This is a genomic window from Paracholeplasma manati, assembly GCF_025742995.1.
Taxonomy (GTDB): domain Bacteria; phylum Bacillota_I; class Bacilli_A; order Acholeplasmatales; family UBA5453; genus Paracholeplasma; species Paracholeplasma manati.
Genome location: NZ_JAOVQM010000003.1, coordinates 230,686 through 288,356 on the forward strand (window position 1 = coordinate 230,686; position 57,671 = coordinate 288,356).

Annotated in this window: 56 protein-coding genes and 1 other annotated feature (2 of these 57 only partly in view); of the genes, 5 read left to right on the forward strand and 51 right to left on the reverse strand. The window is 38.8% G+C overall.

Features of this window, described 5'->3' with window-relative positions; translation table 11 throughout:
• From N7548_RS05345 to N7548_RS05445, 21 genes are all read right to left on the reverse strand, one after another.
• Positions 1-307 carry the start of an aminopeptidase P family protein gene (locus N7548_RS05345; protein WP_263608436.1) on the reverse strand. 938 nt of this gene lie to the left of the window's left edge, so the window shows 307 of its 1,245 coding nt (coding positions 1-307); the start codon lies at positions 305-307; the stop codon falls past the left edge of the window.
• Between the two features lie 10 nt (positions 308-317).
• Positions 318-1,988, reverse strand: coding sequence for a phospho-sugar mutase (locus N7548_RS05350; RefSeq protein ID WP_263608437.1), 1,671 nt, complete (start codon positions 1,986-1,988; stop codon positions 318-320).
• Between the two features lie 69 nt (positions 1,989-2,057).
• A complete protein-coding gene (locus N7548_RS05355; RefSeq protein WP_263608438.1) occupies positions 2,058-2,798 on the reverse strand; it encodes a type III pantothenate kinase in 741 nt (246 codons plus the stop codon).
• Entirely contained in the window at positions 2,795-3,727 is a 933-nt protein-coding gene (locus tag N7548_RS05360; protein WP_263608439.1) for a hypothetical protein, read from the reverse strand. Before N7548_RS05360 ends, N7548_RS05355 begins: the two co-directional genes overlap by 4 nt.
• Positions 3,728-3,831: 104 nt before the next feature.
• Positions 3,832-4,602, reverse strand: a complete 771-nt coding sequence (gene kduD, locus N7548_RS05365) for a 2-dehydro-3-deoxy-D-gluconate 5-dehydrogenase KduD (RefSeq protein WP_263608440.1) — start codon at positions 4,600-4,602, stop codon at positions 3,832-3,834.
• Between the two features lie 13 nt (positions 4,603-4,615).
• Positions 4,616-5,452 (reverse strand): 5-dehydro-4-deoxy-D-glucuronate isomerase, encoded by an 837-nt coding sequence (gene kduI / locus N7548_RS05370; RefSeq protein ID WP_263608441.1) that lies wholly within the window; start codon positions 5,450-5,452, stop codon positions 4,616-4,618.
• Positions 5,449-6,273, reverse strand: a complete 825-nt coding sequence (locus N7548_RS05375; protein WP_263608442.1) for a sugar phosphate isomerase/epimerase family protein — start codon at positions 6,271-6,273, stop codon at positions 5,449-5,451. Before N7548_RS05375 ends, kduI begins: the two co-directional genes overlap by 4 nt.
• Positions 6,273-6,992, reverse strand: coding sequence for an IclR family transcriptional regulator (locus N7548_RS05380; RefSeq protein ID WP_263608443.1), 720 nt, complete (start codon positions 6,990-6,992; stop codon positions 6,273-6,275). Before N7548_RS05380 ends, N7548_RS05375 begins: the two co-directional genes overlap by 1 nt.
• A gap of 25 nt (positions 6,993-7,017) precedes the next feature.
• On the reverse strand, positions 7,018-8,034 hold the full coding sequence (locus N7548_RS05385) for a sugar kinase (RefSeq protein ID WP_263608444.1): 1,017 nt from the start codon (positions 8,032-8,034) through the stop codon (positions 7,018-7,020).
• Between the two features lie 9 nt (positions 8,035-8,043).
• The gene (locus N7548_RS05390; RefSeq protein WP_263608445.1) at positions 8,044-8,502 is read right to left on the reverse strand and encodes a NanQ anomerase/TabA/YiaL family protein; all 459 of its coding nucleotides are present in this window, start codon (positions 8,500-8,502) and stop codon (positions 8,044-8,046) included.
• A gap of 3 nt (positions 8,503-8,505) precedes the next feature.
• A complete protein-coding gene (locus N7548_RS05395) occupies positions 8,506-9,150 on the reverse strand; it encodes a bifunctional 2-keto-4-hydroxyglutarate aldolase/2-keto-3-deoxy-6-phosphogluconate aldolase (protein WP_263608446.1) in 645 nt (214 codons plus the stop codon).
• 61 nt (positions 9,151-9,211) lie between these two features.
• A complete protein-coding gene (locus N7548_RS05400) occupies positions 9,212-10,762 on the reverse strand; it encodes a glycoside hydrolase family 28 protein (protein WP_263608447.1) in 1,551 nt (516 codons plus the stop codon).
• Positions 10,763-10,771: 9 nt separating this feature from the next.
• Positions 10,772-11,299: a hypothetical protein gene (locus N7548_RS05405; protein ID WP_263608448.1), complete on the reverse strand. Its 528-nt coding sequence runs from the start codon at positions 11,297-11,299 to the stop codon at positions 10,772-10,774.
• The gene (locus tag N7548_RS05410; RefSeq protein ID WP_263608449.1) at positions 11,280-11,780 is read right to left on the reverse strand and encodes a hypothetical protein; all 501 of its coding nucleotides are present in this window, start codon (positions 11,778-11,780) and stop codon (positions 11,280-11,282) included. Before N7548_RS05410 ends, N7548_RS05405 begins: the two co-directional genes overlap by 20 nt.
• The gene (locus N7548_RS05415) at positions 11,773-12,876 is read right to left on the reverse strand and encodes an ABC transporter ATP-binding protein (protein WP_263608450.1); all 1,104 of its coding nucleotides are present in this window, start codon (positions 12,874-12,876) and stop codon (positions 11,773-11,775) included. The genes N7548_RS05410 and N7548_RS05415 overlap by 8 nt, the downstream gene beginning before the upstream one ends.
• A gap of 1 nt (position 12,877) precedes the next feature.
• A complete protein-coding gene (locus tag N7548_RS05420; protein ID WP_263608451.1) occupies positions 12,878-13,324 on the reverse strand; it encodes a hypothetical protein in 447 nt (148 codons plus the stop codon).
• On the reverse strand, positions 13,311-13,880 hold the full coding sequence (locus N7548_RS05425) for a hypothetical protein (RefSeq protein WP_263608452.1): 570 nt from the start codon (positions 13,878-13,880) through the stop codon (positions 13,311-13,313). Before N7548_RS05425 ends, N7548_RS05420 begins: the two co-directional genes overlap by 14 nt.
• An 81-nt stretch (positions 13,881-13,961) precedes the next feature.
• Positions 13,962-16,520: a bacterial Ig-like domain-containing protein gene (locus N7548_RS05430; RefSeq protein ID WP_263608453.1), complete on the reverse strand. Its 2,559-nt coding sequence runs from the start codon at positions 16,518-16,520 to the stop codon at positions 13,962-13,964.
• Between the two features lie 22 nt (positions 16,521-16,542).
• On the reverse strand, positions 16,543-17,406 hold the full coding sequence (locus N7548_RS05435) for a carbohydrate ABC transporter permease (RefSeq protein WP_263608454.1): 864 nt from the start codon (positions 17,404-17,406) through the stop codon (positions 16,543-16,545).
• An 11-nt stretch (positions 17,407-17,417) separates the two neighbouring features.
• Entirely contained in the window at positions 17,418-18,455 is a 1,038-nt protein-coding gene (locus tag N7548_RS05440; protein ID WP_263608455.1) for an ABC transporter permease, read from the reverse strand.
• Positions 18,445-19,017, reverse strand: a complete 573-nt coding sequence (locus tag N7548_RS05445) for a hypothetical protein (RefSeq protein WP_263608456.1) — start codon at positions 19,015-19,017, stop codon at positions 18,445-18,447. The genes N7548_RS05440 and N7548_RS05445 overlap by 11 nt, the downstream gene beginning before the upstream one ends.
• A 43-nt stretch (positions 19,018-19,060) precedes the next feature.
• Between N7548_RS05445 and N7548_RS05450 the strand changes: the two genes are divergently transcribed.
• The gene (locus N7548_RS05450) at positions 19,061-19,951 is read left to right on the forward strand and encodes a pectinesterase family protein (RefSeq protein WP_263608457.1); all 891 of its coding nucleotides are present in this window, start codon (positions 19,061-19,063) and stop codon (positions 19,949-19,951) included.
• On the opposite strand, the gene uxaC is transcribed toward N7548_RS05450, so the two are convergent.
• The 9 genes from uxaC to N7548_RS05495 form a co-directional block, all read right to left on the reverse strand.
• Positions 19,941-21,332, reverse strand: coding sequence for a glucuronate isomerase (gene uxaC, locus N7548_RS05455; protein WP_263608458.1), 1,392 nt, complete (start codon positions 21,330-21,332; stop codon positions 19,941-19,943). The two genes, N7548_RS05450 and uxaC, sit on opposite strands and share 11 nt — an antisense overlap.
• Positions 21,333-21,343: 11 nt before the next feature.
• Complete coding sequence (locus N7548_RS05460) at positions 21,344-22,828, reverse strand: UxaA family hydrolase (protein WP_277617989.1); 1,485 nt, start codon at positions 22,826-22,828, stop codon at positions 21,344-21,346.
• A 4-nt stretch (positions 22,829-22,832) separates the two neighbouring features.
• Positions 22,833-24,266 (reverse strand): tagaturonate reductase, encoded by a 1,434-nt coding sequence (locus N7548_RS05465; protein ID WP_263608459.1) that lies wholly within the window; start codon positions 24,264-24,266, stop codon positions 22,833-22,835.
• Between the two features lie 278 nt (positions 24,267-24,544).
• A complete protein-coding gene (locus N7548_RS05470; protein ID WP_263608460.1) occupies positions 24,545-25,390 on the reverse strand; it encodes an aldo/keto reductase in 846 nt (281 codons plus the stop codon).
• Between the two features lie 21 nt (positions 25,391-25,411).
• The gene (locus N7548_RS05475; RefSeq protein ID WP_263608461.1) at positions 25,412-26,476 is read right to left on the reverse strand and encodes a M42 family metallopeptidase; all 1,065 of its coding nucleotides are present in this window, start codon (positions 26,474-26,476) and stop codon (positions 25,412-25,414) included.
• The gene (gene trmB, locus N7548_RS05480; RefSeq protein WP_263608462.1) at positions 26,473-27,069 is read right to left on the reverse strand and encodes a tRNA (guanosine(46)-N7)-methyltransferase TrmB; all 597 of its coding nucleotides are present in this window, start codon (positions 27,067-27,069) and stop codon (positions 26,473-26,475) included. Before trmB ends, N7548_RS05475 begins: the two co-directional genes overlap by 4 nt.
• Positions 27,059-27,916: a DUF368 domain-containing protein gene (locus tag N7548_RS05485; RefSeq protein ID WP_263608463.1), complete on the reverse strand. Its 858-nt coding sequence runs from the start codon at positions 27,914-27,916 to the stop codon at positions 27,059-27,061. The genes trmB and N7548_RS05485 overlap by 11 nt, the downstream gene beginning before the upstream one ends.
• Complete coding sequence (locus tag N7548_RS05490) at positions 27,909-28,184, reverse strand: HPr family phosphocarrier protein (RefSeq protein WP_263608464.1); 276 nt, start codon at positions 28,182-28,184, stop codon at positions 27,909-27,911. The genes N7548_RS05485 and N7548_RS05490 overlap by 8 nt, the downstream gene beginning before the upstream one ends.
• Positions 28,185-28,188: 4 nt before the next feature.
• Positions 28,189-28,551, reverse strand: a complete 363-nt coding sequence (locus tag N7548_RS05495; protein WP_263608465.1) for a hypothetical protein — start codon at positions 28,549-28,551, stop codon at positions 28,189-28,191.
• 104 nt (positions 28,552-28,655) lie between these two features.
• On the opposite strand from N7548_RS05495, the gene N7548_RS05500 reads away from it, so the two are divergent.
• Positions 28,656-29,468: an undecaprenyl-diphosphate phosphatase gene (locus N7548_RS05500; protein WP_263608466.1), complete on the forward strand. Its 813-nt coding sequence runs from the start codon at positions 28,656-28,658 to the stop codon at positions 29,466-29,468.
• Positions 29,469-29,495: 27 nt separating this feature from the next.
• On the opposite strand, the gene queA is transcribed toward N7548_RS05500, so the two are convergent.
• From queA to N7548_RS05520, 4 genes are read right to left on the reverse strand one after another with little or no spacing between them, the layout of a single operon-like run.
• The gene (gene queA, locus N7548_RS05505) at positions 29,496-30,512 is read right to left on the reverse strand and encodes a tRNA preQ1(34) S-adenosylmethionine ribosyltransferase-isomerase QueA (RefSeq protein WP_263608467.1); all 1,017 of its coding nucleotides are present in this window, start codon (positions 30,510-30,512) and stop codon (positions 29,496-29,498) included.
• Positions 30,509-31,522 (reverse strand): Holliday junction branch migration DNA helicase RuvB, encoded by a 1,014-nt coding sequence (gene ruvB, locus N7548_RS05510; RefSeq protein WP_263608468.1) that lies wholly within the window; start codon positions 31,520-31,522, stop codon positions 30,509-30,511. Before ruvB ends, queA begins: the two co-directional genes overlap by 4 nt.
• Positions 31,523-31,529: 7 nt before the next feature.
• Positions 31,530-32,084 carry a Holliday junction branch migration protein RuvA gene (gene ruvA, locus N7548_RS05515; protein ID WP_263608469.1) on the reverse strand — a complete coding sequence of 185 codons (555 nt, stop codon included), beginning with the start codon at positions 32,082-32,084 and terminating at the stop codon, positions 31,530-31,532.
• Positions 32,085-32,128: 44 nt separating this feature from the next.
• Entirely contained in the window at positions 32,129-32,722 is a 594-nt protein-coding gene (locus tag N7548_RS05520; protein ID WP_263608470.1) for a class I SAM-dependent methyltransferase, read from the reverse strand.
• A gap of 79 nt (positions 32,723-32,801) precedes the next feature.
• Between N7548_RS05520 and N7548_RS05525 the strand changes: the two genes are divergently transcribed.
• Positions 32,802-36,458: a coiled-coil domain-containing protein gene (locus N7548_RS05525; RefSeq protein WP_263608471.1), complete on the forward strand. Its 3,657-nt coding sequence runs from the start codon at positions 32,802-32,804 to the stop codon at positions 36,456-36,458.
• Positions 36,459-36,493: 35 nt separating this feature from the next.
• On the opposite strand, the gene N7548_RS05530 is transcribed toward N7548_RS05525, so the two are convergent.
• The 14 genes from N7548_RS05530 to tig all read right to left on the reverse strand — a co-directional run bounded on the left by N7548_RS05530 (position 36,494) and on the right by tig (position 51,408).
• The gene (locus N7548_RS05530; RefSeq protein ID WP_263608472.1) at positions 36,494-37,261 is read right to left on the reverse strand and encodes an alpha/beta hydrolase; all 768 of its coding nucleotides are present in this window, start codon (positions 37,259-37,261) and stop codon (positions 36,494-36,496) included.
• Positions 37,262-37,333: 72 nt separating this feature from the next.
• Positions 37,334-38,602, reverse strand: a complete 1,269-nt coding sequence (obgE, locus tag N7548_RS05535) for a GTPase ObgE (protein ID WP_263608473.1) — start codon at positions 38,600-38,602, stop codon at positions 37,334-37,336.
• 39 nt (positions 38,603-38,641) lie between these two features.
• Positions 38,642-38,920, reverse strand: a complete 279-nt coding sequence (rpmA, locus tag N7548_RS05540; RefSeq protein WP_263608474.1) for a 50S ribosomal protein L27 — start codon at positions 38,918-38,920, stop codon at positions 38,642-38,644.
• Between the two features lies 1 nt (position 38,921).
• The gene (locus N7548_RS05545; RefSeq protein WP_263608475.1) at positions 38,922-39,233 is read right to left on the reverse strand and encodes a ribosomal-processing cysteine protease Prp; all 312 of its coding nucleotides are present in this window, start codon (positions 39,231-39,233) and stop codon (positions 38,922-38,924) included.
• Between the two features lie 9 nt (positions 39,234-39,242).
• On the reverse strand, positions 39,243-39,551 hold the full coding sequence (rplU, locus tag N7548_RS05550) for a 50S ribosomal protein L21 (protein WP_263608476.1): 309 nt from the start codon (positions 39,549-39,551) through the stop codon (positions 39,243-39,245).
• 150 nt (positions 39,552-39,701) lie between these two features.
• The gene (locus N7548_RS05555; protein ID WP_263608477.1) at positions 39,702-40,697 is read right to left on the reverse strand and encodes a YcjF family protein; all 996 of its coding nucleotides are present in this window, start codon (positions 40,695-40,697) and stop codon (positions 39,702-39,704) included.
• A 34-nt stretch (positions 40,698-40,731) separates the two neighbouring features.
• Complete coding sequence (gene radC, locus N7548_RS05560) at positions 40,732-41,418, reverse strand: RadC family protein (RefSeq protein ID WP_263608478.1); 687 nt, start codon at positions 41,416-41,418, stop codon at positions 40,732-40,734.
• A gap of 57 nt (positions 41,419-41,475) precedes the next feature.
• The gene (locus tag N7548_RS05565) at positions 41,476-42,741 is read right to left on the reverse strand and encodes a bifunctional folylpolyglutamate synthase/dihydrofolate synthase (RefSeq protein ID WP_263608479.1); all 1,266 of its coding nucleotides are present in this window, start codon (positions 42,739-42,741) and stop codon (positions 41,476-41,478) included.
• 1 nt (position 42,742) lies between these two features.
• Positions 42,743-45,301 carry a valine--tRNA ligase gene (locus N7548_RS05570; RefSeq protein ID WP_263608480.1) on the reverse strand — a complete coding sequence of 853 codons (2,559 nt, stop codon included), beginning with the start codon at positions 45,299-45,301 and terminating at the stop codon, positions 42,743-42,745.
• Positions 45,286-45,840, reverse strand: a complete 555-nt coding sequence (locus tag N7548_RS05575) for a GNAT family N-acetyltransferase (RefSeq protein ID WP_263608481.1) — start codon at positions 45,838-45,840, stop codon at positions 45,286-45,288. The genes N7548_RS05570 and N7548_RS05575 overlap by 16 nt, the downstream gene beginning before the upstream one ends.
• Positions 45,841-45,884: 44 nt before the next feature.
• Positions 45,885-46,096 (reverse strand) — a binding site (T-box leader).
• A 39-nt stretch (positions 46,097-46,135) separates the two neighbouring features.
• Positions 46,136-46,987 (reverse strand): DegV family protein, encoded by an 852-nt coding sequence (locus N7548_RS05580; protein ID WP_263608482.1) that lies wholly within the window; start codon positions 46,985-46,987, stop codon positions 46,136-46,138.
• A complete protein-coding gene (yihA, locus tag N7548_RS05585) occupies positions 46,980-47,567 on the reverse strand; it encodes a ribosome biogenesis GTP-binding protein YihA/YsxC (protein WP_263608483.1) in 588 nt (195 codons plus the stop codon). Before yihA ends, N7548_RS05580 begins: the two co-directional genes overlap by 8 nt.
• 107 nt (positions 47,568-47,674) lie before the next feature.
• Positions 47,675-49,984 (reverse strand): endopeptidase La, encoded by a 2,310-nt coding sequence (gene lon, locus N7548_RS05590; protein ID WP_263608484.1) that lies wholly within the window; start codon positions 49,982-49,984, stop codon positions 47,675-47,677.
• Between the two features lie 140 nt (positions 49,985-50,124).
• Complete coding sequence (gene tig / locus N7548_RS05595) at positions 50,125-51,408, reverse strand: trigger factor (RefSeq protein WP_263608485.1); 1,284 nt, start codon at positions 51,406-51,408, stop codon at positions 50,125-50,127.
• A 166-nt stretch (positions 51,409-51,574) separates the two neighbouring features.
• Between tig and N7548_RS05600 the strand changes: the two genes are divergently transcribed.
• Together N7548_RS05600 and N7548_RS05605 are read left to right on the forward strand one after the other, a co-directional pair.
• Complete coding sequence (locus N7548_RS05600; RefSeq protein ID WP_263608486.1) at positions 51,575-52,729, forward strand: S1C family serine protease; 1,155 nt, start codon at positions 51,575-51,577, stop codon at positions 52,727-52,729.
• 235 nt (positions 52,730-52,964) lie between these two features.
• Positions 52,965-54,236: an RNA-guided endonuclease InsQ/TnpB family protein gene (locus tag N7548_RS05605; RefSeq protein ID WP_263608487.1), complete on the forward strand. Its 1,272-nt coding sequence runs from the start codon at positions 52,965-52,967 to the stop codon at positions 54,234-54,236.
• 112 nt (positions 54,237-54,348) lie between these two features.
• On the opposite strand, the gene N7548_RS05610 is transcribed toward N7548_RS05605, so the two are convergent.
• The 3 genes from N7548_RS05610 to N7548_RS05620 form a co-directional block, all read right to left on the reverse strand.
• On the reverse strand, positions 54,349-55,356 hold the full coding sequence (locus N7548_RS05610) for an NAD-dependent epimerase/dehydratase family protein (protein WP_263608488.1): 1,008 nt from the start codon (positions 55,354-55,356) through the stop codon (positions 54,349-54,351).
• Positions 55,357-55,444: 88 nt separating this feature from the next.
• Positions 55,445-55,660, reverse strand: a complete 216-nt coding sequence (locus N7548_RS05615; protein ID WP_263608489.1) for a heavy-metal-associated domain-containing protein — start codon at positions 55,658-55,660, stop codon at positions 55,445-55,447.
• Positions 55,657-57,671: the 3' portion of a heavy metal translocating P-type ATPase gene (locus tag N7548_RS05620; RefSeq protein ID WP_263608490.1), read on the reverse strand. The gene runs 439 nt beyond the window's last position; only the last 2,015 of its 2,454 coding nucleotides appear in the window; the start codon falls outside the window, past its right edge — the gene reads right to left on this strand; it ends in the stop codon at positions 55,657-55,659. The genes N7548_RS05615 and N7548_RS05620 overlap by 4 nt, the downstream gene beginning before the upstream one ends.

Below are 57,671 nucleotides of genomic sequence, written 5' to 3' on the forward strand. Positions count from 1 at the left end.
GGTCATAAATATCGGTGACACCGGATACACCAATCGCTTCTTCTTTGGTCAAACCTGCACCTACCCATAGCGCTTGAACAGGGTCTACCGGTTCAATGAATAAGATGGCTTTTTCCAAACCAGCACCTTTGAGTAATACCAAAATGACATCTTCTTGTTCAATCCCAGTCAAATAATAAAAATTACGATTAACTTCAAATGGGTATTGTTCATCTGCTGTCGATAAAGGTGCGATGCCTGAAAAAAACACTGCGAAGCTTTGATTTTCCATGCGATTCAATACATTTTTACGGTTATTAATATACATATTTTTTCTCCTATATTTGTCCTAATAAGCCTTGAACTGTAAGTTTATAGTTTTCAAGTGTTTCTTCAGCCATTGCTTTGGTTTGACCCACCACAGACATATAAATCTTCAGTTTAGGTTCAGTGCCTGACGGACGTAAGACTATCCATGATCCATCGCGATAATAAAATTTAAGGACATTGGACACTGGATAATTGAGCGGTTCAACGCCAGTTTTACGCCAAGTTTGTTGTTTTAAAACATCGTCGATTTGAACGATTTCTTTGTTTTTAATCGATAGACGGTTGTTTCTAAAATAAGTCATCAACGATTCAATACGCTTTTTACCTTCGATCCCGGATAAGTTTAAATTGAGGGTTTCTTCAACAAAGTAACCATATTGTTCATAAACCGTATTCAGCAAATCAATCAAGGTTTGATGCTTTTCCGCCATAAAGGTTGCCATTTCACAAAGCATGTATACGGCTTGTACAGCATCTTTATCGCGAACGAAGTCGGAGATCAAAGACCCATATGATTCTTCACAGCCAAACACATAAACCCCAGACCCTTCAATGGCTTTGGCTTTTTCACCAATGAATTTAAAACCTGTTAAGGTCGTTTCCACCGTCATATCAAACGATTTCGCGATTTTTTCAATCAATGGTGTTGTGACATTGGTTGTAAATACATACCCGTTTTTAGGTAATAACCCATGGGCTTGTTTACGGCTTAATACATAATAGAGTGTTAGAGATGCGGTTTGGTTCCCACTTAAGAAATGGTATTTACCTTGATGTTTCACCATGACACCTAAACGGTCTGCATCTGGGTCTGTGACCAAAACCAAGTCCCCTTGGATTTGTTTAGCCAGTGCTAATGCGCCTTCATACGCGAGTTTTTCTTCTGGGTTTGAGGATGCGGTTGCGCCAAAATTAGGGTCATTGACCATTTGTGATTCAACCGGATAAACATCATAACCAAGCGATTTTAAAAGGTTAGGAACGATCGGTCCACCAGCACCATGTAAAGGTGAATAAACGAATTTAAGTGGTTTTTTATCCAACTTTTCAATTTGAATGGTTTTAACTTGTTCTAGATATTGTTGATCAAACGCTTCATCGACCCAATGAATCAATGGTGAAGATTCGTCAAATGGAATTTGAAAATAATCTTCAATGGTTTGGATTTCTTGAATGACGATATCTGCCAAACGTGGCACCAATTGACAACCGGTTTCGTCATAGACTTTATACCCATTGTAAGCCTTAGGGTTATGGGATGCGGTAATCATAATACCTCCATCACAATCATTGGTTCTAACCATGTACGATAGATACGGTGTCGGTCTAAGGTTTTTAGTGATATAAACTTCTATCCCTTGTGCTGCGAGCACCCCAGCAGCACGCAACGCGAATGCGCTTGAGTTGAGTCGATTGTCGTAAGAGATGGCGACCTTTTTGTGACGTTTGAGACTTAAAATATATCTTGAAAATCCCAAAGTCGCACGCATGATGGTGTAAACATTGACACGGTTGGTGCCTGCCCCCATCAACCCACGAATACCGCCAGTACCAAACTCGATATCGACATAAAATGCATCTTCTTTTTGTGCATCATTCATCTGTAATAATTCTGTTTTTAATGTTGAATCCAAGGCTTCATAATTAACCCAGGACTGATATTTTTGGATGTAATCCATACTATCCCTCCTCATGTGAATATTATAAACGATTATCACCCTATTTTAACAAAAAAACAGCCGAAGCTGTTAATTTTTTAATAATATATCGTAGAGTCCACGAAGAACCAAGTGTTCATCACGTTCTACCTGAGTACGACACAAAGGTTTGATAATTTCGGAAAGTCCGCCTGTCATGATAACCTTAAAACTTTGACCAACTTCCGTTTGAATACGTTCGATCAACCCATCAACTTGAGCAGCTACCCCATAAGTCACACCAGATTGCATACAAGCAATCGTGTTGGTACCCAGTACTTTGGCGGGTACTTCAAGATCAAATTCCGGTAACAACGCGGTATTCGACACCATCGCACGCATCGAAATCATCACTCCTGGGGTAATGATGACGCCTTTAATGGTGGCTTTTTCCATATAAATGTATTTGGTTGCTGTACCTAAATCGACAATCAATACCGGTGTTGGTTCAGTTCTCGCACCAGCGACTGCACAAATGAGGTCAGCACCGACTTCTTTGGGATAGTCGGTTTTAACATTGATCCCTGTTTTGATGCCAGGTCCAACCACTAAAGGCTGTATTTGATAGTATTTGATGAATAGCTCTTTCAGTGCCTTCGTCACAGGTGGTACCACGGATGCAATCGCTACATTTTCAACCACTTCATTTTTTATGAATGGATGGATGAGTAAATAATAGGCATCGGCCGATAGATTTCGATCAGTGGATAGACGAAACTTTTGTTCGATTTTATCTCCTCTGGTAACCCCAATTTTAACTTCTGTATTCCCAACATCAATCAGTAAAATCATATAAGTTCCTTTCTAGTATAGTTTAGAATACCGACAATAATCGGTGTACCAACCAATACTGCAGCCAATGCTTCCATCAGTCCATTTGTCATAGCGATGCCATAGATGACCGAAATCACATCGGTAAATCCCATGCTGAAAATCGCAGGTTTAAATATCGCAACCACACTGAGTACCAGCACGGTATGGATGACTGTAGCGAGAATGAATGACGATGGAATGAATACAAAGCTACCTTGATGTTTTTCAATAAACCAATAATAAGCCACTAAGAACACCACCGTTAAGAACAGCACGATTGGGGTTACTATACCACCAATTTTGGCTTCTTTAGCGGTAGCTTCATCCGCGAGTGTCGGTAAATTCAGTTCAATCACTAAAGCCTCTGCGCGTTTCGCTAACGCTTCGACATCACGGTCTTCAGATTCTAATTGATCCGCTTCAGCCCTTAATGCATACATTTCTGCTTGTTGTCCATTATAAGTTGACCAAGCATTTGCTGTCACGATGGCTTTTGAACCGTAAAACAATGCGAAAAGTGTAACCAATGATACAACCCCAAATAGAATAACTTTACCCATTTTGATGGTTTCAATCTTTTTAAAAACTTGAACCACTTCAAAGGCTGCCCATGCAAAAAGCATTCTCGGCAAAATCGAAATCCATGGCAATTGGAATGCCAAGTCAAACGCCGTAGCACCATAAATATACGATGCAATCATCGAGCCTAGCCCCATAAAAAATCCCAAAATGATCGCGTTACGTCGATCCACTAAAAAAACACCAACAATCACAGGAATGTGCACGAGGGTTACAGATACCCCTGGCATCACCGTGATGAATCCGATTTGTGGTAACAACGACATGGTCATAATGATCGTCACAAATACGGCTGTTAGTGTGAGTTGAAACAGTCTTTTATCTCTCATTTTTTCTCCTTTTTAGGCCACAAAGGGTCCCATAAGTACACCCATATTATAGAACTTTTGTTTCATCATTTCAACAAAAAAGGAACCCAAAGGTTCCATTTGTGTTATCTTGCTAACCAGCCACCATCGACGGCGAGTGTAAAGCCATTGACATAAGATGATGCATCGGATGCTAAGAATACAATCGCACCCATCATATCGCTTGGTAAACCCCAGCGACCGGCAGGGATTCTTTCAAGAATTTGACCCGCTCTGGTTTCATCGTCACGGAGTTGTTTGGTATTGTTGGTTGCCATATACCCTGGTGCAATCGCGTTGACGTTGATGTTATATTTGGCCCATTCATTGGCCATGGCCATGGTAATCCCTTTAACTGCTGACTTAGAAGCGGTATAAGAAGGCACACGAATGCCACCTTGATATGCCAACATCGAAGCAACAGAAATGATCTTACCACCGGTTTGTTGTTTTACAAATTGGTTGGCACATGCTTGTGATAAGAAAAACACCGTACGAGAATTGATGTTCATGACATCATCCCAATTGGATTCTGAGAATTCAAGGGCGTCTTGTCTTTTAATGATACCGGCGTTATTGACCAAAATATCGACATGACCCATCGCTTTAACAGCTTCTTCAACCAAAGCAACCAAATCGGCTTGTTTTGAATTGATTAAATCTTTTTTAATGCCATAAAAACGTTTGCCCAAAGCTTCGACTTGAACTTTTGTTTCTGGCATATCGACATAGTCTACACCGACAATGTCAGCACCTGCATCGGCTAAACCTAAGCACATACCTTGGCCTAAACCTGTGGATGCGCCTGTAACAATGGCAACTTTGCCTTTTAAACTGAATTGATCTAAGATTCCCATACTATTCTCCTCTTTATTTTAAATCTTTGGTTTGGATAAAATCCATGTCATCATACGCTTGGTTTTCACCACACATACCCCAAATAAAGGTATAATTGGTGGTTGCTACACCTGCATGGATGCTCCAACTTGGTGAAATGACCGCTTGTTCATTGGCCATGACGATGTGTCTGGTTTCATCGGGTCTACCCATCATATGAAATACACGATGTTCCGATGGTAAATTGAAATAGAAATACACTTCCATACGGCGTTCATGGGTATGGCAAGGCATGGTATTCCATGATGACCCATTCGCGAGTTCCGTTAGCCCCATTTGAAGTTGACAGGTTTCCAAAATCGCTGGATGTAAATATTGATAAATCACACGTTTATTCATGGTAGATTCAGCACCTACTGCACGTGGATTTGTGATTGAAAATGGAATATGTTTATTTGGATACGCTTTATGTGCCGGGCTTGAATTGATGTAAAATTTGGCTGGTTGATTGGGATCTACCGAGAAAAACTCGATGGATTGAACCCCTCTACCCAAATATAGTCCATCTTTATGGGCCATGGTTTGTTTAAAACCATCGTAAATAATGTACCCTTCGCCACCAATATTGATGACACCGAGTTCTCTTCTTTGTAAGAAATATTCACTTGCTACTTCTTCAGGTGCATCTAATTTAAGTGAAGTGGTCACTGGAAAAACACCACCTGCAATGATGCGATCAAAATGCGAATAGGTGAGTGAGATATCGTCTTTGATAAAGACTTCTTCAATCAAATAGGTTGCTCTCAATTTGGCTGTATCATAGGATTTTGAATCCTCAGGACTGGTTGAATAACGGACTTGAAATTTCATTGGTTTTCCTCCTGTATCTGTTGGATGAATGCTAAACTTTCAGCGATGTCTTCACCAGTGATGCCTTCAAATATATAATAAGCATCCGGGTTGCTTTCTAACATCAGTGGTAAAAGTTTACGATAGTCGAATAACCCTTTGTTTAAACCGACTTGAACCAACTTGCCTTCTTTAAGTTGGTAATTTTTTAAATGAAAAACTGCAATATCTTCTTTTAACAGGTGTAATGCTTCCTTTAAAATAGCTTCATGTTGACGATGGTTTCTGACATTGAGCAAATTGTATAAGTCAATGATGACTTTGACATGCGTGCTATTTAAGTCAAGCACAAATCGTTTTAATGAATATGGTGAGAAAATCACGTGGGCATAGGCTGCTTCAACCAAAACCGTTTTACCGACACTTTCTGCCATATTAACCAATGGTTTAAACACAGATAAAACTTGTTCATATGCCATTTTGGTGTGATTTTGTTCATGATAAGTCCACTGGTCATCGTTATATGACCCTGTTTCGGATGCAACATATTTTGTATTCAGGAGATGGGCTAGTTTCAATTGTTGATTGAACCGCTCGATGCCTTGTTGTACTCTTGCTTGATTGCTATGAATGGGATTAAAATAACTGCCTAACAATAAAACCTCTACCCCATGTTGATGGGTTGATAAGGTTTCAAATGCTGCTTCGGTGAGTTCTGGTTCTTGATCTAGTGCCTTGTTGACCACCAGTTGAATACCATCAAACCCGAACGATTGAGCACGTTGAAACAGTGATTTCGCATCCATTTTACCCATATCATGTGCTCGAATCCCAATTTTCATTACAATATATCTCCTAAATAACCCAAACGTCGTGAAATTTGCTTGCCGACTTCTTTAAATTGTTTCGCGAGGGCTTGGGTATCTTCCATCGATGTATGTAATCTCGATACTGCTACTACCCCAACCACTCTATTCTCAAAGTTATAGACAGGAATCGCAATATTCATGACGTGGTTCAATTCGCCACCCAATTCACAAACATACCCTTTATTCAGGATATCTTTCTTTTTAGATTCATCAATGCGAACCACACCTTCAATTTTTTTATCAAATGCGGCATAACATTCACCCACAAAATTATCCGAGAATGAATTGTAGATGAGTCCCACTTCGACGTGTGATACGATTTGGCTTTGAGGGGATTGATACACGTGAACAAACACGATTTTATCGCCATTGATGCGTTTTGTTGCGAAAGCATTGCACCCATACTCATCGGAAAATTGTTTTAACAATGGGGCTGAAGTGGTGATAAAATTGGAGTTTTTGGTGTAAACGGACCCGATAGCGTACATCTTTGATCCAATGACATATGTCTTTCGAAAAGGATCTTTGTAATAAATCGCATCTGCTTTATAGAGTGTTTGTAAAAAATCATAAGCGGTCGCTTTAGGCATATCGAGTTCACGATAAATTTCACCCAAGGTTAAACCATCTGGATTTTTTGAAATCAGTTCTAAAATGGCTAAAATACGGTTGACGGAGCGGTTGTCTTTCATTTGTGTTACCTTCTTTCGCTATTTATTAGCGTTGAACTCGACCAGAAGCATCTCCTTTGGCCAATGTTTCAACTTCTTTTTCATCTACTAAATTGTAATCACCGAAAATGGTGTGTTTGAGGGCACTGGCTGCCACTGCAAATTCCAAAGCTTCCCCTTGGGTTTTCTTGGTTAACAAACCGTGAATCAGTCCACCAGAAAAGGAATCTCCACCGCCAACACGGTCGACAATGCGAATTTCATAGGACTTGGAATAATAGAATTCTTTGCCATTATAAATCAATGCACTCCACCCATTGTCAGATGCGGAATGAGATTCTCTCAATGTGGTTACCACATATTTGAATTTAAAGGTTTCCAACATTTCTTTGAAAATACGTTCATAACCAGAGTGATCCAATTCACCTTTAGTAACGTCACCACCAGGTTTAAATCCTAGGGTTAACTCTGCATCTTCTTCATTACCAATACATACATCCACGTATTGCATGAGGTCTTTCATGACTTTTTGAGCTTGTTCAGGTGTCCATAATTTCTTGCGATAGTTTAAATCGACAGAAACCGTAACACCGTGTTTTTTTGCTGCGATACATGCTGCTTTGGTGATGGCTGCGCCATTTTCAGAAATTGCTGGGGTAATCCCTGAGAAGTGAAACCATTGGGCATCTTTAAAGATTTCATCCCAATTAAATTCTTCTGGTTTTGCTAAAGCGATGGCACTGTCTGCTCTGTCATAAATGACTTTAGATGGACGCATCGATGCCCCGTGTTCTAAATAATATATCCCTATACGTTCGCCACCTCTTAAAATATGTTCGGTGTGAACGCCAAATTTTCTGAGTGAGTTGACAGCGGATTGACCAATTTCATGTTTTGGTAATTTTGAAACAAAGTAAGCATCGTGTCCATAGTTGGCTAAAGATACTGCAACATTTGCTTCACCACCACCATAAACAACATCAAAGCTGTCGGCTTGTACAAATCGGTTTTTATCGGTTGGAGATAATCTCAACATGATTTCCCCAAGGGTAATGATTTTCATAGGTTCTCCTTATAATTTCACTTTAAATACAGCTTTCTTAACGGTTTCTTGTGTACCGTTGGAAAGTTTTGGCATATGCAATTCATTTTTTAATACCATTGCGAACATGCCTTTGGTCAATAAGACCGTTGAAAAATAGCCAAGTGATTGACCCTTCATCACGTCTTTTTCAGGGTTGTAAGCTTCTGTGACTTGGAATTTAAGATCGTCTGCTTCCAAATAACCAAAAATTTCTGTACCTTCTAATACCAATTGAATGTCACCAAATTGCTGATGAGATTCAAAATAACATTGCATCAATGGTTTTGGGACATAATCTTCACGAATTAAACGAACATTCGAGTCAACAACATGGTTACCTGGTTGGAGTGCTTTAATGTCATTCTTTTCAATGAAATCGATCACTGTTTGAATATTCGGATTTAACGAAACATACAAATGTAGATTCTTAATGTGGTCAACAATCATGATTTATGCCTCTTTTCTTGCTTTTGCAACCGCCTCAACGAATGCTCTAGCATTGTCTTCTACTGCTTTGAAATCACCTTTTTTAGCAGGTGCTGTTAATTCACCACCGACACCAACAGCAACCACACCGTTTTTGATCCACTCAGCAACATTGTCGAGTGAAACACCGCCGGTTGGCATGATTTGAATGTTCGGAAGTGGACCTTTAACAGCTTTAACAAATCCTGGTCCAAATACCGATCCTGGGAATAATTTAATGATTTCTACCCCAGCTTTAAGTGCTGTAAGCATTTCTGTGATGGTCATGCATCCAGGCATGTAAGGGACACCTACAGACAAGCAGTACTCAGCTGTCGCTAAATCAAAACCTGGGCTAACAATGTACTTTGCGCCAGCTTTGATCGCTAGTTCTGCAGTTGCTTGATCTAACACCGTACCAGCGCCTAAAATTAAACGATCTGCTGGAATATTGTTGGCTAAATGAGCGATTACTTCGTCGGCTTTTGGTACCGTAAAAGTCAATTCAATGGCTTTTAATCCACCTTGAATGCAAGCCTCTGCAATCTTGGTTGCTTCTTCTTTGGTTTGTGCACGCACAACAGCGACAACACCAACCGATTTAATTTGTTCTAAAATGGGGTTTTGCATATCATAATCTCCGTTCAATATGATAGACACCTATCATCATTGTAGTGTATACGTTTTAGTTTTACAAGGTAGTATCGATAATTTCTTTATTTTTTACGTGATTAAGGGTAATGGTTTCCCCTTCAGCCCCTTGAATGCTGACATTATTAATACGGACGTCATCGACATAGTTGAAGTAGAGTCCTTGTTTCGTTCTCGGTTCTTCAAAACTCATCATCGCAGGAATGCCTGCTTCCGGGTTTTTAGCGTAGCTGAATTGGATGTTTTCAAGTTCAATGCTTTTGATTGGTTGTTCTGGTAACCCATAAAAGAATCCAGCCGCTACATGGACATCTTCACAAACCATATTTTTAAAGACAAATTTGCCTAAAAATGGGGTACGATCATCCACTGGTAAGGCTTCTTTTGACCACACATATTCAGTCTTGCCATCGTCATCACAGAAATAATACATGTTCATGACCAGTGGCGTTAGTACACCTTTCATATAAATGTTATTGAATGTGATGCCGTCGATGATGGCGTCTTTACCGCGTCCACGACGCGTTTTAATACGCAAACCTCGATCGGTATCTAAGAAATAACATTGGGATACCTCGATGTCTTTCATCCCACCCGACATTTCTGAACCCAAGACCACCGCACCATGACCATATTTCATCATACAGTTACGGATCACAACACGTTCACAAGGTTGTTTGTAGGTTTTTCCTAATTCAATCTTTCCTGATTTAAGCGCGATACAATCGTCTCCCACAGAAAAATCGATGCCGATGATGCGAACATCTTTACAGGATTCAGGGTCACAACCATCGGTGTTGGGTGAATCTTTGGGTGATTCAATTTTTAAATCGATAAAATCGATGTGTTCAGAAAAATAAGGGTGTAAATTCCAGGATGGTGTATTTTTAATGGTTACCCCTTGTAATGCGACATTTTTCGAATGCACGAGGAATAACCCATTCGGACGCCACGCACCGCGCATCACTTTGTGTTTTACCCACCAGTCACTATTTTGAGCGTTGCCATCAAAGACACCTTGACCAATGATTTTAACGTTTTCAACGTTTAAACCGGTAATCATCGATGCGTATTGTGGTGCTGCGACACCTTCCCAAGAGGCCAATTCATAGAACGACCCATCCGGTTTGGTGAATCTTGCTGGTAAAATAGGGTATTTTGAACGATCTGTTACATATAATAAGGTTGCACCTAATTCGAGTTCGATGGTAACATCACTCATTAAGAAAATCGGTCCAACCAAATAAATGCCTTTTGGAATAAATACACGGGCTTGCTTGGGAGCTGATAAAATAGCGGTTTGAATGGCCATAGTATCATCTGCAAAACCATCCCCTTTCGCACCAAAATCCATGATATTGAGCGAAAGTGATTCGAAATCGGTTGTAAAAGTTGCTTTTGTATCCGCAACTTGAACGGTATATGTGGTGTTAGGCAACAAGCCATAAATAGAAAACACATTGGTTTTTACGTCTTGTAAAACCAACGTGTCATTCAAAAACACGTTAAACGCGCTTGGGCTATAATAAATCGCTTGATTGTCTAACTCAAATGTAAAACTTCTTGAGGATTTAAATATGAGTTTAAACATGGTGAACTCCTACTTTTTTATTTTATGGCTGACCCATTGACGGACTGAAATCCATATGAAATCCATGAGCCAATATACCAATCCGAATGATATCGGATCAATACCTTTATTATCAAAACCAAACATCAACATACCTACCGATGGTAAACGAATCCACATCCAGAATTCTACAAATAATACACTGGTGACCACCATCACGATAACAAAGCCCAATGAAGCCAATAAGCTTAGAATAGAGCTTCGTTTGATGAAAAATGGTAGGTATTTTAAGGTATGTGTCTTATCATTGTTCATCCAAATAATGACTTTATTTGATATGTATTCAACAGCCAAAGTTAAGATAAGAATGAGCAAAACAAAACGATCTAACACATCATATGTATTGATGGATAAAGCTGTAAATGTGACGAAGAATGCAGCGCCAGAGAACCAAAACTTCATGAATCCGATTTTGACGCCAGGTTTGATATTCGCTAATTTGTCAATGCCATAGGGATTGAACCCATCATGGTCTTTATTAGTCTTCAATTTTGACATATTTCCAATCCACATAAACCCACGCAAATAGCGTAGCAATCACATAAAATACAAATCCGGCTGCCATGATTCCCATGGACATGATACTGTAATTTTTAAGTGTATAATCGGCACGCGTCGCTGCTTCATATAAAAATGCGTTGGAATATAAGAACACAAATAAACCTTGAAACAAGTTTAGCACGGTGAACAATATGAGCGACATCGGTGAGCGTTTTTTAGAAAACGACATCGAATTGAAAATTTGAACCAGCGCGATGATATACAAGGCGAATAAATAGAATCCAACCTCTTTATTAGTCAATTCATTGATAGCAGAAATATGCGATCTAAAGACAAACCCGTTGGTTCTAAAATCTAAGAACAGTGTATAAATCAACGACCCAATGACTGTGAAAATCGTAGGAATGCTGTATTTATTATAGTCATACCAGCGTTTCATACTCGATTTAAACGATTCTTTTTGCTTAACACTATTCATAAATACTGACCTCCGTTTCCTTATCGAAGAAATATAGGTGGGATTGGTCAAATGAAACTACCACTTCATCACCTGGGGTATAGACATGACGCGCATTGACTTTTAAGATTACATTTTTACCCCCAAAACGCACATGAACCAACGCTTCAGCCCCTAATAATTCATATAATTGGACGGTGGTGTTGAATCCTTCGACTTCTTTGGCATCGCAAAGCTTACAAATTCGGAAATTTTCTGGTCTTAATCCGACTAGAATTTCTTTACCAAAATAGCCTTTGGATTGTAGTACTTTAAATGGTTTGGCTTCATTGATATGGATTTTTACACCATCAATTTCAAGTAAACCATTCGCATCTAAATCACCCCTGAAAATATTCATTGGTGGTGTACCGATGAAACTCGCAACAAACAGATTGTTGGGTTTTTGATAAACTTCCACTGGAGTTCCGATTTGTTGGACATAACCATCTTTCATGACAACCATGCGGTCAGCCAATGTTAAGGCTTCAATTTGGTCATGGGTAACATAAAGCATGGTTGAACCTAATCTATGGTGTAATTCTTTTAATTCTTTACGCATGATACCTCTGAGTTTCGCATCCAAGTTCGATAGTGGTTCATCGAGTAAGAATACTTTTGGGTCACGAACGATGGCGCGTCCCAAAGCGACTCTTTGTCTTTGACCACCAGATAATTCACGAGGTTTACGATTCAAATAGGGTTTTAAACCAAGGATATTGGCGGCCCACATGACACGTTCATGAATCAAATCAGAATTTTCTTTGCGTAAGGTTAAAGAGAATGCCATGTTATGATACACAGTCATGTGTGCGTAAAGTGCATAATTTTGGAAAACCATCGCGATATCGCGATCTTTTGGTGCTTCATCGTTGACTCTAACGCCATCAATGATTAAATCACCGGTTGAGATTTCTTCTAGACCTGCAATCATTCGTAAGGTCGTGGATTTACCACAACCTGAAGGCCCAACCAAAACGATGAATTCGCCATGTTTGATATCAATATTGAAATCAAACACCGCTTGTACACCATTCAAATAGATTTTATTGACATTTTGTAGTGACATCGTAGACATATTATTCACCCAATTCCTTTAAATGTGACATCAATTTACGATGTTTTTGCATGGTGATGACAGCAGCAATCACGAGTAAGATGATGGATCCAACAATGAGGTCGATGATGATAAAATAGTGTCCTGCTGTGATTTGACCTAAACGAAATAATTTTAATGGTTCATAAAATATGCGTAACAGATGGGCGAACGCAATCACAAATAGACCATATGCCCATTTGTTGCTGTAAGCTTTAACTTTTTCTGCTGCTAAGAATGATAACAACAATAATGTGATGTTGATCAAAATTTCCATAGCGGTTGAAAATGTAGGGGTAATTGATCTTGGAATGATGGTTGTAAATAATGAGACGATTTGACTTACCATGGCTAGCAATACGAACCAGTAAGCCAGTTTATTTTGTTGATAGCGCATCTTATCGACACGAATATTGTTAATGGTTGCCATAAGATTTCACCGCCTCTTGAATGAGTTGTGCACGTTCTTTTTGTGCTTTTAGTTTATATACTAAGAATACCACAACCAAAACCGCTACGACAATCATGAATATGGCATATAAGTTACCAAACTGAAATACCATATAATTTTTAACGGTACGTCTGATTTGATATAGATGATCAGGTACTTCTAATGGACTAATGTTTCGATACATTGGTTCTAAAACACTGTTGTAATATAAGGTAAGTACAGCCGATACCACTAATGTGATGGATGAAAGTATACTTAAAACAATATTACTCTTATAAAATGTTTTACGGCTCAATGATGCTGTAAAAATGAGTAATAATAACAATACCACACCAATAAAACCGACTTGAGACAATACTCTATTGGCGGTTTGTGAGGCGAGATAAAATTGTGAGGCACGCGTTTCTGAGACAATATACGCCCAGTTGGTACTATAACCAAGGGTATAAGCATAAAACCCCGCTGCAGCCAATATCAATAGCGTGTAAATGATGGGTTGTATGTATTTGCCGATTGTTTTAAGGATATTTTGCATAAAATCACTTCTACTTTCATGTAAGTTTAGATAAGTTGGACCCTAGAAGGGCGATTTGCCCTTCTAGTTCCAAACGTGTAATTATTTGTTAACTCTTGCGTAAGCCGCTTCTAAGGCAGCTTTGTAAATGACTTGGTAAGTATTGATGCCATCTTTAGTGACATAAGTATCGAAATAAACTTGTGTAGTCACTGTATTACCATTGCCAGTGAAGCCATAACGAACGAGTTTAGCCAATTGTGCATCTGCCCAAAGGTCATCGTAAGTTAAAGTTTGCATATCTGCTAATTCATCAGATGTCAATGCGAATAGGGACGGTGCTAATCTGTACCAAGGGTTTTCTGATTGGTAAACACCTGCTAAGCGGAATGTACCTGCTTGAACCGCTGTATTGATTCTTTGGATACCAGATACACCTTGTTCAGATAAGGTTTGGAATTCAAGACCAAGACTTCTGATGTGTCCGATTGGCATGGTTGCACCAACATAACGTCTTAAGTAGTTGATCATGTTACCAGATGCCAATGTTTGCATTTCTGCTAATGCTGCTGCAGAAATTGCAGGGATCATTTCACCATTGTATTCGATTTGTCCATCGATGAAGCCTTGTGGACCATATAAATGAATGTTACCAATGGAGTCATTGGATGAATAGTCATATAAACCGTCAACCAATGTCAAGATTCTTGCCAATTTAGCAGTGTCATTTTCAACATGTGAAGGAATACCCCATGCTTCATTCTTAAGCGAACGAACGCCTTCAGAGAAGTGGAAATATTCACCAGTGCCTAACCAGTCATTGACTGGAGGTAGGATGGCTTCAAAACGGAATGAAGGGTCTAATGCTTTTGCCGCATTGATATAACCATTCGGTGTTGAAGATGCGTTGTAATCATAAGTGATGAAACCATATGAACCTTGTAACAATTGTGCTCTGTGGTCAACTGTACCAGCTGCATCAAATGTTTGAATGATCAATTGGTCAGCAAATAGGTTGGATAATTGAGTAACACCATCAATGGTTTCTTGTTGTGCTCTTGCATCAACGATATCACCTTGTTCATCAAAGTATGCCCAGTCATATCTGGAGAACATACCACGTAGACCAAACATTTCTAATCCGCGGAATAAGTTACGAATACGAGATGCTTGAGATGTTCTTGGGAACATAACTTCAACTGCAGTCTTCGGTGTAGTTAATTCTCTGGTTAAGAATTGTGGGTTGGCTTTAACAACATACATCAATGCGATCAATTCATCGACATCGTATGCAGCGTCTGTACCAACGAATACGTCTGATAATTTAGCATAACCTTGGCTACCATAAGTTGCTTGCATGTAAGCTCTGAATGCGTTTGCCATCGATGCACCAGTCTTGCTTGGTAAATTCTTAAGGGTAGTTAAGATGTTTGCTGTGTGTGCTTTAGTGACATCACGTGTAGTGCCATCTGCATTGGCAACTTTTACAACCACATTTAGGTTTTCAGGGGTTGTATTAGCAACCGTGAATGTACCTTCGTAAGCAGCTGTATCGAATGCTGGAGATTCAACATCAAGGATGTCTTGAACCCAGTCAATACGAACTAAGAACATTTGTTCGATTTCACCGAAACCATCGAAATAAGGGGTATAGTAGATACCACCATCGGCTGCGGTCATGGATGCTCTAACTGCTGGATTTTCTGTTAAGAATTGGTTCAAGTTAGGCATCGAGTTTAGATACTTAGATAGGTCAACGAAGTTACTGCCTTGTACACCATATTGTGTTAATAGTGCACCAGTTGCGTTGATTAAGTCAACAGATGAGAAACTGTTGGTTAACAATTCGTTGAATTGGTTGGTTGTATTGCTACTTACTTTAGAATCTTGGAATGTAATGTTCAACTTAGAACCAAGGGCTTCCCATACTGGCATTAACATACCAGCAGTGTAAGTCTTACCATTTAATGAAACGTAAGGGTTGGTTTCTTGATAAGAAATACCTCTACCTTCATAGTTGATTGCCATATTCAATGTGATGGCTTTTGAAGGATCATCTTCGACTAAATCTGCACTAACATTCACTTGGAATTGAGTGGTTTGTGCTTCATAAGTGACTGTAATGACTTTTAAGCCAGCAGTTAGAGAATCAAACCCGCTCACTGTGAATTCAGCGTGTGGTACAGCAACCTTAGAACCATCAGAGTATAATGCTTCAATGACTAAACCATTTAAGCTTAATACGCCATTTAGACCATAAGTGGTCTTGGATGGTAATGACTTCACTTGGATACCAAGTAAGGTCACAGGTGCATCTGGGTCATTAACAATAATGACAAATGATGTTGTTAGAGTACCTACAGTGACTGTGATGGTCTTAAGACCAGGTGTAGCTGTAGAGAATCCAGAAACTTGGAATTGGTTCGCACCAGTCCCTTGAGTTAGAATCACGCTGGAAGCATCATTATAGATACCTTCAATTTGAAGTCCTGCTAAGTCAAGCGTTGCATCGTTGACTTCATAAGCTGTTTTAGTAGGTGCTACTTTGACGTTGATTGCGACCAACACTTTTTCCGGTTCAGGTTCATTACCGCCACCGATGCAGCCTGCTAAAACGAATAGTGATAATACCGTTAGGATTATCCCAAACATTTTTTTCATACTTTTTCTTCCTCCTCTTTCTTTATTCTTTAACCCCACCAACGTTGACGCCTCTTGCGAAATACTTTTGCAAGTAAGGGTAGACAACGATGATTGGGATAATAGACATGACAATCATCGCATACATGTACGAATACGGTGAATATGGTGTATTCGTAATCGATGCGTTTTCATCCATCAAATATTCACTTAGATATTTTCTTAGATGGACTTGAAGCGGGTGTTCGAAATTCCAATTTACAAGGACGAGGTTCCAGAAATACCCATTCCAGCGGGATAACGCATAGAATAAGGTGACTGTCGCGAGCGCACTCTTGGACATCGGTAAGTATACATTCGTGAGGACTTGGAATTCGTTGGCACCATCGACGATGGCTGCTTCTTCAATTTCCTTGGAAACCCCACTAAAATAGTTTCGTAATAAAATGACGTTGAATGCTTGTACCCCAAACCCGTAGATGATCCCCCAGCGATAATCTACCCCAAACATCTTATAGTTTAAGAAGGTTGGAATCATCCCTGCGGAGAACCACATCGTAAAGACAATCAAGAAGTTGATTTGTCTTCTAAAAACGAGTCTAGCTTTGGAGAGTGCATACGCTGCCGCAACCGACATGACCATCGAGAACATGGTCCCGAAGAAGGTATAGAATAACGTATTCGTATACGCAATCCAGAAGCCTTTATCGGAGATGACGGCGATCAACGCGTCTAATTGAAAATCGACTGGCCAGAAGATAACTCGGCCTTGTTCAAATGCTAATTTCCCCGATACCGAAGCCGATATCGTATAAATGAATGGGTATAGTGCTGCGATGGCGAATAAGGTAACGAGCACATACGCTATGACTTTAAAAATGACTTCAGATATATCTAATCTTCGCATAGGTGTTCTCCTTAGAATAATGACGTGTCAGATACACGTTTCGATATGAAGTTCGCGCCTAAGACTAAGAACATCGCGATGATCGAGTTAAACAAGTCTGCAGCTGCTGCTGTATTGAGTGAGATGGATTGTCCACCCATCAAACCACCAATTCTGGTAACGAAGGTTGAAATGACATCGGCTGTTTCATACGTTTGGACGTTATACAACAAGATGATTTTTTCATAACCAACCGATAAGATTTCACCGATACGTAAGATGAGCATGATGGTTAAGGTTGGTGCCATCCCTGGTAATGTAACATAGCGGATTTGTGCCAATTTATTCGCACCATCAATACGTGCGGCTTCATAATTGGTTGGGCTGATGGCCATGATTGCTGCGAAATACACAATCGAACCATATCCGGCACCTTCCCAAATACCAGAGATGATGTAAATCGATCGGAAGTATTGTGGTTCATGTAACATTCGAGTGGATTCACCGATCAAACCGAGCATTTGGAAGAGTGAGGTCAAGACGCCTGGCGCTTGGTGTGGTTCATTCCCTTCAAATAACATTAAGGTGATGATGGATGTGATGACGACTGTACTGATGAATTTTGGTAAATAGGTTAAGATTTGGGTTAAGCTTCGGTAGAAATCTGATTTGATTTCCGAGAAGAATAAAGCCAAGATGATGGGTACCGGGAAACCGAAAATCAACCCATACATCGAAATTGCGAATGTGTTACGAAACGCTTGCCAGAACTCTTTCGCATAGTCACCAGCAATCAATGATCTAAATGCGTAAAATCCAGCAAATGGGGCTTGTCCGACTGACAAGGTTAAATCATTTTGATTTTTAAATGCTGCCAAAATCCCATAGATTGGCATGTATCTAAAAACGAAGAAATAGAGAATGACTGGAATCAACATCACATATAGAGGCCAGTCTTTTTTAATCGCGACCCAATAGCGATGCCATTTATTCTTTTCCAATTCCTCCATTAAGAGTTCGTGTTTTAAATCATCCAAACTCATGTTTTTAACGTCGTTGTTAACTCTCATAGATGCGTTCCTCTTCTTGTCTTTCCTTTATTTGCCTAAGGAGATATGCTTTCATATCTACCATAAAATCTTCTTGATGCCTTGCGATCATTAGGATGACCCAACCTAAAATGATATTTAACCCATGTCTTGTAAAAAGAACGATCCATTCAACTGTGCCAAAAAGCCAATACTGTAACAATACTTGGGTGAAGAACAGTGCGAGATAACCTGTTAAAAAATATAGGGTTAACAACAAGACTTCACTACGGATTTGACCTTTGGTCGTGATTTTAAACCATACCATCGAACTGCTGAGTGCGAAGATTGATACAATATAACCCAACATTGGTAAGATGTCGAAATTTCGATAGAGTATCGTATGCAATAGCGCGATAACGCCATTGACATATAGACCATATTTGCCCCAACGCACATAGATAATCATCAAAATCGGGGTGGATAAAGTCACGTATAAGAAAATCAACTCTTTTTGACTGGCAAAAAATCCAATGAGATCGACAATGACGGCGACAACGCCTAACACAATCAAATCCAAGAGACGGTATTTCGCTATTGTCAAAGTAAGACCTCCTTTATATAATAGATTTACATGAGGTGAACACATGAAACAAATTAAGCTAACCCCACAAGACGATATACAAGCTATTTTAGACTCATACCCACTCGATTCGAAACTCGAAGTGTATTTATCCAACGGATTTTACAAACAAAAACTTACAATCAGACATCCTGATTTAAAATTGATTGGTGAATCTCATGATGCCATCATCTCATTTGATGACCACGCACTGACATTTCACGCAGATGGTTTATTGATGAACACATTCAGAACCCAAACGGTACTGATTGTGGCGGATCATGTGATGCTATCCAATTTAACCATTGAGAATACCAGCGGTACCGGACCCAAAATCGGTCAAGCGATAGCGCTTTCTTCTTATGGAAATGAAACAATGATTCAAAATTGTGTCTTAAAATCTACCCAAGATACCGTGTTCTTTGGGCCATTGCCATCGGATTTGATTTTAAGATACGATCATATTTTAAGTGGTCTTGAATTGATCAATCGTCCCTTAAGACAATTCATCTTTGATTCGACCATCATCGGAAACATCGATTTTATATTTGGTGGTAGTGATGCGTTTTTCGATCACTGTACGATCATTTCGAATGGTAGTGGCTACATCAGTGCCCCTTCTACACATCCCAAATCATCGTTCGGGCTGGTTTTTAATGGTTGTAGTTTCCAATCCCTTGGACAGTACAACATTGTTCTAAGTCGACCTTGGCGATCTGGAGGAAAAGCCATTTTCATCAATTCAACATTCAATATGCCGATCGCGTTAGAACGTTATATGGATTGGGACAAGCCGTATTTCGAGCATTACGAAATCCCGTATGTGCCACACCCATTATCTAAACCATTGCCCGAAACCATGAAATTAAGTATTTCGGAAATCATCGCTGAAAAGCGATTTTTTTTTACATGTTGAAGTATTTCTTAGCGTTGTTGTAAGCGATATCTTCAACGATTCTGCCCAAGACTTCATAGTCTTCAGGGAACAAACCTGCTTCAACCCAGCGACCTATTTTATCACACAAGAGTCGTCTAAAGTATTCATGGCGTGGGTAGCTTAAGAAGGATCTTGAATCTGTCAACATACCAACAAATCTGGATAACAAGCCATTGTTTGCTAAAGCATCCATTTGGCGTTTCATACCATCAATGGTGTCATTGAACCACCATGCAGAACCACATTGTAGTTTGCCAGGGGTTTTGCCATCTTGGAATGCTTGCATCAAGGTGACAACCACTTCATGATCACGCGGATTTAAGGCGTAAATGATGGTTTTTGGTAGTTGGTCATGATGATCTAAAGCATCTAGGATGCGAGACAATGGTTTCGCAATCAATTCATCATTGATGGCGTCATATCCGGTATCTGGTCCTAAGGTTTGTAACATGCGTTTGGAGTTATTTCTAAGTGCCCCAATGTGGTATTGTTGGACCCAACCACGTTGGTGATAAGCTTTGCCTAAGAACACCAACATATAACCCTTGTATTTTTCAACTTCATCTTTATGCAAAGTTACTTTTGCTCTAGCTCGTTTGAAAATAAGGTCAATCTCTTCATCATTGGTATCTTGGAAGTGAATGGAATCTAGCCCATGGTCCGATAAACGGCACCCATGTTCATGGAAATAATCCATTCTTAATTCCAATGCTTTCATCAAGTCATTGACCGTGTCGATTGGAAATCCAACCACACCGCTCAATTGATTGAGCCAATCGTTGAACCATGAAAGTTCAATATTGATGGCTTTATCAGGTCTGAAAGCTGGTTTAACTTTAAATGCGTTATTTTCTTTTTCAAGTAATTCATGGTATTTCAAGTCATCGACTGGGTCATCGGTTGTACAAACCAATTTGACATTGCTCATTTCGATGAATTTCTTGGGTGTTAAGTGTTTTAATTGTGCATTGGCTTCATCATAGATGGCTTTAGCTGTTTTTGGAGATAACAATGTTTCTATGTTGAAGAAACGACGTAATTCCAAATGGCTCCAATGATACAATGGATTTCCTACCAAGTAAGGCATGACTTCTGCATATTTATAGAATTTTTCAAAATCAGGTTGATTGCCTGTAATGAAGGATTCATCGACCCCATTGGCACGCATCAAGCGCCATTTATAATGGTCACCACCCAGCCAAACCTTTGATAAATTCTCAAATGGTTTGTTCTCATAAATTTCCTTTGGGTTTAAATGACAATGATAATCGATGATTGGCATTTTAGAAGCATATTCATGATAAAGTTTTTTTGAAACTTCGTTGGATAACATGAAATCCTGATTCATAAATGTATGCATATATGTCCTCCTTATAGGATAACGCCTGTTTTAAAAATACCTATTTCTCTAAAGTGATTGATTTCATTTCGTGTCTTTTTACCATTGACCACGGAAACAATGAAATCGATGAACTGTTCTAACAAGGTGTCCATATCGACGCCTTCGGTCAGTGAACCTGCGTTAAAATCAATCCAATTGGGTTTTTTATGGTATATTTCTGAGTTGGTTGAAACTTTAATGGTTGGAATAAACCCACCAAATGGGGTTCCACGACCAGTTGAGAACAACACCAATTGACAACCACTCATACCCAACGTGGTGACAGAAACCAAATCATTACCTGGGGCACTGATTAAGTTTAAGCCTTTGGTTTTTAAACGGTCTGTTTGTCCTAAAACATCACAAACCATCGATAAACCGGCTTTTTGTGTACACCCTAAAGACTTGTCTTCTAAGGTTGAGATACCCCCATTTTTATTACCTGGGGATGGGTTATCATAAATGACTTGGTCATTCTTTTTATAATAGGCTTTGAAATCATTGATGAGATTAACGGTTTTGTGGAAAACGTGTTCATCCTTCGAACGTCTCATCAATATTTTTTCTGCACCAAACATTTCTGGTACTTCGGTCAATACAGTGGTCCCACCATGGTGTGTGATATAATCTGAGAGTTTACCTAACAATGGGTTAGCTGTGATGCCTGATAGGCCATCCGATCCCCCACATTTCAATCCGATACGCAATTCTGAGATGTCCGCTTTGACGCGTTGATCATCTTTCATCGCTTCATAAAGTTCTTTTAGAACCTCTAAACCGGCTTCTAATTCATCTTCCACTTCTTGCATGACGAGGAATTTAACGCGATTAGGATCATAATCACCATAGGATTCTCTAAATGCTTTGACTTGATTGTTTTCACAACCTAGCCCTAATACCAAAACGGCACCTGCATTGGGATGTTTCGCAATGTTTTGTAAGGTTTCCTTGGTGTTTTCATGGTCGTCACCCATTTGAGAACAACCGAATTGGTGCCCGAATAGATGGATACCATCGAATTCAGGACCAGGATTGACTTCTCTCATGAATAAGTCAGCCAGTTGTCTGGTTTGACCAACGATACATCCAACCGTAGGCACAATCCAAAGTTCATTACGAATGCCAACTTCACCATTTTTTCGACGATAGACATACACATCGCGATTTTTAGGTTTGACTTCATAAGATTCGTATTGTGGTTCAAATTGATAATCCAAGACATCGTTTAAATTGGTTGATAGGTTGTGCACATGTACGTGCGCACCTTTTATGATGTTTTGTGTCGCGTGTCCAATCGGAAAGCCATATTTAATGACATCTTCACTGACAGATAAATCCTTTATCGCGATTTTGTGTCCTTTTAAAATATCTTCTTTTAAGATAATACCATTCACCATTTGACCTTGTTTTAGATCCATTAAAGCGATCATCACATTGTCATCCGGATGAATGATTAAAAATTGAGTTTGTTTCAAAGCGTTAAGCCTCCAATACGTGTTGTAATGCGTCTCTCATACCCATATTGAGGATGGCTTCTACATGTTGATACACATAAGATAAAACATCTGGTTGAGACAAACGGGTGGTTTCCCAGTGAGGTAAGCTTAAAATCGTTTGCACGACTTCTTTGACATCACCTTTAGACCATAATTGTTGATATAGTTCTAAAAATTGTGGGTCATCTTGAAGTTTGATGGTTTCGTTGTTTCGTTTACCACGATAGAATACGATTGTCGCTGCTAAGCTGAATAATTGTAATTTAGGAAACTTACCATGGTCTAATTGATTTAAGATACTTGGTAAAATACGAGATTTATATTTGCTCATCGCGTTTAAAGCAATGCTCATGAGTTCATGTCTCACGAATGGATTTAAGTAACGCTCCAATACCGCTTTTGCAAATTTATCCATATCGGCTTGTGGGAGGTCAATCGTTGGGATGACTTCCTGCCAGATGAGATTTTGGATGAATTGCCCAATTTGAGGGTCCGTCACAGCTTCTTTGACGGTATCAATCCCACAAAGATAAGCAATCGGTACCAATGCAGTGTGTGATCCGTTCAAGATTTTAACCTTGCGTTCTTTATACGGTTTTAAAACATCTACGAAATACACATTGAGACCCGCTTGATCAAATGGCAATCTCGTATTGAGGCCTTTTTCACCTTCAATAACCCATAGGTGGAATATTTCACCTTTAACCATTGAATGGTCTAAATATCCAAATTCTGCCTCAAGTTGATTTGCATCTTGTTTCGGATAGCCTGGAACAATACGGTCAACCAAGGTGTTATAAAAGCGATTGGCTGTTGTCATCCAATGAATGAACGTTTCACTCATGTTATTATAACGTGCCATGTCGATTAAGACTTTTTTCAATGTTTGACCATTGTCGTCAATGAGTTCACAAGCTAAGATATCTAATCCTGCTTCCTTTGCACCTGCGAATACTTCAAATCGCATGCGTAGGAACGCCAGTAGTTTGCCAGGGAATGAGGTAGGACATTGATTGAAATGAACAATCTCGTTCATAAAAGCAATGCCTGCTTCTGTGGTGTTGGATACCACAGTGGTGATGATTGGGGATGCTGCTAAATCCAAATATGCTTTGTATTGTGTATAAGGATCAATAAATTCAGATAATACATCGACAATCTTTCTTTCAGACACGACCTTACCTTGGTCAATGCCTTCTAAAATGAGGGTATATAATCCATCTTGTTGCTCTAAATCTCTTACTCTGCCTTGTGGCATCGGTTGAATGACAGCGACGTTGCCATCAAACAAACCTTTTTCATTCAACGTTTGAATAAAAGGGTCAACGAATGCACGTAGAAAATTACCTTCTCCAAATTGTACAACCTTAATTGGTCGCTTTGGAAAAGGTTTGATGACCCTAGATAATCTATCCATAAAATCCTCCCAGAAATGGTGATCAGTATTCAGTCTATTTTATCGTCCGTATATGCGGACACCGTTTAAATACACCTAATTTTATCATGGAAAATAAAACCTGTCAACGGTTTCAAGGCATTTTTTGTAATCGTTTTTCAAAATCTAACAAAAACCGTTTATAATGGCCCTCAAAAAAGGATGTATTTGAAATGGTCTTCTAAAGAAGGGGTCATTTTATAAACGCCATTTAAAATTTTCTTTAAAAAACGATAAAAAAATGCACCGCTTGGGTGCATTTAGCTTTGTTTAACGAAAGAGTTGTTGTCTGGGTCTGTGTATACACGGCGACCACGATTGAGTTGATTGATGGCTGCAATTTCTTCAACAGACAAGAATAAATCTTGAGCTTCGAGGTTTTCTTTCAATCGTTTTGGTGTAACCGATTTTGGAATCATCAATATGCCGCGTTGAATACCCCATGAAATGATGACTTGAGCAATCGTGCTTTGATGTTTATCGGCAATTCCTTTTAATACTGGATAATATGGACCATCTTCTACAAAGACTTCGCCTTTCATAAACGGACCGTATGAAATCATAGCAATATTCTTTTCATTGAGGTAGACCTGTGTCGGCAATTGATATAACCCAGGGTGCATCTCAATTTGGTTGGCCATTGGCACGATTTTAGCGGTTTGTAGTAACGCATCCATGTGGTGGATTTTAAAGTTGGATACACCAATCGCTCTGGCTAACTTTTGTTCATAGACTTCTTCCATCCCACGCCAGGTTAGTTGATTGAGTGCGTTCGATGGGCTTGGCCAGTGAATTAAATATAAATCGACATAGTCTAATCCCAACTTATCTAGGGAAATTTTAAGTTCACTTTTGGCTTGTTCATAGCCCAAATTGATCGGAGATAATTTTGTTGTAACAAACAGTTCATCCCTTGGAATACCTGAATCTTTAATAGCTCTACCCACAGACGCTTCATTGCCATAGATTTGAGCCGTATCGATGTGTCGATACCCTAATTTTAAAGCTTCTAAAACAGTATCATAGGCTTCCCCTTCAGAAACTTTGAAGGTACCTAATCCCAACATCGGCATCTTGACGCCGTTGGAAAGTGTTTTGTATTGCATAAAACCCTCCTTTTTCTTTTATTATAACAGTGGATTTTGAAGTTTCGCAATTTTCTCGTTGGTTAAGTCTTTGAGTAAAGCACGGACCATGAGCCATGCAGCGTGGTGATCCGATAGATCAAACATCGCTACTGTAGAGTGAATATATCTTGCTGGTAAGCCAATGGTGGTTGCGATGATGCCGTCATTAGAATCGAGCGCTCTAGCTGCATCCGTACCCCCTTTTGCGATATAAACTTGATAATTGATTTGATTTTGTGCAGCCAAGTCTTTGAAATAATTGAACAGACGTGGTGCCATAATGTTTCTCGGATCAAATAAACGGATTAAGAATCCATCACCCATTTTACCAGAGGCTTTAGGGTCTGCCAAATCATTGAGTGGGGATGCATCGAGTGCTAAAAAGAAATCTGGTTTAAATTTGAACACAGATGTCCCAGCACCTCTTAGACCGACTTCTTCTTGTACAGTCGCACCAACCACAAGATTGAATGGTAGGTCAACATCGTTAAAATCACGGATGATCTCGAGTGCCATGCCGCAACCCCAACGGTTGTCAACTGCTTTTGACATCGCTTTAGTGCCATTAAAATTGAGTTCAAAATCATTCTTTGGTAAAACCATATCACCTACAGCGACCCCTGCACTGAGGACATCTTCTTTGGATTTTGCACCTATATCAAAGATTAAATCTGGAAAATCAGCAGCTTGGTTTTTGGATAAATGTGGCGGTACGGAACCAATGATGCCTGGAACCAAACCTTTCTTGGTTTCTGCATAAAGTTTTTGGGAAATGAATACTTCAGCAACCAATCCACCGATTGGGATAACTTTTATCGCCCCATTCGGTAAGATGTCTGAAATCATCAAACCAACTTCATCCATATGGCCTGCAATCATCACCGTTTTCGCATCTTTTTGTTTCGATGGTTTAACCGCGAAAATTGAACCAATATTGTCTACTTCGATTTTAAATTGATTGTATTTGCGCATTTCGGCTAAAATGATTTGAAATACATTGTGTTCATACGCTGAAATACCAAATGCATTCATGAGTTTTTCGTAAATCGGATCTAATTTAATCATTTGAGTTTTGCCTTAAACCCATAAATTGGGCTTTCCTTTCGCTTTTTTTCTTCGTATTCTGAAACGGCTTCACGTGCTTCGCATTGGGTATTTGCCCAATAAACTTCAAAACGCGAAGTCATCAAGTATTCTAAGGAGTCGGTATACAAGGGTTCAAAATCCGAACGGAATTCGAGTTCACCTTCATCTACCAGTATGGTTTCATACATTTTTAAATACGTTTCTGCAGTCAAACGACGCTTATGGTGTCGTTTTTTAGGCCATGGATCACTAAAATTTAAGTATATTTTACTAACAGACTTTGGTTCAAAATAGCTCAATAATGCATTGGCATCGTCTTGAACAATCGTCAAATTAGGCAATAGTAATGCTTCTTGTTTTTCCAAGATGCGATAACATACATTGATGTCTTTTTCAAAAGCAATATAGTGTAAGTCTGGATGTAATTTAGCCAATTCTGTAATGAATTTACCTTTACCACTGCCCACTTCAAGTACCATTGGCTGTTCAGAACGAATGATTTGTGGGGTCGTCATGATTAAATTGGATTGATGGATGGCTTCAAATGCCTGTTTAACTTTTTTAGTTCTCACTGTTTTTAATCAACACATACGATCCGTATGCGGCTCCTATACATAATATAATACCTAAAACGGCTTCTACCCAACCAAAATGAATCAACGGTTGGTCTTGATTTAATATCGTTAAAATGGAAATGGGACTGGATACCAATAACCCCAAAACGGCGGCATAAAATAGCGATTCAAAGCGGTGCATGATGATTGAAATGACTTTTGAAAATACAATTAAACCAATCAAAGCACCAACCACAAAAGTGATGACTGCCGGGAGTACAGACCACAGTAAATCTAAATTGACTGTTAACACAGCTTCAATCGCATCTTTTGCTAAAGAAAGTACATGGGCATAATAACCCAACAATAATAAAACGAGTGAGCCACTAATGCCTGGTGCAATCATCGTTCCAGTGGCGATAAACCCCACCAAAATCAACATCACATAGTATACCCAACCGGTATGTACCGAGAGGTTTGAATTTAGAATCGGTAATAATACCATCAACAAAAATGCCAAACCAAACGCAATCCAGTGTTTATAATCTTTGGATTGTACTTTTTTATAAATGGATTTAACCCCACCTAAGATTAGACCAATAAAGATTAAAGTGGTTAATAATGGTACTTTTTGATACCCTAAATCAATCACAAAAACCCCAAAGACAATCCCTATAGCCAATCCAATTAGAATGGGTAAAAGTGCTTTGATGGTTTGTATCGGTGTTTTTAATAAAGATAAAATCCCTTGAATGAGTTGGTCATAGATGCCAAAAATAACGGCCATGGTCCCACCGCTCACCCCAGGGATAATATTGGCTAACCCCACAAAGAAGCCGCCAATGATCGTTTTAAACTTAGACATTGAGAGGTAACCCTAAATTGTCCTTTATGAGTAATTCAGTGAGTGCTTCCATCGCAACCGCTTCGTCTTCACCTTGAACACGAATGGTGAATTCAGCGTGACGGTAAATCCCTAAAGACATGACCCCCATGATGGACTTCATGTCAACAGCTTTTTGATTAGCGATTAACCATACCTCGGATTTAAAACGGTTTGCTACAGTAACCAAATTGGTTGCTGGTCTAGCGTGAATGCCATTTTCGGCGATAACTTTGAATGATCTTTCCATCGTTTTACACTCCTTTTTCTAATGCTTTTTGGATGCTTTTTGGGTCATAAACAAAGGTCATTGTAATGTCTTTTCCTTTGACAAAAACCCCTTTGCTCGATAGTGCTTTCAGTGATTCAAAATCCACCAATTTAACTTGTTCAACAGTGAATTTGACGCGTTCATGTTCTAATGAGATTTGCTTGATATTGTTTAAGCCAAATGCGTTTTTAAGCGAAAGGATAAACTCTGGTTCAATCGCACGGCGGTCCTTTTCTTTGGGTTTTCGTCCCCTTAAATGACCATTCAAACTGATGAGTACCACCAGTGTTGCTATCGTGACCACCCCGATGATGGTCATAGTATCAAATTGAAAGTTGGATAACATGCGAACACCCCTTCATATTGATTATACGTGGTCAGCCTTTTTTTTACAAGCAATTATGCCACAGGTATGGTATATTTAATATAGATATTTTTAAGGAGTTCATCATGATCATAGATTGGATTAAATTTATATTACTTGGTATCATCCAAGGCATCACCGAGATTTTACCCATCTCTTCTTCAGGGCACTTGGTGCTGTTTCAATACATCTTTGATTTACAACAACCCGGTTTGGCTTTCGAAATGTTTACCAATATGGCCTCATTAATTGCGATGGTTATTTTATTTTATAAAGACATCTGGCGACTGATTGTTCAAAGCTTTAAATTTTTATTCAAACGAGATTTATCAGCGAAAAATGATTTTCTATATGTTGTTAAATTGATGATTGCTGTCATACCAATTGGTATCTTCGGTCTACTGTTTAAGGATGAGGTCGAAGACATCAAGAATATTCTATTCGTTGGCTTCGCACTGATGTTTACAGGTTTATTGTTACTCATCATTTATCGTTTTAGAAATCAATCTGAAACCCATGATGATGTCACCTTTAGAGACGCTTTATTCATCGGATTCACCCAATCGATTGCGATTCTCCCTGGTGTATCTCGTAGTGGGTCAACCATCATTGGTGGTCTTTCACAAAAACTGTCTTTAAAATCCTTATTAAAATTCTCTTTCTTATGTTATATCATCGTATCTGTGCCCGCATCTTTATTATCGATCATCGATTTAAGTAGTCAGGCTGAAACCATTGATTGGATAGGCTATAGTTTAGCGTTCATAGCGACTTTAATCACCACTTACATTGCTGCTTATTTGGTCATGAAACGCCTTCAAGTCAAACATTTACTGTATTTTGGCATCTACTGTTTATCGGTTGGATTAATCGCTGTCATCACCCATTTCATCTTATAAAAAAACATGCGCATTTTCGCATGTTTTTTATTGGATGAACATCGCGTCTCCAAACGAAAAGAAACGGTATTGTTGTTTGACGGCTTCATTGTAAGCTTTTAAAATCAATGTTCGATTCGCGAACGCAGAAACCAACATGATTAAGGTTGATTTTGGTAAATGGAAATTGGTAATCAATGCCCCAATGGTTTTAAACTGATACCCTGGATAAATAAAAATGCTGGTTCGATAAATACCTGGATGAAAACCATCTTGATAATTGCTTTCAAGGGTTCTAACGGTCGTCGTTCCTACAGCAACGATGCGCTTCTTTTGAGTCATCGCTGTGTTTAGACGATTGGCAGCCGTTTCAGTGATTTGGTATACTTCTTCATGCATATGGTGGTCTTCAATGGTGTCAGTACTGGTTGGTCTGAAGGTCCCTAAACCGACATGTAAAGTAATTTCAATGATTTCAATGCCTTTTTCGCGAATTTTATCCATTAATGGCGCAGTAAAATGCAGTCCTGCTGTGGGTGCTGCTGCACTGCCAATCTCTTTTGCATAAACCGTTTGATAGCGGTCTTTTTCATCTAACTTTTCATGAATATAGGGTGGTAGTGGCATTTCTCCAAGCTCATCCAATACTTCATAGAAAATCCCTTCAAAGGCGAACATGAAAGTTTTGATGCCTTCTTCTTTTTCCTTCACACACGTCGCGATTAACTTGCCGTTACCAAAACTGATTTTGGTGCCGACTTTCACACGTCTGCCTGGTTTCACCAAAGCGTCCCATAGCTGGTCGTTTTGTTCCAATAATAATAGTTCAATCACAGCGTTGGTATCTACTTTAGTACCAATCAAGCGGGCTGGCATCACTTTCGTGTTGTTTACAACCAACACGTCATTGGTCGTAAGTTCATCGATGATCTGGCTAAACTGGGTATGTGTAAACTGATCATTCGCACGATTAATCATAAAAAGCCGTGACTCATCACGGTTTTTCAATGGGTGTTGGGCGATTAAACGTTCTGGTAATTCAAAATCGAAATCTGCAGTTTTCATTCTTCAAATAGTCCTTTTAAATATTTCTTGCCTAAAGCGTCATAGCTCTTTTGCATAGCGATACGACCTCTAGCGGTGCGTTTGATGAACCCTTCTTGTAACAAATAGGGTTCATAGACATCCTCAACCGTGGTGATTTCCTCACCAATGGTCGCAGCGATCGATTCGAGCCCAACGGGTCCACCTGCGAATTTATCAATGATGGCGGATAAATAGCGTTTATCGGTATGGTCTAACCCATTCGATGAAATGCCTAGTTTCTCTAATGCATGGTTGGTAATATCTAACGTGATGGTGCCATCCCCAATGATTTCAGCGAAATCACGAACGCGTCTAAATAAACGGTTGGCGATGCGGGGTGTGCCGCGAGAACGTTTCGCCAGTTCCATGACAGCGTTCTCTTTGATCTCTGTTTTATATACGGAAGAGGTGCGTTTGACAATCAAACCCAGTTCATCTTGATTATAGAAAGACAGACGCATAACCACACCAAAGCGATCTCTTAGTGGCGCGGACAAATCCCCAAAACGGGTGGTTGCACCGATAAGGGTAAATGGGGGTAAATCGATACGGATTGAACGGGATTGTTGGTCTTTACCGATGACGATATCGATGACATAATCCTCCATGGCAGCGTATAATACTTCTTCAACCACGCGTGGTAAACGATGAATTTCATCGATGAATAAAACATCCCCTGGTTCAAGGGAGGTTAAAATAGCAGCCAAATCACCACTACGTTCAATGGCTGGGCCGGAGGTCACTTTCATATTGACACCCATTTCATTGGAAACGATTTGTGCCAAGGTGGTTTTACCTAGTCCTGGTGGCCCATAAAATAAAATATGGTCGAGTGTTTCTTCACGCTTTAAAGCAGCTTTAATGTAAACATCGAGCATTTCTTTGATGTCTTTTTGGCCAATATATTCATTTAATTTTTGGGGTCTTAACGTTTGGTCTTCATCCTCTTTCATCGCGAGCGATGAGATGAGTCTATCATCAGTTGTCATAAATTACCTACTTAATCAATAGTTGTAGTGCTTGTTTAATGCGTTTTTCGGTGGATAAGGCTGGGTCTAACTTCGATACGACTTTTCGCAATTCGGAAGCCGAATAACCCAATGCCATCAATGCTTCTTGGACCTCATCTTTTTGATTGGTGTTGATTTCTAAGGCTTTCTTATCTAATTTGCCTTTTAAATCTAGGATGATTTGTTGGGCACTCTTCGGTCCAATGCCAGGAAATTTGGTTAAAAATTTGACGTCTTGATTTTCAATGGCGTATTCAATTTGATCTGGTTTACCAGACGCTAAAATCGATAATGCACTTTTAGGACCAATGCCAGACACGCTGATCAAATCTTCAAACAAATTACGTGCTTCTTTGGTGTCAAAACCATACAAGGTATCTTGGTCTTCTCTAACGTGGTGATGGATATAAATTTTCACCGTTTCACCTAATTTATAAATATATGGGTTGGGTGCAACCACCAAATACCCAACCCCTTGGTTATCTAAAACCACATTGGTTGGTTCAATTTCTGCGATGGTACCTACGATATATGCATACATAAAAAAATCACCTCAATAACAAAATCATTATAACATGTTTTATCTTATAAAACGGTTTTTTCCAGCACAACCCGTGATTTCATATCGGTATAAATCAGACGTAATCCGAATTGTTTACACAAATACTTAAATGTGTTCAAATGGTAGAATGCAACATGTGTGGTGTCTCGCACATACCACCACTGATCAATGCCCTCAAAATCGGTATAAAACTGGGTTTGAATGATGAGCCTACCACCATGATTAAGCAAATCAATCAATCGTTTGAATTCAGTCATTGGTGATTCGAAATGTTCCACGATTTCAATCAAAATGATGTTGTCATAAGTCGTTTGTAAAACCTTATGATCTGGATGATAATATAAATCATATAAAGCTAAGCCTTCAATGAAATTCGACATGACCCCACCTTCACCACAACCATAATCCAAACTTTTGCCTGGCTTTAGATATATACCGACAAATGTATCGAAAATACGTTTTTGATATGCAATATATTCATCGTTATCTTCACCATTATGGTGTGTATCGTAACGCGCTTTCGCAGCCTCATTTGAAGGAAAATGTTGTGGGTCTTTCATTACTAAATAAGAGGTTTCATCCTTATGAAATTGTATTTTACGGTTTTTTTTAGTCATGATTCATTCCTTTATAGATTGATTATACCAAAAGATGGCTTTATTATGGTATAATAAACAAGAATTAGAGGTGGTTTATTTGAGTAAAATAAACGCTAAAAATTATGAATCTAAACAAAAAGAGCGTTTTGATACGCTTTTTCGTGATGTTCTAACCGCTTACGCCATCACCAATGAAACCGGACATCAACTCAAGGCGACCCGTGTATCTTTGGAAAATTTATATGATCAAATCCATGAGATGAATCGACAATATGAAAATTCACTCATTCGATATACCAAAGATTATTCCATTCAGCTCTCTGAAATCAATAAAACCCATCAAGATGCCTTACACCTACTCGACGCACAATACGCCGAATCTTTAAAACAATTCAAACAACAAATCGTCGATGAAAACATCGCAGCCAATAAGAAATTAACTGATATACACCTCAATTTCCAACGTCAAACACAGCAGACCAACATCCATGTGTATCGTGCTTTGCTCGAGATGAAGCAACGTCATCAAGAATTGGATTTTGAATACGAACAAGCACGCGTTTCCTATCAAAAAGCCATCGATGAAATAGAAAAAATTAAGGAACAAAACTTAAAAGACATCGATAAACAATACGAAAACGAACTTAAGGACAACAAAGCAGCTGATCAAGCGAGACAAGCACGTTTGAGTACTGAAATTCAAACCATTCAAACCAAAAAACAATCCGAACAAACCGATTTTGACGAATCCATCCTGAAAGTCAAAACGGTATTTAACCGTGTAACCATCAAATTTAACCAAAAAATTCGCGATATTCAAAAGAAATATCAAAAAATCATGGGTCAACAAGAGGCCGATATTCAATTAGAGATTGAGCAAGTCCAACAAAAAATGGATGCATTAAAAGTGGATTATCAAGAAAAGGATCGCTTAACTAGGAATGATTTTGAAAATGAACTCATCAAATACGATGCCCGTTTAGATCAATTGAAAGTAAACTATGAATCCAATAAAGAACAAATCATTCGTAACTATTCACGAGATATTACCGTTAATAATTCAAAACTTGCCAATACCAAAGAACACATCAATCAACAGATCACATCCTTAGAGCGAATGACTCAACAACACCGTTTAGAATTATCCAAAGAAAGTACCGATTATCTTGAACAGTTAAATGCCATCAATAAAAACTACATCAGAGAAAAAAACGCTTTGGAATTACAAGCCAAGCAGGCGATGAAGGATACTTCTGCTTTAAATCGTTTGCGTGCGAAACGTCATCAAAACGAACTGCTCAACCATGAGTTTGAATACATCAAAACTCAAGAAATCTATCGGTTAAAAAGACGCATCTCTGAGCGTTTCAAAGACCAAGAACTGCGTAAACACAAATATGAATTTGATCGAGACTGGTTAAAACTCAGCGAACAAAACAAAATGCTGGAAAAACGATTGTTCATTGAAAATCAAGTACTCCGTGAAAAACAAGGCCTGGTCATCTATCCTTATGAAGCCATGGTCTTATTGGCCCGTGAAATTCATGACGCAGAAATGAATTACCGTACGCTTGAAAACAACCATTATAAACAATTGTTTAGCCTCGAAGAACGCAAGCTCAACTATGTTTCAACGTTGGATGAAAACACGTTGAAACACGAAAAAAACAAGATTATTTTAAAACATGAATTTGACATTAAGCGCACCAACGTGGTCGCTTATTTGGATATGGAATATGCAAAAAACAACTTATCGGGCCAAAAACTCATTTTTGATGAACGAAAAAAGGCGTTTGAATTACATTATCAAAAACGTGAAAAAGCGTATTTAATAGAACAAGATAAAGCCAAAGAAACCCGCATGTTTGAACAAAAAATGATTTCATTCGAACAAAAACTATTGTCACAAATCATTGAGGTTCAAGAATCCAAGGCTTTAATTGAATACGATTCAACCGTTGAACTTGAGAAGAGCCGTCACACTAAAGAGATTGGCATTCGAAAAGCCAAACGTATTCTCGATACATCCATGAATGAAACCCAACGCCAAAAACGTTTATTTGATATCTACTTTCAAATGTTACTCGTGATGCAAAACGAGTTTGAAAATGTATTGTTATTGTTAAGAGATATCTATCAAACGTCTTCCATCCAACAATGGCGTGGGTCTTTGAAGTTCATCCTCGAAGTACTCGAAACACAAACCGCGTTAAAAACCGCATTGATCGAAGAATTAGAAACAGAAACCACCGCTTACTACCAAGAAAAAATAAACGAACTGACGGCATTCAAGTATATGAACTTGAAAGAATCCATCATCAGTGACTACGAATCTGAACACAAGTTATACCATGAACAAATCGTGATGTTGGATGAACAATTAAAATCATTGAGAGCCAAAAGTGCCGATTTGTTCCAGCAAATCGCCCACCTTGAAAATGAGAATGCCAACATCGAATCGACCAAAGCATTGATATATGACCAAATCTCTAAAATCACATCGAGATTATTGTCCAAACAACAGCGAAAAACCGCACGTAATCTCCAAAATGAATTGGCAACATTGAATAAAGAAATCCACAAGAACAACGATTTAATCCGCCATATCAAAGAACAAATCCGTAAAACCAATAAAGAGATGCAAAGCCTCGACAAGAACCACAAGCCTCTAGAATTAATGCTTGTGAAAATCGAACGAAATCGCGCTTTACGTGAAAAGAATCTTGACCGTTCTCAATATGAAGAAGGTCGTGTATACTATGATTCAATTGAAGCTATTCACACCCTAACTACCCAAATTTTCAAAACCAATGATCATCTTTTTTTAGAAACAAAGGCAGCTTTAAACCTATTAGATTCTGATTTAATATTGGAAAAATCGTTTTCCAAGTCCTATATTCAATTGACGAAAGAAGCGGTGAAAACCCGTACTCAATTCTTGAATTATCATAAAAAAGGTATTCAATTGTGTGACCAACAATTCACGCAAATCCGTTTTGAACAACATCGAATCATGAAAGAATACGAAACCGCTTTTGACCTCACAAAACACAACATCGACGATACCCTTGAAAAACGCATTCAAAAGATGACGGATAAATTGCGTGAGCTGGAAAATTATCGTGAATCGTTTACCCGTGTTCAACAACGTCAACTCCAAACTCAAATCAAAGGAATTGATCTCGAATGGAAACATTTCAACGAACAGCACGACGAAAAAACGTTGGCTGGGCTTAAAGCCTATCAAGCGGTGATTGACCGTCGTGACGACCTTCTTCTCGCAACCAAACTGAACACCGACAGTGTGATTGCAGAGCTTGAAAATAACTTTAAAGCGGGTAATTTGAACATCGATAACCTGAATGCATTGAGTTCTAAAGAAATATCGAAAAAGATGTTTGTCATTGACAATGACATCAAACAAGCTACCCTCGTATTTGATGAAAAGGTCGCATTCTACGCTGAAAAAGATGGGGTTGCGAGAACCAGAATCCATGAAAACTTAAATCAAAGCCGATTGAAATCCAATAAAGCCATGACACAATTTGCGTTTGATATTGAAATCATGAAACTCCAAATGGAACGACATGCTCGACATGCAGATCGAATTGCCTCACGTAAGATCAAGCATTTGATGCTCCGTGAACGTCTCGCTAAAATGCCTTTACACCGTGAAGCAGGCAAAACGATTAAACGTCGTAAACACCTCGCTAAACGGGCTTGGGCAGTTAAACAAAATAAACTCATCCAATAAAAAATACCACCGTTTTAAAGTGGTATTTTTTTCTATTATGCGCGTTGATCTAACCAGTTTACAATGTCTTTCAATACTTCATCTCTATCTAACTCATTCAAGATTTCATGCCAATCATTCGGATAAATCTTCAATGTCTTATCGGTTTGTGATAATAAACCAAACAGACGTTGACTGAATTCCACAGGGACAATCTTATCGAGTTGACCGTGCAACATCAATATCGGCTTGTTGTGATAAATGATGTTTTTATTGAGGTGTTTAACCCCTTTAACGAACATTTCACCAATCAAATTGATATAGTATTGTTTTAAGACCAATGGGTCTCTCATATAATCGTCTTCTACTTTTTCGATGTGCGATAACATATTTCGTGCGAGATTGTTTTTTACCTGTAAGAAACTATAATACTTAAAGCCAATATAGCGGACAAACTGAACATCTTTAATGTAGTTGGTTGGTCCAGCACTGGTGATGGATGCTTCAAAACCATTGTCTTTGGTCATGTATAAATGGGTGATGAGCGCTCCCATGGAATGTCCAAATAAAATGTTTCGTTTGCCTTTGTGTAAATTGAAAACCGTATCCACATCGTCTAAAAAGTCTTGATAAGAACGGATGTATCCGCGTTTGCCTTCTGATTTACCATGTCCTCTTAAGTCAAATCGAACCACAGAATATCCCTGTTGGTTCAAATAAGCAACCACATGGTCATAACGACCTAAATGTTCTGCAATCCCATGGACAATAAAAATACGCTTTTTTTCGTTTGGTACTAGATTCGTAACAATGTTTAGTTTCATGATGACGTTCTCCTTACCTTTATTATAAAATAAAAAACACACTTTCATGCATAAAAAGTGTGTTATTTTAAATTAATTTGTAAATTCGAATTCGTACTCGAAGACTCTGACGTTATCACCGGATTGAACCCCTGCTTTACGTAGGGCTTCATCGACGCCATAACTTCTGAGTTGTCTAGCGAATCGTTTAACGTTTTCTTCTTTGGTAAAATCGGTTCTCATGAACAAACGATACAAGCCTTCTCCCTTGACCACGAATACGCCATCGCTGGCTTTTTCAATGGTGAAGAACGCCTCTTCTTTATTCTTGATGTAATTCTTATGCACTTCTGCAATCTCAAATTTAGGGGTGATGTCGACCAATTCCATGGCGCGATAAACCAATTCTTTGAGGCCTTGTTTGGTGACCGAAGAAATTGGAAATACTTCATAGGCATCGCCAATTTGTTCTTTGAATTTTTCGAGGTTTTCCCAAGCATTCGGTAAGTCCATTTTAGACGCCGCGATGATCATCGGACGTTTTAGTAAATCGTAGTTGTATGATTCTAACTCTTTGTTGATCTTTAAAAAGTCTTCATACGGGTTCTTTTCTTCTAACGAATCCATTTCAACCACATGGATGATGACACGGCATCGTTCGATGTGTTTTAAGAATTGAATACCCAAACCTGCACCGAGGGACGCCCCTTCGATGAGTCCAGGCAAGTCAGCCATCACGAAACTCTTATTTTCACTGACATAAACAAGACCTAGATGCGGTTCTAGTGTGGTAAAGTGATATTCTGCAATTTTAGGTTTAGCACGTGATACAGCCGAAATGAGGGTGGATTTCCCAACGGATGGGTAACCAACCAAGCCAACGTCGGCCAACACTTTCAATTCGACACGTAGATTTTTACTTTCACCCAAATCCCCTTTTTCACAAATTTCTGGTGCTGGGTTACGATGGGTTGCGAAAGCTTCATTTCCACGACCACCACGGCCCCCTTTAGCCAACAACAATTGTTGTCCATGCATCGTTAAATCACCAATCAACTCATTGGTGTCTTGGTCATAAACGATGGTGCCGACAGGTACTCTAAAATACGTATGCTCAGCATTACGGCCATTTTGTGATTTGTTGAGACCATGGGTCCCATCTTTCGCAGTTAAGTGTTTGTTAAAAGATAAGTCTAATAAGGTTGAAATGCCTTCATCTGCCACAAAATAGATGTTACCGCCAGACCCACCTGTACCACCAGCTGGACCACCGTACTCCACATATTTTTCGCGTCTGAATGCGACGATACCATCGCCACCACGACCACCTTTGACTTTAATTTGTACTTCATCTTTAAACATGGTGAACCTCCTGAATTGAAAAAAAAGGATAAGTCGGGCTTATCCTTCGTAGACTGAAACTTGTTTTTTATCTCGGCCAACACGTTCGTATTTGACGGTTCCGGTTACTTTAGCGAATAAAGTATCGTCACCACCACGACCAACGTTGTTACCAGGATGTACTTTTGTTCCGCGTTGACGGTAGATAATAGAACCAGCAGTGCAGAATTGACCATCTGATAGTTTTGCGCCTAGACGTTGAGCTGCTGAATCGCGTCCGTTACGAGATGAACCCGTACCTTTTTTCGATGCGAATAACTGAATGTTTAATTGTAACATGTTATCCCTCCTTTTGGTGTTTTATATATTTAGGGTATTGTAGTTCTAGTTCTTTGAGCGTCTCTTCTAAATTGATCAAGACATACTCAAGATTGGGATTGGATTGAATCACCTTCAAATCGAAGAAACCTTCTTCAACGGATACGGTGTAATCCCCTTTAAAGCCCATTCTTTCTAAAAGATTGGCAGAAAGGATGGTCGCTGTAGATACTGCAGCACAAACGATGTCTTCGCCATGCTTTTTATAGTTGGCGTGTCCACTCACACGAATGGATGAAATCGTTTGGTCCTTACACACATGATATTTAATCATATGTTGTTATTAAGCGTTGATGGATTCAACGACTAGTTTTGTATAGCTTTGTCTGTGACCTTGTTTGCGTCTGTAGTCTTTCTTAGGTCTATACTTGAAGACAATAATCTTCTTGCCTCTACCTTGTTTAACGACTTTCGCTGTAACAGATGCGCCATTTACCAATGGATTACCTACGATTGTAGATTCACCACCGATGAGTAAAACTTCATTAAAGGTAACCACTTCGTCTGCTTGGACATCTAGTTTTTCAACGTAGATTTCTTGACCAACTTCAACTTTGATTTGTTTACCACCAGTTTTAATCATTGCGTACATTACAAATACACCTCCTTATTTATGTTTGAAGACTCACTATCTAAGGTAATGGATATATCCATATTTATAACCTGTTCTATGTGGTATTCTTTGCAACGCTACTATTTTACCTTAGTTATAAACTAATGTCAATCGTAACCCTCACTTTTTTTAAAATTCTGTAGATTCTTCGTCCTTATTGCGTTTAAACATATCGAAGAACTTTTGAGGGAAATGGATGATGGAGTCTTTGACCACGATTGGGATCATCTTTAAAGATTCCATAAATGCACCTTTTTGAATGGCTTTCTTGCTCAATTCTTTGCTGTCTGCGAATAGATATTTTCGCGTAACTACGCCAATTCGAATAGTAAGTAAGCCATTGGTAATGCCTTGTGCTACAGAAGACATAACAGGCTTAATGAGTGGGATTTCTCCCAACATGTTTGCAGTCGATGTCGGTAAAATGTCATTTAGGTTGATATTTTCTAATCCTTCAGCAATCAATGCGGTACTGAAGACATTGATGGTGAGTTTTGCAAGGTTTTTATAACTTGGTCTAAATCCACAAATTTGGACCAATTCTTTGATCATTCGTATATTGACAACGACGACTGTAAACAAGTCCAAACGACCGTTTTGTGAAATCGCTGTTGAAATCAATACCGTTTTCGCATGCTTCATGATGACTTGATTCATCTTCTTTTTCATGGTTGAATTATAGATTTCGTTGAGTGCGAGTTGTAACGCTTCTGGATTATTCAAAGCGAGTGCTAATTTGTCTTTTTCGGTTTGAGAAATTTCATCGCGTTCCATCAAATTTTTCGAGACGCGTTTATAGGTTTGATAACGACGATGCGTTGGTTTATCGTCCATGACAGTTTCAATCGAAAAGGCTGGTGAAACCAAAATGATTCTGACAGGATTGATGATGAGAATGTAAGTTAATAAGAAAGATACACCATAAAAACCATAAGCGACATACTCATGGATTTTAGCTAAACGTTCACCGATATCGATGATGGATGACACCAAGATTAATAAGAATAGAATCATCACACCAAACGCAATGGCTACCCAAAACTTCGTACTGGTACTCGCTTTTTGTTTAGGTTGTTTAGGTTCTTTTTTTGTTTCTATTTGTAAGGGCTCTTTGTTGTTTGCCATAAACTCACATCCTTGAGTCTATTATATAACAAAACTAGATAAAATGATATTTACGATTTTCCTTAATCGAATAACACTCATTTTTGCCCATTACAATGTGGTCAATAACAGCGACACCCATGATTTTTGCAGATTGTTCTAATTGCTCGGTAGCGCGATAATCCGCGAGTGAGGGAGAGGAATCACCCGAAGGATGATTGTGCGCAAAAATCACGGATGCAGCTGCGAGTTTAACCGCGTGTTTAAAGACTTCTCTAGGGTGAATATTCGATTGATTTAGGGTACCAATATAAAGCCTTTTTGTCGCGATTATTTGATTTTTCATGTCCAAGTAAATGGTGTAGAAATGTTCTTGTTCTAAGTGACTTAACTGGTGTTTTAAATGATGATAAATATCGGATGCGGTTTGAATTTGTGCGACTTTTTCCTCGCGATTTTGCAGGATTCGTTTGGTCAATTCAACGGCTGCTAATAACGTACATGCTTTTGCCATACCGATACCAGGCATCATCACCCATTCTTGGTAACTTACTTTCTCAAGCTCTTTGAGCTGGTCAAACCGGTGTAATACTTGTTTGGATAATTCAATCACCGACTGTGATTTTGTCCCAGTATGTAATAAAATAGCCAACAACTCATAATTCGATAATGTTTCAACCCCGTGTTCAATCAATCGCTCACGTGGTTTATCTTCAGTCATCATTTCTTTAATCAATAACATCGAATCACCTCTACATATATATACCAATCTGTCCAATAAAAAAAGAAAACCCCGCCATTAAGCGAGGTTAAATCGATTGAGCAAGTAAGGTCTGATGAATGATACAAAATAGAGCGATCCCGTAATGACCAAAATATCGTCTGGTTTAGCATCCTTAATCAAGGTGTCTACAGCAACCACTGGGTCTTCAATAGCTCGTTTATGAGGGTGCGGGGTTTGTTCCAACAATACCGACAATTCTGCTACCCTCTTATAATCAAAATGGGTCACAGTTACCGAAGATGATATCGATGAAATCATCTCTAGCATCAAACTGGTTTCTTTGTCTGCCATCGCACAAAATAGGCTGTGAATGACACGGTTCGGATACATCGTTTGAACACTATTGACGAGTGCTTTAATCCCATGACGATTGTGAGCCCCATCTAGGATAACCATTGGGTTTCTTGATAACACTTCGAATCGACCTGGCCATACTGTTTCATGAATCCCATCTTTAATGGAACGAATAGGAATTTTAGGAAATAAATAGTTCACAACGGCGATGGATAAGGCTGCGTTCTTCGCTTGATATAGGCCTTGTAAACCAGTTTCATAATGATGATATTCATAACTGAATTGGAGCGGTTCACTCGATTCAATTTGAATCAAACCATCGTGAATGTGATAGAGTCTTGAGTCCTTTTCTAGACAAGCTGTTTCAAACTGAGGCATCAATTCGTTATCTACCGATGTGAATAAAGGAATACCTGGTTTTACGATACCCAATTTATTGTAGGCAATCGATTCTAGTGTATTGCCTAATTGTTGCATATGATCAAATCCAATGTTGGTAATGACACTTGCAATCGGCGTGACAATGTTGGTCGCGTCTAACAACCCACCCAAGCCCACTTCAAGGACGACGATATCGACTTTTTGATCCCTAAAGTACACTAAAGCAATCAGTGTGACGAGTTCAAAAAATGACAAGGTTTCACCGTAAGTAGAACTAAAGGATTCATTGAACGAAACCATTTGATTGATATAATTCAACAAGACGTCATCTGGAATCATTTCCAAATTCACTTTGATACGTTCGTTAAATTTGAGGATGTAAGGCGATGTGTATGTACCAACCTTCATGTGTTTGTTGAGGATGGTAGAGATATAACTGACGACAGAGCCCTTACCATTGGTACCACCCACATGGATGATTTTATAAGCATCCTGAGGGTTACCCAACGCTAAAGCAGCGGCACGCATTCGGTCTAAATCGGTTTTAGGTTTAAATTTGACTTGGTGTTCAATCCAAGCCACTGCTTCTTCAATGTGTTTGAACATATTAGCCTAGTTTCTTCATCAACGCATCGTATTGTGCTTGATAATTGTTCATTTTAGCCTTTTCTTCTTCAACTTTTTCAGGTTTTGCGCGATTGACAAAGTTAGGGTTTGACAACATTTGTTTGACACGTTCAAGTTCTTTCGTGATGGTAGCGAGCTCTTTTTCAAGTTTCGCTTTTTCTTCAGACTCGCTGATGATATCACTCTTTAAGACATAGAGTTCGTACCCAGAACCCGCGAGTAAAATGGTCTCTGCTTTGAGTGATTCTTGTGTTGAAACTAAGAGTTCATTGCTTCTTAAGAAATAAGCTAGGATGTCTTGTTCTGCATTTAAGAATGCTAGATTAGAAACGATTTCCATCGTCAATGGTTTTGAAGGTGTAATGTTCATTTCTTGGCGTAGTTGACGGACTTTAGTTACCATTTCGAAAATGACATTAACAGATTTTAATGTCGATTCAAAGGTGTAAGTTCTCACCTCAGGCCACGCTGCAATCATAATCGATGCTTCACCGGTGAGGTTTTGATATAGACGTTCTGTAACAAACGGCATGAATGGGTGTAATAGTTTAAGAATTTGTTTGATTACATATAACAATACCTTTTGGGTATTTTCTTTACGTTGGTCTTTTAACGTGACTTTCGCAATTTCGACATACCAGCTTGCAAACTCATCCCAAATGAAATTATATAAAGTACGAGATACTTCACCGAACTCGTATTTTTCATAATTTTGGTCAACATCCTCAATGACGTCATTCAATCGACCTAAAATCCATTGATCGTAAATCGATAAGGATGCCTCGTCAAAGTCATCTTTCTTATCTTCGATGTTCATGTCGATGAAGCGAACAATGTTCCAAAGCTTATTGATGAAGTTCCATGAAGACGCGACTTTTTCGGTTTCATAACGTAAATCTTGTCCAGGGGCTGCGTTGGTTGATAAGAAATAACGCATCGCATCGGTGCCATAGGCTTCGGATACGTCCATAGGATCCACGCCATTACCTAAAGATTTTGACATTTTACGTCCATGTTCATCTCTAACTAAGCCATGCATTAAGACTTGTTTAAATGGCGATTGATCTGTAAATTCAACGCCTTGGAAAATCATGCGGGCAACCCAAAAGAATATGATATCATAGCCAGTAACGAGGACATTGGTTGGGTAATAACGCGCCAAATCCGTTGTTTTTTCTGGCCAACCCAAGGTTGAAAACGGCCATAATGCACTGCTAAACCACGTATCTAAAACGTCTTCGTCTTGGGTATACCCTTCACCTGGTTTTTCAATGGAAACGACCACTTCATCGCCTTTATACCAAACTGGGATACGATGTCCCCACCATAATTGACGAGAAATACACCAGTCTTCAATGTTTTCCAACCAGTTTAAATAGATCTTTTCAAATCGTTTTGGCACAAACTCGGTATCACTTTTCGCAATCGCTGCCTCAACGAGTGGTCTCATCTTAACGAACCATTGTAAGGATAATCTTGGTTCAACCACAACGCCTGTGCGTTCAGAATGACCAACATTATTGACATAATCTTCAATTTTTTCAACTAAGTTTGCTTGTTTTAAATCTTCAACCAATTGTTTACGGCACTCGAAACGTTCTAAACCGTTATATTTAAATGCCATCACGTTCATATGACCATCTTCAGTCATACATAATGGCATACCTAAGCCATGACGTTTACCAACTTCAAAGTCATTTGGGTCATGGGCTGGGGTAACTTTTACAACCCCTGTACCAAAGGTCATATCGACATAATCGTCGGTAATGATGGGAATTTCGACCTGTGTGTTTGGTATATATACCTTTTTACCAATGAAGGATTGATAACGCACATCGTCTGGATGTACCATCAATGCTTGGTCAGCAAACATCGTTTCAGGACGGGTGGTCGCGATGACCATGTACCCTGATCCATCGATGAGTGGGTATCTAAAATAATAGAGTTTACTCTTGGTTTCAACAAATTCAACTTCAATATTCGATAAAGCAGTTTTCGCTTCAACATCCCAGTTGATGATGCGATTGCCTCGATAAATCAAGCCCTTTTCATAGAGTTTGATGAATACTTCTTGAACCGCACTCGATAGTTTTTCATCTAAAGTGAAACGTTCTCTCGAATAGTCTAATGACAACCCCAAGACACCCCATTGGCGTTTGATATGGGCCGCATATTCATCTTTCCAAGCCCACGCTTGTTCTAAGAATTTTTCTCTACCAATATCATAACGTGAAATGCCCATTTTCTTGAGACGTTCATCGACTTTCGCTTGCGTAGCGATCCCAGCATGGTCCATGCCTGGTAAAAATAATGCATCATAGCCTTGCATACGTTTACGACGGATGATGATGTCTTGTAAAGTACCATCCCAAGCATGCCCTAAATGGAGTTTACCAGTAACGTTTGGTGGTGGAATCACAATACAAAATGGTTGTTGTTTCTTGCCTTCCGCTTCAAAATAGCCTTGTTCAAGCCAAAAGTCATAGAGACCTGCTTCAACGGCTTTATGGTTGTATTTTGTATCTAGTGTTGTTGCCATAATAGTTTATTCTCCTTATACATATCGATGGTTATTTCATATTCAGCACAGGTTTTGCGCACTTTAAAACCAAATAAATTAAAATCTTTTTCAATATTTTTTTGATAGATGAAACCACATTTTTCAATCACGCGTTGACTCGCGATATTGTCGGTGAAGTGCCCACATCCGATGATGTCTATATTGGTTTGTTCGAATGCATAAACAATGAGTGCTTTCACTGCTTCTGTCATCAACCCTTGACCATGGTAGGCAGGATGAAGGACATAACCTAGACTTCGAAAGGTTGATTTTTCATCTTCATCTTTGTGTAATCCAATGGTCCCAATCAAGGTATCGTTGTCTCGTGTAGTGATTCCCCAGACTTCATTGGTTCGAATCATGTAATTGAGAATATTGGCCGATTCTTCAACCGATTTATGCGGTGTCCATCCCGCTTGTGGTCCTACCTCATCGGTTTTTGCATAATCAAACATCGCAGCTGCGTCACTTGGTTTTAAAGCCCTGAGCACCAAGCGTTTGGTCACAATACGTTCCATGTTCATCACTCCTAAAATAAGAAAAGTCCCTAAGAATTTGCATTCTTAAGGACGATTGATCGTGGTACCACCTTAATTCTATTCACAAAAAGTGAATAGCACTTCATTACCGATAACGGGGTCATCCGAATTGAGTTACTCTGCGTTCACTCAATCAACTCCAGGGCTACCTTCAACAAGTCACATCAGATTTTTCACCAACCAATCTGTCTCTATTATGTGGGGTTTGCTTACTCTTCCCATTCTTCGTTTGATTTATTGTAACATATAATTTTAAGGTTGTAAATACAATGACCTAGGGTTTAAGGATATATAAAATACCGATGGTTCCTTTGCCACAATGGGTAGAGATGACACAACCTGCGAATGTTTCATAAAGATTTTTAGGCATGCCAATTTCAGCTACTTTTTCCTTCATATAAACCGCCGATTTTTCTGCCAATGAGTGCGTAATCATCACATAATCAGGGTCAATTTTATCATAAAGTGCGGCATAATCTTCTAACATATAATCCAATGCTCTGGTCATTTTTCCAATGGCTTTTTTATAGACATCCAATTTACCATCATTGACTTGAATGATTGGTTTGATGGCTAATACACCACCTAAAAAAGCAGATAAGGCACTACATCTTCCGCCTTTATAGAGGTAATCCATCGTTTGAATGGCAAATTGACTTCTCACACGTGGTGTGATTTCATCGAGTTGATTTTTGATGTCTAAAGCACTCAATCCTTGGTCTCTAAGGTCACAACCTTTAAGGACAACCAGTCCAACACCTGAGGACAAGTTGTTTGAATCGACCACATGAATTCTCGATTCATCCACCATGTCTTTAGCGATTAAAGCACTTTGATAAGTACCAGATAATTTAGAACCGATGGTAATACAAACGATGTCGAATCCTTGTTCAATGAATGGGGTAAATTCATTCACAAAGTCACCGGGTGAAACCGCAGCGGACTTTGGTAAAAACCCAAGTTCATCGACTTTGGCGTATAGTTCTTCTGTGGTTAAATCGACACCATCACGATAGCTTAAATCCCCGAAATTGACATAGAGTGGTGCCACATGGATTCCACGGCTTTCGATTAAAGATTTGGTTAAATCACACGTCGAATCTGTCATTATGATTACTTTATTCATGTAGGTCCTCCTCAAATATGGCGTGTATTTTTTCGATGCCTCTTTTCGATTCACTGGATGTTGGAATCATTAAAACTTCAGCATCATTGAGTTGTGATTTAATCATGTTTACATTTTTTGAACGTTCACTTTGGTTTAATTTATCTTGCTTAGTCAAGAGGATGGTCACTTCATACCCTGCCCGTTTCATCGAACCATAGACTTCAATGTCATCTTTGGTTGCACCAACTTTCATGTCAATTAACATGAAAATGCGTTTCAATGAATCTCTGTTTTGGATATAATTTAAAAGCATTTGTTGGAACTGCGCAATGGAGGTTTTACTGCGTCTTGCATAACCATAACCTGGAGCATCCACCAAATAGATTTCATTATTGATATTAAAGAAATTCATCGTGATGGTTTTACCTGGTTCTGAAGAAGTTCTCGCTAAATTTTTACGATTGACTATGGCATTAATCAATGAGCTTTTACCCACATTACTACGCCCTAAAAAAAGATATTCAGATTTTAGTGCTTCTGGATAATGGGACTCATCTGTCCCACTTTTAACAAACTCAGCACTTCTTATTATATACATATAGAATCACTCATTTCGAAACCATTATACCATAAAATGTTGTATTTTTTTCTATAGGTTAATCGAATAATTTACTCCAAACAAAAAGCCCATTACTGGGCTTTTCATTAATGTTTGAAGGCAACTTCGAATACTTCAGAAATATTCGCTACTGAAATGATCTTTAAGGCATTTCTAACTTCGACAGGGATGTCTTCAATGTCTTTTTCATTTTCTTTAGGAATTAAGATGGTTTTTAAACCACTGCGATGAGCTGCAATCGATTTTTCACGAAGCCCACCAATCGGTAAAACGTACCCTCTTAAGGTCATTTCACCCGTCATACCAACCTCTTTATCGATGAGTTTACCGGTAATGGCTGATAGGATGGCTGTGGTAATGGTGATACCCGCAGATGGACCATCTTTAGGGGTCGCACCTTCAGGTACGTGAACGTGAATATCATGCGCATCAAAGAAGGCTGGATCAATGTTAAATTTATCTGCATTCGCTTTGACATAGGATAGCGCAGTAATCGCACTTTCCTTCATCACATCGCCGAGTTTACCCGTTAAGGACAACGCGCCTTTGCCTTTGAAGAAAGTGACTTCAACCGATAGTGTATCTCCACCAAATTGGGTATAAGCCAATCCGGTTGCAACCCCTACTTGGTCTTTGACATCTGCTAGGTTGTGGGAGAAGCGTTGCTTACCTAAATAGTGTTCCACATTGTTTAATGTGATATCGATTCTTGGTTTCTTTTCCATTAAGATTTCTTTGATACCTTTACGGATTAAGGTGCCAATGAAACGATTGAGTTCACGAACTCCTGCTTCTCTGGTGTAGTGACGGATGATGTGGTAGACCGTTTCATCTGTGATTGAAAATTCTTTATCGCTGATGCCATGGGCTTTCAATTGCTTGTCAATCAAATGGCTTTTTGCGATATTAAATTTTTCAAATTCGGTATAAGAAGACAGTTCGACAATTTCCATACGGTCACGTAGTGGTGCTGGAATGTTTTCTAAGTAGTTTGCAGTAGTGATGAATAAGACTTGTGACAAATCGTAATTTTCTTCCAAATAGTGGTCAGAGAATTTCGCATTTTGTTCTGGGTCTAAGACTTCAAGCATGGCTGACGCTGGGTCACCTTTATAGTCCGAGCTCATCTTATCGATTTCATCGAGTAAGAAGACTGGATTAATGGTTCCCGCATTTTTCATACCGGTTAGAATACGGCCTGGTAAAGCGCCAATATAGGTTCTTCTGTGGCCACGGATTTCTGATTCATCACGAACACCACCTAAGGATTGTTTGACGAATTTACGACCAAGTGCATCTGCGATTGAGATTGCCAATGAGGTTTTACCAACCCCAGGAGGCCCAACCAAACAGAGGATGGTTTGTGGATTCTTCTTTGTCGATATTTTAACGGCTAGATATTCCACAATGCGGTCCTTAACAGAAGTTAATCCGTAGTGATTTTTGTCTAATTTTTCTTGAACTTTCTTTAAATCATTCGAATCTTTGCTTGCTTTTTTCCAAGGTAAAGCGACTAAGAAATCCAAATAGGTTTTGATGATGCCAGACTCCGCCATCGCTGGTGGGGTTGATGAATAACGAGCCAATTCTTGTAGAGCTTTTTCTTCAATTTCTTTTGGCATTTTAGCTGCTAAAATCTTGGTTCTAAGTTCATCGACTTCATCTTCTTTACGTGCCTTGTCCCCAAGTTCATTTTGGATTGCACGCATTTTTTCTCTAAGGTAGTATTCCTTTTGGGATTCATCAATGGACTTTTTAACTTCTTCGTTGATGTGTTGTTCGAGTTCCGAGACCATCTTTTGTTTCGCAATGTCTTCTAAGACCATTTTTAGACGGGTATTCAAGTTTTGTTCAGCTAAATAACGGTACTTATCTTGTTCATTGCCTTTAAGACCAGCCACGATGGTGTCGACCAATTTATCGGTGGTTAAACCAGATTGAACGGTTCTAACCACTTCTTGTGCGTTATTTAAAACGACATTCGCATTGGTTACAACATCATTCATGACCATGCGAACCAAGGTCATTTCTTGGTCAACATCGGAGACGATGGTTTGTGTTTCTTCGTATTCCGCAACGAAAAACGGTGAAGTTAAGAAATACTCTTTCACTTTAATACGCGAAACGACATTGAATTTTGCTTTTAAGTTGCCATTTGGTAACTTCAATTTCATGGTGGTTTTTGCAAGCACACCATACTCTTCTATGTCCGCTGGTGTCGGATTTTCGATGAGAGGATTCTTTTGAATCAAAATTAAAATGTAATTGCCAAATGAGTTTTCCGATTCATCCAATGCTTTGAATGAAATAGGACGTCCGATTTCAGTCCTAAAATCGTTGTTTGGAATAGGCACGATGCCCCTAACAACAATTGCCGGCAGGTTTTTTGATTCCATATCATCACCTCTTGATATCATTATATACAAGATTATCTTGTTGTGTCATTATTATACATAAATTCCCCATAATTTGCAATCGAAACACTTGAGTGCCAATCATGGTTTTAAATAAAGGACACCGAGGTGCCCTAAATCCATTAAACTTCTTTAACGCTTGCAGTTAATAAATCAATCGCTTTGTTGAATGTGACTTCATTAGTGACCACTTCTGGTTCTAATTGCTTTTTCACATCAGCTACGCTTAATTTATACATTTGAGCGATTTCTTCGTATTTCGCATCGATTTCAGCTTCGGTTGCAACGATGTTTTCTTTTTGTGCAACGGCTTCGATGACTAAGCTTGTCAATACTCTGTCTTTGGCTTGTTTATTCATTTCTGCATTGAATTGATCCATGGTCAATCCGTTGAGTTGAACGAACATTTCAAAGTCGATGTTGTATTGTTTTGCTTGGTTTTCTACGTTTTTACGTAATTGGTTGACTTCTTGGTCGATCATTTCTTGTGGGATATCTACAGTTGCATTGTCACATGCAAATTTGACAGCAGTCCCTGTGACACGATCGGCTTCACTGGATTCTTTTTGTTTTTCTAAAGATGCCTTGATGTCAGCTCTTAAAGCTTCAACGGTTTCAACACCTTCACGCTTTAATCCAACCACAAATGCATCATTCAATTCTTCAAGCTTAGCTACTTTGATTTCGTGTAGTTTCACTTTGAAGACTGCTGGTTTACCAGCTAGGTGTTCTGCTTGGTATTGTTCAGGGAATTGGACATTAACGTCTCTGGATTCACCTATTCTTAAACCAACCATACCATCTTCAAATCCTGGAATAAATTGACCAGAACCGATGACTAATTCATAGTTTTCTGCTTTGCCACCATCAAATGGTACATTGTCAACAAAACCTTCAAAATCGAAAATTGCAGTATCGCCATTTTCTAAAACGTCGGTTGCTTTCGCTTCTAACGATGAGTTTTGAGCCAATAACTTTTTGATTTCAGCTTCAACTTCAGCTTCGCTTGCAACTAAATTCTTCTTCGCAACTTCAACACCCTTATAATCGCCTAAAACGACTTCTGGTTTGATTGGAACGATGATAGAAACAGAGAAAGCTTCGCCTCTTTTAACCGATTTAATGTCTAAATCGATTTGTGGTTCACCGACAACAACGACGGATTTTTCATCAAAAATATGTTGATATAAATGGCTAATGACGTGGTTTAAAGCATCTTCATATAGTGATTCTACACCAAATTTATTTTCAAATATGTTTCTAGGCACTTTGCCTTTTCTGAACCCTTTTACTTCGACATTTTGAACCGCATGTTCAAAAGCATGATCTAGTCCATGTTCGAATTCGTGCGGGGTTACTTCAAATGTAAACTTTGCACGATTTGTTGATAGTTTTTCAAATTTCATTGTATTTCCTCCTGAGCCTATTTAATTATAGCATAATCTTCTTTTTTGTAAATGTTTTTACCCACTTTATGTAATAATATGGGTAGTTTAACTTCCACCATGGTTGTGATATAATGGTATTGATAAGAAAATCCCTAAGGTATTTTCAGATTGGAGGGCTCTATAAATGAAGAAATTCTTCGGTTGGGTACGCAATACGATTGTCGTCCTTGGTTTGCTCTATGTAACGAGCATTTTTGTCGATATTCGCATTGAAGGGGTCCCACTAAATACTGTATACGAAACAGCTGCTAAAGAAACGTTCAAGTTCGTCGAAGATTTGATTGAACGTATCCGTAAAGAACCTGAAGTCAGTGCGTTGACCGTCACTCGTAATGAGGAGGGTCAATATGTCTTCGCTACCACCATAAAAAATGTGAAGGAAGACGAACTCATTTCAATCACAATTGATAATGTAGTTTACACCGAGTTCGAGGTCGAAGATAAACGTACATACATCATTGTTAAGTTTGTTGCAGACGTTACATTCGAGCCTGGTGAAGCCAACAAACAGTTTACAGTCAATAACATTCGCTATACCAGAAATGATACAGAGAATATACTAAATGCTGACATCACTGGTACTGCTTTTAAATCGATTGATCTAGCGATTGTAGAAGCCAGAAAAAACAGTGTTATAGGCATATACAATTGTGTTGAAGGTGAATTTACCACTACTTGCAGTTCATGGGGTTCAGGTGTCATTTTTGATCGAGATACCCGAGAAGTGACTGTAGGTTTAAATACCTTTAATGAATATGACTACTACATCATCACCAATGCCCACGTGGTTGAAGGTGGTTCGATTTATCGTATCTATTACAATGGCAATGAGCTTAACGACCGCGCTACCTTGGTTGGTACATACACCGATGACACAGATTTAGCCATTTTAAAATTAACCACAAGAGCACAATTGCTCGTATTAAGTGACAATCAATTTGTTACGAAGACCGCTTTACCAGTCTATCAAGGACAAACCGTATTTTCCATCGGTTCACCCGGTGGTCCACAAAACTTTAATACCGTTAAAGAAGGCATTGTTACGGCGTTAAATGTGCCAATCAGTTTGGGTAATGATTCTAGTTTGTGTCCAAATACATGTAGTTCATTCCAAACCAATGCTGCATTGGGTGCTGGGTCTTCTGGTGGTGCCATGTTTGACAGCGCAGGCAACCTGATTGGTATCCATTTTGCTGGTAATGAAGAGAATACCGTGTCTTCTGAAATACCGATGTCAAAAGTATTTGAGGCCATTGAAGCAATTTTGAATGAAGAATAAATTAAAAGGAACTTTTCATCCACCGAAAAGTTCCCTTTTTTTCATTTACTAGGAAAGTTCGTCTTTTATTGTTCTATCCGATAACAATTGATTTGTGACTTTTATAAAATTTTCTCTAAAACAACATTTAAAATGCCCTCTTTCACTACTTTATATATAATTAAATATTCATGTAAAATATATATTTTATGAGTTATTTATGGTATAATTTAAGTAGGAAAGGAGGACATCAATAATGCCTTATAAAGCCCTAAAAACAAGACTCTATTTGAATTCAAATCACCACCAGTTTCTGTTATCTTTAATGCGTGCTTCTAGAAGCCTATATAATCAAGCGCTCTATAATGCGAGACAATATTTTATAAAAACCAATGGCTACTTATCCTATAACGAAAACTATCAACTACTCAAAGACAGTGAACACTATCGTTACTTAAGTACCACTCAAGGTCAAATGGTCATTCGTAAAGTCGATGAAGCGATGAAAGGCTTCTTTGGATCATTGAAGTCTAAGGTTAAACAAACCATTAGACTACCTAGATACTTAAAGAAAGATACCCATTATCCCATCTATGACCGAATGATCTATAAACCAAATGATAAAGTCTATACATTACCCAGAAGTAACTTCATCAAGAAAGTATCGAAAGAACTTGAAAAGGATTCAAAACAGATTCATAAACATACATTTGAGTTAAATGAAGTAAACGCGTTATCTCTAGACATCCAAACACCAAAATGTATCGAAAACAAACCAATCAAAGAAATCACCATCAAATCTTATTATGATGGCCAGTACATCGAAGTGGTTTATGTCTATCTAGATGAAACACCTAAAGTTGAAACAAGTCATCATACAGAAACCATGGGGATAGATTTTGGGTATAACAACCTAGCGTTTTGTTCAGTAACGAATAATGCACATTTATTGATTGATGGAAAACGATTAAAGAGTATGAATCAGTTTTATCATAAAGAAATCGCTAAGTTAGCGAGCATTAGACCCAATCAAAATGTCTTAACGAAACAAATGATTCGTCTAATGGATAAACGTAACCATCAAATGGATTATGGGATCTATAAAGCAGCTAAACTCATTATCCATCACGCAATAGAAAACAAAGTAAAACAGATTATCATTGGTTATAACGATACCTTCAAAGATGAAAGACTATCAGATACCTATAATCAATGGACCAAGAGTATACCAGTAGCTAAACTAAGAGATCGAATCATCTATCTAGCAGAACAAATAGGTATTGAGACTAAAGTCATCAATGAAGCATACACTTCAAAAGCTTCATATCTCGACCAAGATGAATTCGTTAAAGGTGATTTCTCTGGAGTAAGAATCAAAAGAGGTTTATATAAGAGTCAAAAAGGCACTTTGATCAACGCGGACCAAAATGCCTCATTAAATATGATTCGAAAAGGTAATCCCGATGCCATATGGATAGGGAATAAAGGTGTGAACACACCTAAGCGTACATACCTATTTGGTGTGTAGTCGCTTTAAATAAGACGAGTTAAATCGTTAAGAGGAAATCAAATCATTCTGTAAGGGGTGATTTATTCACCTCTTTGTTCTTTCATGATCAAATGATTTCCATTTGATACTGTTAATCTTTTTTCATGTCAATCATGTTTGATGTATGAAGTGCTTCATAGGATAATTTAATCGAATCTATGATGGCTTGCTTAATATCGTCAGGTTCAACACCCAACAAATTGGAACCAAGGGATGGATCAATGAATTGGTTTGTACACTGCAATGAAGCAAACTTCACCAAATTTAAACCACCTTCAACACCTGCACGTTTTCTTCTTTTGGTTTCGAAAAACATCGCGATTTTAAAGACCACTTTTGGGATAAGAATGATGGGTTTATTCGGTGTACCCAGGGCTTCATGAACGATCACTAAGAATTCACGATTCGTCAAATTATAGTAACCAATTGGGTAGCATTTCGCCCCTTTATGTCTTGTTATCGCGCCATAGATGGCTTGGGCAACCTGTGTGGTTGTTACCATGGTCGTACCTCCTTTTGGATAGTAGGTACGCTTTTTCATTTTAACGATGCGTTCTACAATGATTGTCCAAACTGGTTTTCGACCTTTTTGTACACCGAAAATATAGGGCAGTTCTAACACCGCTACATGAAAAGAATCGTTGGCATGGGATAAAGCAATCCGCGCTTGTTCCACACGACTCTTAATATACGGGTGAGTTTTCGATAATTTCAATGATGGTCTGACCCGATCAAAATACGCAAAGTATGAGCCTAAGATGACGACTTGAGTGATACCTGCTTGTTTAGCTAACTTCAGTAATCGATCTACCGGATCAATATTGTATTTTTTGAACATATCATAAATGGGTGGTTTCGATTCAATTCGCTCATCAATACCCGCCGCGAATACAAATCCTTCACAACCACGCATGTATGACAGTAAGGTTTCATCCGTCATTTGTAAATAATTGCCCAAAATGATTTCTAACCCTGGGATATTAAAATCTGTAGGTAATGGTGGCAAAGCAATCGTGATAACTTGATGTGATTCTTGTATGAATTTGGATGCTGCAGCGCTGCCTAATAAACCAGTACCACCAATCATGAATATTTTCAAGATATCACCTCACATGTTCACGACATGGTCGCTATTTTGAAACATTATAGTTCAAAATAGGTTGATATACAATGCATATTGGTTATTTTTATAATACTTCAATGGTTTTAGCTGTGTAGCCTGCTTCACTGATGGCATTTTTTAGTACATCATTTTGAACGTTTTCAGAAACTTCAATCACCGCATCATTTTGTTTTAGGTTTACTACCACTTGTGATACACCTTCTACTTCATTTAAAGCAGTGGTGACATGTTTAACACAATGCATGCAGTTCATGCCTTCAATTTGAATTCTCTTTTTCATGATTTGACCTCCTTTCTTTGAGGTTTAAATCGTTTTAGTCTAAGTGCATTCATGACCACACTGACACTGGAGAAACTCATCGCAGCACCAGCAAGCATTGGGTCTAATAAGGGTCCGCCAAATAGGTATAACACACCCATCGCTACAGGAATCCCTAACGTATTATAAAAGAATGCCCAGAATAAATTTTCTTTGATATTTATAATGGTCTTTTTGGACAACTCAATGGCCGTTGACACATCTCTTAAATCGTTACGCATTAACACAATATCGGCGGATTCTATCGCCACATCGGTACCATTACCAATAGCGATACCAACATCTGCTAAAGCAAGAGCTGGTGCATCATTGATACCGTCACCGACCATCGCAACCTTAAAGCCTTGATCTTTGAGTTTACCAACTTCTTTGGATTTATCCTCAGGCAATACTTCGGCGATCACCTGTGTAATCCCTACTTCTTGAGCGATGGCTTTCGCGGTGATTTGGTGATCACCCGTCATCATATAGACTTGAATGCCTTTGTTACGCAATAATTCAATGGCTTCTTTGGAAGTCGGTTTAATGGCATCTGCAATCGCAATCAATCCAGCCACAGTTTGATCGATGACCACATAGATCAATGTGTTGCCAGCTTCCGACAATTCATTCGCTAGCTTTTGGAGTTGACCAATCTTCACTTTCAACTGGTTGACGAATTTCACATTTCCAATATAGATTTGTTTGCCATCTATGCTGCCTTCAACCCCAAAGCCAGGGTGATTTAAGAAGTGTTCAACCGCCTTTAACTTGTAATTTTTCGATTTCGCCATCGAAACGATGGCTTCTCCTAGCGGATGTTCGCTATTGACTTCTAAGCTCGCTGAAAGTTGTAATAATTGTTCTTCACTATAGGTACTTGTCGCAATGATTTTTTTAACTTGTGGTACCCCTTGGGTAATCGTTCCAGTCTTATCTAAAACAACCACATCGATTTCATGGGCTTTTTCCAACGCTTCACCACTTTTGATAAGAATCCCATGGCTTGCACCTTTACCTGTACCTACCATGATGGCGGTTGGGGTTGCTAGACCAAGTGCACATGGGCAGGCAATGACCAATACTGCAATCATATTGAGAAAACTGAAATCAAATGACTTACCCATAATTAACCAAAACACAAATGTCAATGCAGCTAAAATCATCACAATCGGTACAAATATACCAGATATTTTATCTGCTAGTTTCGCAATCGGTGCTTTAGAAGACTGTGCATCTTCTACCAGTTTAATGATTTGAGCTAAAGTGGAGTCTTTGCCTACCTTGGTTGCTTTAATCGTTAATGCCCCGTTTTTATTGATGGATGCGCCAATGACGGCGTCACCAGGTTTCTTTTCAACAGGTATCGATTCACCTGTAATCATCGATTCATCGATGCTGGTTAGCCCCGAAACAATGATGCCATCGACTGGCACACGTTCGCCTGGTTTAACCAAAATCACATCGTCTTTGATGACATCTTCAACTGGTATGACATGTTCCTCATTTTGAATCAGAACCGTCGCAGTTTTAGGTGATAAATCCACCAATTTTTTGATTGCTTCTGACGTTTTTCCTTTAGAAATGGTTTCAAAATATTTTCCTAAGATGATGAGTGTAATGATGACAGCGGCCGTTTCAAAATAAAGCGGTGTGGTATGAACCCGTTCAGTGAGAATCAAAAACGTGCCATAAATACCTTGGATAAATGCCGCACCAGTCCCCAAAGCAACCAACGTGTCCATATTCGGATTTTTATGTAATAATGTTTTGAATCCAATGAAATAGAATTGATAACCAATGATGATGACAGGTAAGGTTAACAAAAATTGGGTGATGGCGAAATTTTTAGATGCCATATGAGGATCAAGCCAACCAGGTAGTGGCAATCCTACCATGTGTCCCATGGCGATGTATAATAATGGCAAGGTAAATAGCACTGAGAAAATAAACTTTAACAACATCACTTTACTTGCGCGGTCTTTACTCTTTT

Bases quoted from the DNA above. Each gene is read 5' to 3' on its own strand.
- N7548_RS05350 (WP_263608437.1), bottom strand. From the start codon at position 1,988: ATGGATTACATCCAAAAATATCAGTCCTGGGTTAATTATGAAGCCTTG.
- N7548_RS05355 (WP_263608438.1), bottom strand. From the start codon at position 2,798: ATGATTTTACTGATTGATGTTGGGAATACAGAAGTTAAAATTGGGGTT.
- N7548_RS05360 (WP_263608439.1), bottom strand. From the start codon at position 3,727: ATGAGAGATAAAAGACTGTTTCAACTCACACTAACAGCCGTATTTGTG.
- kduD (WP_263608440.1), bottom strand. From the start codon at position 4,602: ATGGGAATCTTAGATCAATTCAGTTTAAAAGGCAAAGTTGCCATTGTT.
- kduI (WP_263608441.1), bottom strand. From the start codon at position 5,452: ATGAAATTTCAAGTCCGTTATTCAACCAGTCCTGAGGATTCAAAATCC.
- N7548_RS05375 (WP_263608442.1), bottom strand. From the start codon at position 6,273: ATGAAAATTGGGATTCGAGCACATGATATGGGTAAAATGGATGCGAAA.
- N7548_RS05380 (WP_263608443.1), bottom strand. From the start codon at position 6,992: ATGAAAGACAACCGCTCCGTCAACCGTATTTTAGCCATTTTAGAACTG.
- N7548_RS05385 (WP_263608444.1), bottom strand. From the start codon at position 8,034: ATGAAAATCATTACCCTTGGGGAAATCATGTTGAGATTATCTCCAACC.
- N7548_RS05390 (WP_263608445.1), bottom strand. From the start codon at position 8,502: ATGATTGTTGACCACATTAAGAATCTACATTTGTATGTTTCGTTAAAT.
- N7548_RS05395 (WP_263608446.1), bottom strand. From the start codon at position 9,150: ATGCAAAACCCCATTTTAGAACAAATTAAATCGGTTGGTGTTGTCGCT.
- N7548_RS05400 (WP_263608447.1), bottom strand. From the start codon at position 10,762: ATGTTTAAACTCATATTTAAATCCTCAAGAAGTTTTACATTTGAGTTA.
- N7548_RS05405 (WP_263608448.1), bottom strand. From the start codon at position 11,299: ATGTCAAAATTGAAGACTAATAAAGACCATGATGGGTTCAATCCCTAT.
- N7548_RS05410 (WP_263608449.1), bottom strand. From the start codon at position 11,780: ATGAATAGTGTTAAGCAAAAAGAATCGTTTAAATCGAGTATGAAACGC.
- N7548_RS05415 (WP_263608450.1), bottom strand. From the start codon at position 12,876: ATGTCTACGATGTCACTACAAAATGTCAATAAAATCTATTTGAATGGT.
- N7548_RS05420 (WP_263608451.1), bottom strand. From the start codon at position 13,324: ATGGCAACCATTAACAATATTCGTGTCGATAAGATGCGCTATCAACAA.
- N7548_RS05425 (WP_263608452.1), bottom strand. From the start codon at position 13,880: ATGCAAAATATCCTTAAAACAATCGGCAAATACATACAACCCATCATT.
- N7548_RS05430 (WP_263608453.1), bottom strand. From the start codon at position 16,520: ATGAAAAAAATGTTTGGGATAATCCTAACGGTATTATCACTATTCGTT.
- N7548_RS05435 (WP_263608454.1), bottom strand. From the start codon at position 17,406: ATGCGAAGATTAGATATATCTGAAGTCATTTTTAAAGTCATAGCGTAT.
- N7548_RS05440 (WP_263608455.1), bottom strand. From the start codon at position 18,455: ATGAGAGTTAACAACGACGTTAAAAACATGAGTTTGGATGATTTAAAA.
- N7548_RS05450 (WP_263608457.1), top strand. From the start codon at position 19,061: ATGAAACAAATTAAGCTAACCCCACAAGACGATATACAAGCTATTTTA.
- uxaC (WP_263608458.1), bottom strand. From the start codon at position 21,332: ATGCATACATTTATGAATCAGGATTTCATGTTATCCAACGAAGTTTCA.
- N7548_RS05465 (WP_263608459.1), bottom strand. From the start codon at position 24,266: ATGGATAGATTATCTAGGGTCATCAAACCTTTTCCAAAGCGACCAATT.
- N7548_RS05470 (WP_263608460.1), bottom strand. From the start codon at position 25,390: ATGCAATACAAAACACTTTCCAACGGCGTCAAGATGCCGATGTTGGGA.
- N7548_RS05475 (WP_263608461.1), bottom strand. From the start codon at position 26,476: ATGATTAAATTAGATCCGATTTACGAAAAACTCATGAATGCATTTGGT.
- N7548_RS05485 (WP_263608463.1), bottom strand. From the start codon at position 27,916: ATGTCTAAGTTTAAAACGATCATTGGCGGCTTCTTTGTGGGGTTAGCC.
- N7548_RS05490 (WP_263608464.1), bottom strand. From the start codon at position 28,184: ATGGAAAGATCATTCAAAGTTATCGCCGAAAATGGCATTCACGCTAGA.
- N7548_RS05495 (WP_263608465.1), bottom strand. From the start codon at position 28,551: ATGTTATCCAACTTTCAATTTGATACTATGACCATCATCGGGGTGGTC.
- N7548_RS05500 (WP_263608466.1), top strand. From the start codon at position 28,656: ATGATCATAGATTGGATTAAATTTATATTACTTGGTATCATCCAAGGC.
- queA (WP_263608467.1), bottom strand. From the start codon at position 30,512: ATGAAAACTGCAGATTTCGATTTTGAATTACCAGAACGTTTAATCGCC.
- ruvB (WP_263608468.1), bottom strand. From the start codon at position 31,522: ATGACAACTGATGATAGACTCATCTCATCGCTCGCGATGAAAGAGGAT.
- ruvA (WP_263608469.1), bottom strand. From the start codon at position 32,084: ATGTATGCATATATCGTAGGTACCATCGCAGAAATTGAACCAACCAAT.
- N7548_RS05520 (WP_263608470.1), bottom strand. From the start codon at position 32,722: ATGACTAAAAAAAACCGTAAAATACAATTTCATAAGGATGAAACCTCT.
- N7548_RS05530 (WP_263608472.1), bottom strand. From the start codon at position 37,261: ATGAAACTAAACATTGTTACGAATCTAGTACCAAACGAAAAAAAGCGT.
- obgE (WP_263608473.1), bottom strand. From the start codon at position 38,602: ATGTTTAAAGATGAAGTACAAATTAAAGTCAAAGGTGGTCGTGGTGGC.
- rpmA (WP_263608474.1), bottom strand. From the start codon at position 38,920: ATGTTACAATTAAACATTCAGTTATTCGCATCGAAAAAAGGTACGGGT.
- N7548_RS05545 (WP_263608475.1), bottom strand. From the start codon at position 39,233: ATGATTAAATATCATGTGTGTAAGGACCAAACGATTTCATCCATTCGT.
- rplU (WP_263608476.1), bottom strand. From the start codon at position 39,551: ATGTACGCAATGATTAAAACTGGTGGTAAACAAATCAAAGTTGAAGTT.
- N7548_RS05555 (WP_263608477.1), bottom strand. From the start codon at position 40,697: ATGGCAAACAACAAAGAGCCCTTACAAATAGAAACAAAAAAAGAACCT.
- radC (WP_263608478.1), bottom strand. From the start codon at position 41,418: ATGTTATTGATTAAAGAAATGATGACTGAAGATAAACCACGTGAGCGA.
- N7548_RS05565 (WP_263608479.1), bottom strand. From the start codon at position 42,741: ATGTTCAAACACATTGAAGAAGCAGTGGCTTGGATTGAACACCAAGTC.
- N7548_RS05570 (WP_263608480.1), bottom strand. From the start codon at position 45,301: ATGGCAACAACACTAGATACAAAATACAACCATAAAGCCGTTGAAGCA.
- N7548_RS05575 (WP_263608481.1), bottom strand. From the start codon at position 45,840: ATGGAACGTATTGTGACCAAACGCTTGGTGCTCAGGGCTTTAAAACCA.
- N7548_RS05580 (WP_263608482.1), bottom strand. From the start codon at position 46,987: ATGAATAAAGTAATCATAATGACAGATTCGACGTGTGATTTAACCAAA.
- yihA (WP_263608483.1), bottom strand. From the start codon at position 47,567: ATGTATATAATAAGAAGTGCTGAGTTTGTTAAAAGTGGGACAGATGAG.
- lon (WP_263608484.1), bottom strand. From the start codon at position 49,984: ATGGAATCAAAAAACCTGCCGGCAATTGTTGTTAGGGGCATCGTGCCT.
- tig (WP_263608485.1), bottom strand. From the start codon at position 51,408: ATGAAATTTGAAAAACTATCAACAAATCGTGCAAAGTTTACATTTGAA.
- N7548_RS05600 (WP_263608486.1), top strand. From the start codon at position 51,575: ATGAAGAAATTCTTCGGTTGGGTACGCAATACGATTGTCGTCCTTGGT.
- N7548_RS05605 (WP_263608487.1), top strand. From the start codon at position 52,965: ATGCCTTATAAAGCCCTAAAAACAAGACTCTATTTGAATTCAAATCAC.
- N7548_RS05615 (WP_263608489.1), bottom strand. From the start codon at position 55,660: ATGAAAAAGAGAATTCAAATTGAAGGCATGAACTGCATGCATTGTGTT.